This window comes from Neobacillus cucumis (genome assembly GCF_002860255.1).
GTDB classification, from domain to species: domain Bacteria; phylum Bacillota; class Bacilli; order Bacillales; family Cytobacillaceae; genus Neobacillus; species Neobacillus cucumis_A.
In genome coordinates, this window is sequence record NZ_PGVE01000102.1 from 115,344 (window position 1) to 173,014 (window position 57,671).

Below are 57,671 nucleotides of genomic sequence, written 5' to 3' on the forward strand. Positions count from 1 at the left end.
TTTTTCCTTTTCAGGCCACAAGATATACGGGCCAAAAGGAATCGGAGGAGTCTATATAAACCCTGGAACCGCTTGGAAAGCCTTTTTTCCTGGAGGTTCACATGAAAACGGATTTCGCCCGGGAACACTCAACATCCCAGCCATTGCTGCCATGACTGCTGCTGCACAGAAGATTGCTGGACGACTAGATGAGGACCATTTCAAATATTCGCTTCTCCGTAAAGCGTTTATTAAGACCCTTGAGCCGATAAAAGAACAGGTTACCATTTATGAAGCAGATGAAGATAGACAGCTTTCGAATATCATTGGTATGGGTATTTCCGGTATTGAAGGTCAATGGATGATGCTCGAATGTAACCGGCAAGGATTTGCGATTTCAACAGGAAGCGCCTGCCAGATCGGAATGCAAACCCCTGCCAAAGTAACAGAGGCACTGGGATTAGCTCAAGACAATGCAAAGGAGTTTATCCGAATCTCACTAGGCTACACCTCCACCACGGAAGAAATCTTTAAACTTGGAGAAACCATCGTAAGAATTGTGGAATCGTTCAAATCACGTCCGTGATAGAAAGAAACGAACTGTGCTAGAATAGGAAGATAGAGAAAATTTATAGGAGGTCGTCTTTTAATATGGCTGAGCAAAAGAAAATTCTGGGAGAGGAAAGAAGGTCGTTAATTCTCCAGCAGCTTAAAGACAGCTCTGAACCGCTCACAGGAAGTGAGCTTGCAGCTAGAACGAATGTCAGCAGACAAGTAATTGTCGGGGATATTACCCTTCTTAAAGCGAAAAATGAACCGATTATAGCAACGAGCCAAGGCTATATTTATTTAAAAAACAACTCAAATTCACCTGTATATGAAAGAACCATAGCCTGCAAACATTCACCGGAAGACACCGAGAAAGAATTAAATATACTCGTGGACCATGGAGTTCTTGTCAAAGATGTTAAGATTGAACACTCCGTATACGGTGATTTAACTGCATCGGTGATGGTTTCCAACCGCCATGAGGTCAAGCAATTTATCGAAAACATAAAAAACACGAAGGCTGCTTTATTATCAGAGTTAACAGGTGGAATTCACCTTCACACGATTTCAGCTTCAAGTGCGCAAGTTTTAGATCAGGCGGAACAAGCTTTAAAAAAAGAAGGCTTTGTGATTGAATAAGACGGAAGAGACCCGCTGCAAATGAACGGGTCTCTTTTATTAATCTAGATTCACCATTACAGTTGGATAGCTTCCTAACACTTTCACACCACAGCCAAGTGCTTCAAGCTCCGCAATCGCTCCAGGTATTAAAACATCATCAAGCTTCATTTCAATATCAATGATAAAAAAGTAATTCCCTATTCCTGTTTTCATGGGTCTTGACTCAATTTTTGAAAGATTCAATTTTCTCCAGGCAAACGCCGACAATACCTGATGAAGAGCACCAGCCTGGTCAGAGGGCAATGTAACCATAAGAGTTGTTTTATAATGGGAAGACCCGCTTATTTCTTCAAAATCTAAGCCTTGCTCTGATAGAACAAAAAAGCTTGTATGGTTAAAATCAAAATCATGGATATTTTTTTGAACAATGGCTAGTCCATATTCTTTTGCTGCAAGTTCATTGGCAATCGCGGCCGCATTCAATTCCGGCTGCTCCATGATCATCTTTGCTGCTGCGGCAGTTGATGAAATACTTTCAATTGGTACACCTTTAAAATGGGTATGTAAAAACTTATGACATTGAGCAATGGCATGAGAATGGCTGAATACTTTGGAAACATCCCTCCATTGATCCTTGTTGTGAGGATGAACCATCAAATGCTGTTTAATCGGCAGTGTGATTTCTCCAACGATAGGAATATCAACCATGTGCGTTAAATAATCCAGTGTGATATTAACGGAACCTTCAAGAGCATTTTCAACTGGAACGACGGCGAGGTCCACTTCTTTTTCAACAATGGCATCTATACTTTCCGGAATCGTGCTATACGGCTCATATTCAAATCCTTGAAAAACCTTACTTACTGCCAATTCTGTAAATGTTGCTTTTGGTCCCAAATAACCAACCTTCATGACTTTCTTTCACTCCCCTGTATTTTTAAAAAGAAGGCTGAGACCCGGCCGGAGCGGACCTTGTCCACTACGCGCCTGTTCCCAGCACTTCCACTTTTTCAACAAATTCAAGTTTTCTAAGTTCTGTAAGTAATTCGTCCAACTCTGTTGTGATATTCGAAGTATTTAATGATAATGTCACATTGGCCCTTCCTTGCAGCGGAATCGTTTGATGGATGGTCAGTACATTACAGCCTGAGGAGGCAACGACACTTAGCAAGTTGGATAACGTTCCAGAGCGGTCTTCTAAATGAAAGAAAAGGGAAATGATTTTCTCTTTCTGAATCGTAGAAAAAGGAAAAACAGTGTCCCTGTATTTATAAAAAGCACTTCTGCTAAGATCCACTTTTAGAACGGCATCCGCAATCGATTCTGCTTTGCCTCTTTCAAGCATTTCTTTTACTTCAATGGTTTTCTTCATTGCTTCCGGCAAAACATCCTCACGGACCAGGTAAAACTTTTTATCCATATTATCCATGTCTACTCTACCTCGTTCTATACGGGACTACTCAATAAACTCAAATTCGAAGTCTAACAACTTAACAATATCCCCATCCTTAGCTCCTCTTTGTCTTAAGGCATCATCGACCCCAAAGCCGCGCAGCTGACGTGCGAAACGGCGGACAGATTCTTCTCTAGAAAAGTCCGTCATCCTAAATAATCTTTCGAGCTTTTCACCAGAAAGGACAAATGAGCCATCCGGATCTCTTGTAATTGTAAAGGCATCTGGATCTGCCTCATGTTTATATAATACACGATGAACGCCAGTTGTCTCCTCTTCATGCTCAAGCGGGAACTCTGGTGTTTCCTCAATCTTATCGGCAACCGCAAATAATAAGTCACGAAGACCTTTTCTGGTAAGGGCAGAAATTGGGAAAATCGGATGATCCTCTTCTAATTGCTCTTTAAAAAGTTCCAGGTTTTCTTCTGCATCCGGCATATCCATTTTATTTGCAACAATAATTTGTGGACGCTCTGTTAATCTAAGGTTATATTCTTTTAGTTCCTTATTGATCGTCAGGTAATCCTCAAACGGATCTCTTCCCTCTGTTGCTGCCATATCAATAACGTGAACAATGACTCTTGTGCGCTCAATATGACGTAAAAACTGATGCCCCAGACCAACACCTTCACTTGCCCCTTCAATTAACCCCGGCAGATCGGCCATAACAAAGCTTCGGCCGTCTTCTGTTTCTACCATCCCAAGATTAGGTACGATAGTGGTGAAGTGATATTCAGCAATTTTTGGTTTTGCTGATGAAACAACGGATAACAGGGTTGATTTTCCTACGCTTGGAAACCCTACAAGACCCACATCAGCAAGCAATTTCAATTCAAGAATCACATCACGTTCCTGACCTGGTTCTCCATTCTCAGCAATTTCTGGAGCCGGATTTTGCGGAGTAGCAAAACGAGTATTTCCCCGCCCGCCGCGGCCGCCTTTAGCAATGATGGCTTGTTGACCATGTTCCACTAAATCAGCAATGACCTCTTTCGTTTCCGCATCAATAACAACTGTTCCTGGCGGCACTTTAACAATCATATCCTGAGAGCCTCTGCCATGCATTCCTTTAGACATCCCATGTTCTCCACGCTCTGCCTTAAAATGACGCTTATAACGGAAATCCATTAAGGTCCGCAAGCCTTCATTTACTTCAAATACAACATTGGCGCCTTTCCCGCCATCTCCACCGGCAGGACCGCCATTTGGTACATATTTTTCACGGCGAAAGGCAACCATACCATTTCCGCCGTCTCCACCTTTTACATATATTTTGACTTGATCGACAAACATCTAATTCCTCCAGTCTTGCACCATAAATAAAACTGATTTCAAATGAGTTATTTTACAACATAGGCATAAATAACTCTAAAGAGAGTTCTGTTTCTGTCAATTCCTTTACGGACAAATCAATCGTTTTGTTTGCAAGGAAGCTCTCCAGCAGTTCTCTGTTACTTATTATCCCGCTAAAATCAAAAAAGAAACGAATACCATTCGATTGCGGTTCTATCGTAATTGATAAATTATTTTCTTGAAATGGCTCAATCGCTTGATTCAAACTCCCAAAAAAAGAATTTGTCCAATGGGTCACCGCCAGATCGTTCACTTTTGAGGCATCAGGATCAAATAGTACCTCATATTCCAACTTAAAGAAAGGATTTTCCCAGTTAGATTTTAAGAGAAGCGCAGCAAATAAAGGCATATCTAAATTTGAAAGCTTTGTTTCATGCTGGGCTTCGATCACGATTTCGTCAATCACTTGTTTTGCCCGGTCAATTCGATTTAAATCCAGGTTTCCCTTTATTAGCTGCAGCTTATTTAACCAATCATGTCGTGAGTGCCGGAGCACCTCCACGATATCCCATTCTTTCCCCATATGTACACTCCCACATTTAAGTGTTGACACTGTTTCCTGTTAGTATATCAAAAAAACAAACATCAGTAGACTTTTTTCGATAAGAAATGTTATTTTTAGAGGCAAAAAAGAAGATTTAACTAAGAAGATTCCCTGAAGTGATAAGATGGAAGGGTTCTTTTTATGCAAAAAAGAAAACTCTAACCAAACAAGGTTAGAGTTTTCTTTAAGTAAACCTTAAGCCTCTTGAGCTACAGGATAAACACTTACTTGTTTGCGGTCACGACCTAAACGTTCGAATTTAACAACGCCGTCGATTTTAGCAAAAAGAGTGTCGTCACCACCGCGGCCAACGTTTTCACCTGGATAAATCTTTGTACCGCGTTGACGGTAAAGGATAGAACCACCAGTTACAAATTGACCGTCTGCACGCTTCGCACCAAGGCGCTTTGCGATAGAGTCACGTCCGTTCTTTGTAGAACCTACTCCCTTTTTAGATGCAAACAATTGAAGATCTAATTTTAATAACATTTCATTCCACCTCCTGCTTTTTGAAGGTTATTTTAATGTGCTCTCCGTACGTTTCTTCAATCGTACGTAATGAGACAATCATCCCTTCGAGAAGAAGCTGTACCTTCTCATAAACGTCTTCCGGAAGGCCTCCCGGAACAACGCAGCGGAGAAAGCCATCTTCCCGATGTTCAAGATCAGGAGTGACACCGGTTAGTTCGTGCACGGCATTGATCGCACCGACAGAAACGGCGGATACTCCTGCACAAACAATGTCCTTGCCACGATTCGCGAACAACGCATGACCACTCAGTTCAAACGATTGAATTTTTCCGGACTCAGTACGATAAATCGTAATGTTAATCATCTATGATTCAACACCTTACGCGTTGATTTTTTCGATGACAACTTTAGTGTAAGGTTGACGATGACCTTGCTTCTTACGGTTGTTTTTCTTCGCTTTGTACTTGAAAACGATGATTTTCTTTTGACGGCCTTGCTTTTCAACTTTAGCTGTAACTGTAGCGCCGGCAACAACAGGGCTACCAACTTTTACAGTTTCACCGCCAACGAAAAGAACCTTGTCAAAAGTAACTGTTTCACCAGCTTCAACATCTAATTTTTCAATGTAGATAGCTTGGCCTTCTTCGACTTTCAATTGCTTACCGCCAGTTTCGATAATTGCGTACATGAACTGCACCTCCTTATAAACTCAGACTCGCCAAATACAGGCGCTAATGCTTTAAAGCACAAGGCTTACTACCTGCACTGTGCGGTTGTAGCACGGGTGCTACAAACATAACATTAAGATACTAACATAGATTTATTGAATGTGTCAATAGCATTTTGGGTACTTCATAGGTTCAGTAAATAACCTTCTGAGAGATTTCTTCCTTAGTGCCAAACTGCTTTAATTGATAAAAATGGGGTAAAGTTGGCTGCAGTATAAAATAAAGTTTGAGATGGAGAAGTTCTTCTAACACCTCTCTGTGGGTCTCATTTGGCCCAAGGAGTGCTTCCTTTACCTCGGGTGTTGTCTCTACGAGGATGGCCTCAAAATCTGCACTACGGTGCTCTAACAGCTCTCTCTCAAGCCGGAAGGCAGCGGTTTCTGGACTAAGAATGCGCCCCGTGCCCTCGCAAACCGGGCATTTGACCTTTAGGGCTTCTGATAAGGTTACCTTCGTCTTTTTCCTTGTTAGCTGCAGAATTCCAAGTTCTGTAAACCCAATGACTTTCGTTCTTTTCTCATCTTTACTCAACTCTAATTCCACTGTATGGAGGATTGTTTGCTTGTCCTCTTCCCGATACATATCAATAAAATCAATCAACACAATTCCGCCAATATCGCGGAGACGTAACTGTCTGACGATTTCTTTTGCTGCGAGCTGATTGGTTTTGAGGACTGTTTCCTGGTAGTCCAGTTTGCCTGAAAATTTCCCTGTGTTAACATCGATAATCGTTAACGCTTCGGTCTCATCAAAGATAAGGTATGCCCCATGATCAAGCCAAACAATCCGCTTTAGCGCTTTATCAATTTCATGTTCGACTTTGCCGTTTGAAAAAATATTCTCTTTGCCATTGTAATAGGTGAGGGTGACGGTATCGTTTACAGGTTCGAGTAATTTTTTTAGGGAGATATCGTCAACGATGATTTCACCGGATTTCATCCTTGCCGTTTGGGTGCGGATCCTTTCGATAAAGGTGTCCTTTTGAAAAAGTAACCCGGGTTTCTTTAAGGCTGATGCTTCTTGTATAAGTTCATGATATCGTTCTCTTAGGGTATGAAGTTCTGCTGAAATTTCCTCTATGGAACTATAAATTGCCGAGGTCCGGAAGATCACCCCTTCTTCTTCCGTTTTTAATTTGTTTCCCATTTGCCGCAATGCCGTTTTCTTTGATTCATTGGAAATTTTCTTAGATACTGCCACATATCGTCCCTTCGGCATATAAACAAGATGATTTCCCTCTATCTCAATAATTCCTTTCACTTTTGGGCCTTTGGTGCCTGTGGCATCCTTTTCGACTTGGACGAGCATTTTTTCACCTTGATGGACGAAGGAAGTGACGTTTTTTTGTTTTTCTGTTGATTGGACGTACGATGGGAGTGCATTGCGGTTCAAATAAGCATTCTTTTCCTCGCCTATATCGATGAAGGCTGCGTTCATCCCCGGCAGGACCTTTGTAACAGTCCCCCAATAAATATTTCCGACCAGCGAGCGATGTTCAGGCCGGTCCATCACTATATTTTCTACACGGTTATCTCTTAAATAAGCAAATCGCTTTTCCCGTCCATGATAATTTACAATTAATGTTTCCAATTGAGGCGTCCTCACTTTACAACATCCTGCTTAAAGACAAATCTTGATTTTGCGGCTTTAAGAGTTAAAATGTCCTTAATATGTCTCATTGAAGACATTCTTGACTGAATTTCCTTCAAAATTGTCTTTAAGAGTTCATATTGAAGACATTTCTTGGTGGATTTCCATCTAGATTGTCCTTAAGGGCACTTATTGAGGACATTTCTCAGTCGATTTCCATCTCGATTGTCCTTAAGGGCACTTATTGAGGACATTTCTCGGTCGATTTCCATTCAAATTGTCCATAAAAACACTCATTGAAGACAATCAATCCTGAATTTCAACTTAAATTGTCTTTAATATCTTTATTGAGACACTTCTTCCCTAATTGCCATCATAATAGTCTTTTAACAGGATTCTAATTTAATCACAGAAGAAGCGCTCGGTCACCGGGCGCTTCTCTCGTTTTTCTTATTATACCCTATTAGTATGAAAAAAGAAGGTCGCTGATTTTATCTGTGAGACGCTTTTCGGTAAAATAAGCATGCAAGAGTTCATTTTCATCCAGTGTTCCAGTCTCTCTGCCATCTGCTTCCACAATAATCGGATGCTTACAGCCACGCTGAAATTTTTCAAGCACATGAATGACTAAATCCTCTTCATTCGCCTGAATCGGCTTCAGATTATCTGGTGTCGATTTTTTTCCGTAATATCGCTCAAGTAAAAACCTCATAAAGATAAAACGGCGCTGCTTCCATTCATGGTAAAGCGAGAAGAATAAGAAGAAGATGACCACCCAAACATTCAAATGCAAAGGGGCAGTCAATAAAATAATGATCGAAAACAAGCTTAAACTAAAAAGAGAAATCAGCAATGTCCACTGATGGGCCCTTGGAAAAGAATCCTTCAAAGAGAGCAGCAAAAATACCAGCTTGCCCCCATCAAGCGGCCATACTGGGAATAGGTTAAAAACAAAGATCATCACATTATAATTGATAAATAAATGAAATAAATCCTCCGGGAGTATCTGAAGTGAAAATAAGACATAGGCAGCTGCGACCATCCAGACATGCTGCAGAGGACCGGCAAGTACGACGATCGTCTCTTCCTTCAGCGGCCGATTACCGTGCTCATCCATTTCTGCCACCCCGCCAAACGGGAGCAGGGAAATCTTTTTGATTCTCCAGGAAAAAAAAGAAGCCGCAGCAGCATGCCCCATCTCATGTATAAAAATAATCCCAAGAAGCATCGACACTTCCAGGAAATGCGCTGTCGCAATGGATAACGCAATAACAATCCACAACAACGGATGGATTGAAATTAGTCTGAAAAGCGAAATCACCCTACTCAAAGCGGATCACCTGAATTGGATCGATAAAATTATCGCCTTTTTTAATAGCAAAATAGTACTTGCCTTTTGTCTTATCTTCACCCGTTGAAGTGGAAACTGTCCCGACCACTGTTCTCTTTTCGATATACTCGTACAAATTGACTTTAATGGCGTCTAAATTCCCGTACCAGGTTTCCGATTTATCAGAATGCTGGATAATGACGGTTTTGCCAATTCCATCTTTTACACCTGCAAAAGTAACAATTCCATCATTAATAGCTTGGACCGCAGCCCCTTTGCCTGTTTCAATCATGATGCCCTGACCATTTTTTTCGAAGTTTTCAAGGATTTTCCCCATCGCCGGAACAGAAAAATTCTGATTTTCTGCCACTGTTTTTTTATCATCCGTTTTATCATCTGTAAAAGGCAGTAAAGCTAATGGTTTCCCAAACTTCTCTTCGTACCAATTGGAAACCACCGCAAACTTAAAGTCCTTGTCCATTTGACTAGTAACAAAATCCCTAGCCGGATCCAGCTTTACTGTATGATTACGGAAAAGAATGGCAACCGTTAAGAAAAGAAGTGCTGAAGCTAATATCTTGAAGAAGAATACTTCTTTTTTAAAGAGCGGATGTCCCCCATCATCGCCTCCGTCTACAGAAGGACTCGTATACTTCAAATCATAATGTTCATCATCTCCAGGCCAGCTAAATTGGCGTTCAGGGATTTGTTCAGGACCTTTAGAGGTAGTACCTTGTTCTTTTTTTCTCCTGGCAATTCGCCGCCGTATTTCTTCCGGTGTAGACCGTGCCATACCCATCAACCCTTTTCCCACTTTTTTGTACAAGTTTATGTACGAAAAAGTGAGAGTATGACACAAAAGAAAAGCCTGTCCATTAAAAAAAACGGACAGGCTGGTACATTTATCTAACACCAAAGAACTTTTTAAGCTTGGTAAAAACACCTTTGTTTGCTTCCTCAAGCGGCTGAAGAGGAATGGATTCTCCAAGAATTCTTCTGGCAATATTGCGATAGGCAATCGATGCTTTGCTGTTAGGATTTAAGGCAATAGGTTCACCGTGATTGGAGGCTTTAATGACCTCTTCATCATCCGCTACAATCCCAATCAACTCAATGGATAAATGCTGAGTGATTTCATCAATATCCAGCATATCTCCGGTTTTCATCATATGATTGCGAATCCGGTTGACAACTAGTCTTGGCGCTTCCATATTCTTTTGCTTTTCAAGCAGACCAATGATGCGGTCTGCATCACGAACTGCCGACACTTCAGGAGTGGTTACAACAATCGCCTTATCGGCTCCTGAGATTGCATTTTGAAAGCCCTGCTCAATCCCGGCAGGACAATCAATAATAATATAATCATAGTCTTGCTTTAATTCTGTAATCAATTCCTTCATTTGATCAGGCGTTACAGCTGATTTATCAACGGTTTGCGCTGCAGGAAGTAAATATAATAATCCGTCAAAACGCTTATCTTTGACCAAAGCCTGATGAATTTTGCATCTTTTCTCTACTACATCTACCAGGTCATAAATAATTCTGTTTTCTAATCCCATTACTACATCCAAGTTTCGAAGACCGATGTCTGTATCTACTAAGCATACCTTTTTTCCTTGAAGGGCCAAAGAAGTGCCAATATTAGCAGAAGTCGTGGTTTTTCCCACGCCGCCCTTACCGGATGTAATTACGATTGCCTCTCCCACCTTAAAGTCCCCCTTCGAATCTGTTTAAATTAGGCCTTAAATGAACTAAAACTTGTAATCTATCAACAATGATTTTCCGGTCCTCATTTATGTAAGCACATTCCATTTCCCGCGGCTCATTGCTTTGTCCTTGATCGGGTGCACGATTAATTTGGTCACTAATTCTGAGCTGCGATGGTTTCATGCTAGAGGCAGCGATTACTGCCTCCTCGTTTCCATAGCAACCCGCATGAGCCACACCTTTTAATGAACCCATGATAAAAATATTTCCACCAGCAATAACGGTACCACCAGGGTTGACATCGCCGATTAATAATAAATCACCAGGGGCTTCCAGCACTTGCCCTGAGCGAATAATCTTTGAAACAGTTGTAACCTCATGTTCAGTCTTTAACTGGTGTGCTTCTTCCATTGTCATAACATTCGATACAATATCATCCACTTCAAAATTCTTTTTTTGACGAATTAAGTCTTTTAACTCTTCTCGCTGCTCGAGGGTTAGATAGCGGTTGCCTACATTTACCTTTACGGAAAGTAAATTACGCTCATCCTGCATCCGGGAATTTGCTGATAGCTTTTCATCCAGTTCCTTTTTTAGTTCCTGAAAGGAACATGTATCGTCAAGATGAAGGACAAGACCTTCCTTCGTACCTTTTATTGTAACATTTTGCCGCTTTTTCATGGAGAATTTTTCACCTCATAATTAAGAAAACAATTTCGAAATAAGCATCCTTATGGCTTATTCCAAATCCAAAATACAGACATTTAATACAAATTCGACACGAAGGGTCTATTCTCCTTTTTTTTAAAAAGAAAACTAAGTATTAGACTACTCAGCCCGCATGGCCTCAATGTGTTTTTCAAACAGTCTTTTGAGTGGATATCCTGCAATTATGACAAACAGAGCATTTAAGATAAGGGTTGGATAAAATCGCAACTGAATAAAACTCTTAAAGTCCAAATCCGTCACATGGATAAGATAGTCCATCTCATAGACACCTATTTCTAATAACGCAATTCCAAGAACAGATACAAGAACGGCGATGAGAGCATTCGTTTGCAGTATATTCAAGATTTTAGAAACAAGATAGGCGATGAATGGAAAAAGGAATAAATAAATACCGATAATTTCAATATAGACAACATCGAACAAAAGACCAAAAACAGCCGCATAAATAATCCCTTGTTTCCTGCTGACGAAAATGGTTAGTAATAACAGCCCAGCAAAAAGAAAGTGAGGAGCGACGATTTTATTATGACCAAATAAATCTGTCGGAACATATTGGACATAAAGACTGTCTAATATAAATAAAAACAGAAACAAAAGAGGAAGAAGGAATTTTTTCATCATTCCTCCTCCTTCCCTGAAGTTGCCTCTGTATCAACAGGCTGAGCCATAATTCTTTTCGTTACAATGACTGTTTTAATATCATAAAAATTAGCTCCTGGTTGAACCAGAGCCGTCTGGTTTAATCCATATTGATCCTGCTTGACCTCGACTACCTTTCCGATCATTAAACCTTTCGGAAAAACATCTCCTAACCCTGAGGTAATAACAGTTTGTCCTTTTTTAACTTCCGCACCTGAAGGAATGGCTTTAACCTGTAGTAATTTTTTCTCATTATCATAGCCTTCCACAAGTCCGTATACATCGGTTTTCCCTTGAACGATAGCGGAAATTCGGTTCTTCGGATCCATTGAACTCAACAATTGAACCGTTGAGCTGAATTGAGTTACATTCTTTACTTTTCCAATCAGGCCGTTGGCTGTAACAACCGCCATATTTTTCTTAATACCATTTAAATTACCTTTGTCGATTATAATCATTTCATGCCAACGATCAGGGTTTCTTCCAATCACAGTAGCTGGAAGTGGTTCATAATCTCTCAGGGTCTTTTTTTCACCGAGAACATCACGTAATTCTTTATTGTCTTTTTTCAGCTCTTGAACTTCTGCTTCAAGGCTGGCAAGATTCTCAATTCGTGATTTTAATTCCTTATTCTCTTCGTATGTATTGGTAAGGTCCTGGAGATTTTCAAAAAAGCCTGCCACATAATTAGTAGGCTTTGAAACCAAGGATTGAACCCAGCCGGTCGTATCTTTAATAAATTGCTCCGGCCAGGTTAGTTTACTTCTCTCCCTTAAAGAAAACCCAATCAATGCCACGAGAACAATAATGCTGACAAGCAAAATAATCAGTCGTTTATTCATAAAGAACTGTGGCATGATTATACACCTCTTTTTTCTATCTTAGATAAGAAAGTATTAGACTTAAAAAATTTCTATTAACGTGAATCCCTAGCTTTGTTTTTAAATAGATGGATATGGTCAAGGGCTTTTCCTGTACCAATTGCTACGCAATCTAATGGATTTTCAGCGATTAAAACAGGCATTTTTGTTTCTTCACTAATCACTCTGTCCAAATTACGAAGGAGAGCGCCCCCGCCTGTTAGAACAATACCTCGATCCATAATATCAGCAGCAAGTTCTGGTGGAGTTTTTTCTAATGTACTTTTCACTGCTTCTACAATGGCATATACGGTGTCACTTAGGGCAGAAGCGATTTCTTTTGGAGTAATCTCAATGGTTTTTGGCAGACCTGTTAATAAATCACGGCCGCGAATTTCCATATTGTCGATTCCTTCAGGAGTGCCTGCAGAGCCGACTTCCATTTTAATCTGTTCAGCAGTACGTTCCCCGATCATCAAATTATAATTTTTACGGATATAAGAAATGATGGACTCGTCCATTTCATCTCCTGCAACGCGTATCGACTGGCTTGTTACAATCCCGCCTAGGGAAATAATCGCCACTTCTGTTGTACCGCCGCCAATATCAACGACCATGCTTCCAGTTGGCTCCCAAACAGGCAGGTTCGCACCAATAGCAGCAGCAAATGGCTCTTCAATGGTATAGGCATCCTTTGCTCCAGCCTGTCTTGTTGCATCAATAACGGCTCTTTCCTCTACCGCTGTAATACCAGAAGGTACACAGACCATGACATAAGGCTTACCAGAGAATAAATTATTGCTTTTCTGCGCTTGACGAATATGGTATTTCATCATTGATGCGGTCGTTTCAAAATCAGCAATAACGCCATCCTTCATCGGTCTCATGGCAACAACGTTCCCCGGTGTCCGTCCAATCATATTTTTCGCGTCGTTACCAACTGCCACAATGCTTTTAGTATCTGTTTGCATAGCTACAACCGATGGTTCGCGCAATACAATGCCTTTTCCTTTCACAAAGACAAGGGTATTGGCAGTTCCCAAGTCAATTCCAAGATCTCTAGGTTTAATTCCAAACATAATATTGTATCTCCCTTTCTGATACGAAATGCACAAATTTCTATAGGCAGGTAATCACCTTAATTATCATGTCTTTTTTCGTACTATTGTATTGTTACTTTTTATTCAGTCCTAAAAAATCATACCCAAAATTATAACCTATCGTCAAATAATATCCTAGTGTTATAAATATCCTTTTTCCTTTAAACTCACAAACTTGTTTTCACCAATGATCAAATGGTCGAGAAGATCGATTCCAATGATCTTCCCACACTCGACTAGACGCTTAGTTACCTCGATGTCTTCCCTGCTTGGTGTCGGGTCTCCGGAAGGGTGGTTATGCAGGGCAATAATGGATGCGGCCGAGCGTTTTAACGCTTCACGGAAGACCTCCCTAGGATGGACGATCGAGGCATTTAGACTGCCAATAAAGACCGTTTGTTTATGGATGACTTGATTTTTCGTATTTAAAAATAAACAAACAAAATGCTCTTGGGTCAAAAAGCGCATATCGTTCATCACATACTTGGCTCCATCCTCCGGAGAACGTATCACATAGCGATCTGTGAAATTAAGATTCGCAATCCTTCTGCCGATTTCAACCGCAGCAAGTATCTGAATCGCCTTTGCGGAACCAATCCCTTTAATTTCTGTCATTTCTTCTAAGGTAGCACTTTTTAAGAGACGCAGACCTTCAAAATGTGTTAAAAGGCGATTGGATAATTGTAAGACAGATTCATCTTTTGTTCCAGTTCGAAGCAGGATTGCAATTAACTCATGATTGGATAAGCTTTGTGGACCATGGTTAATAAATCGCTCTCTTGGCCGTTCATCCTGCGGGAAATCACGAATCATTAATGTTTCAGTGGACACTCTTTTTTCCTCCCTTTTTAGTGGGAGTCTTTTCTAATATGGCAACTGGTAGCCCGCCATCTTCAATTCACGAATGGTTCTTGAGACAGGCAGGCCGACAACCGAAAAATAGTCTCCATTTATTTTTTTGACAAGCATACTTCCAAGCTGCTGAATCCCATAAGCACCTGCTTTATCAAACGGTTCACCACTTTGCACATAGGCGTGAATGTCTTCGTCTGTTAACTCCCAAAACCATACTTCTGTTCTTTCATAGAATTTTCTCGTACCAGTAGGAGACACAATTGCCACACCTGTGTAAACTTCATGCTGCCGTCCTGATAATCTTTTCAACATACTAATGGCTTCTGCTTCGTCGGCTGGCTTTCCTAAAATTTGATGATCCGCAACGACTACTGTGTCCGAGCCAATCACAAAGGCATCTGAATTCTTTTGAAAAACAACCTGTGCTTTACGCTCGGCTAGCTCCATTACTACTTCCTCAGCAGAGAGTTTAGGATCAAAGCTTTCATCAACTTCACTGCTTGAAATCGCAAATGTTAAGCGGAGAGTTTCTAGAAGTTCTTTTCGCCGTGGAGAAGAAGAGGCTAAAATGAGGCTTTGCATTTAATCACCTTACCTTTTGCATTTAATATAGGGAGATACATGTTAATGGTATCAGAAATTGTAGAAGCAAACAATTTTAATATCCTTAAATTTTGATGAAAAATGTCAAAATATGCAAGTTTTTTTAATTCACAGCATGAATAAAGTCTCACCTAAAAAGGCGAGACTTATTTCCCGGAAAATATCATTCCCTGTCGATTACATGGAATAGTAAGCACTCAAGAAGTTTAATAGATGCTGCTGGGCTTGATTTAGACTCTTTGTATCCTGGGATTTTTGAAAAGATTTTACTTTAGCCGCGGCAGTTGTTAATTCTGTTTTTAAGGCATTTACCTTTTCATTCTTTAGTCCACTTGTAGTTAATTCCTTTTCGATAGTAGTGAGCGATTTAGTAGATTCTTCAGATAAACTATTATTTACGAGTGCAGTGGAGACGGCTACTGATAATGTCTCATAAATAGACGGTACTTTTTCAAGGAAGGCTTTGTCCTTGGCATTTAGACCGGATACCTGCTTTTCATCTAGTAACAGCGGCTTAGCAAAAACATCCTCGACACCTTCTGCTTTATATTGATTGCCAAGTGCTTTGGCCGTTTCAATAGAATCTGCTACTCCCAGAAATAGATATTGCTTCCCGCTCATTTCCACCAATTGGGTCGGCACACCTTTTGAAGTGACATTTCCAGACGTTTCCTTCGCTCCCTCTTTGGAGGAGAAGACCCCTCCTTGGATCACATAGGTGGTCATTTGATCTAAAGTGACAGCATCCGTTTTTTCACCTGTTGTTTCCACTGAGGTATTTCTTGCGCCAATTGTCGTTGGAATGGTTCCTGTTCCCGTTTTCTCCGAAGGCCCTGTGATGACTAATTTTAACATCACAAAACCGATGGTCGTCCCTATTAAAATGGCAAAGGCAGCCGAGACAAGAATAGAGACGATGCTGCGATCCTTTTTCTTTTTTGGATTGGGTGAAATAGTTGTAATTTTGGGGAGGCTGGGTTTTTTTGATTTTTTATTGCCTGCAATCGTAAATTCCTCTATATCATGGTCGGAGGATTCTGGAATAATCCAATCGAAACTCTCATCGACAGATTCCTGGGCGGCGGCTGTTTCCAAAAATACCTCTGATTCTGGTTGATTCGAATCTATGTTCATCGTTTTTGAGGTAGATTCGATACTAGGTTCATCCTCGATTTTCTTTGGTTCATCCTGGTAGCCTTTAGGTTCTCCATTTAATTTGATCGTGATTGTATTGCCTTTGTTAGGCTTGTCCACTGCATGTACTCCTCTCTCTTCCGAAGGGTCATTGGGTTCATCCTAACATATCAGCAAAAAAAAATAACAAGACTTTTGTCGTCTTGTTATCGTAGACTTTCGCCAAATTGTTTGTTTGTTCGGCATTCTTTAACTATGGTTGTGTTTCCGCCGTTGCTGGGAACTGACTTAATGGGTTATCTTTACCAGCTGGTGAAGGAGCGTCCATCTTTGGAAGATCTGCTTTTAAATCAGTTAAATTTGGCATATAAAAAGCTGACACTGTCAGTGAATAATTAAGAGGCTGAGTTTCTGTTTCGAGACTTGTTACCTCTTGTTCTCCAGTATAATTGATCGCTTCAACTGCAACAATCCTTGTTAAAGATTCTAATGTTCCAATAAATGTTTCTAAATCCTTATAGGTTGGAGATTCGATCTGCAACTGGACTGTCAGCTTTTTTAAACCGCTGGACGGAGATGCACTTTGCTGCTGGGTTCCAGCTTGAGTAGTTCCTGTTTCGTTAGTGGCTGTTTGATTCGATGTATTCTGATTAGACCCAGTTTGCGTCGTAGTGCTAGTTTGGTTTGTTGTTCCAGCTTGTGGATTAGCCTGGTCTGTTGCTACTGTAACATCGGCATCTTTTGCAAAACTCATCGACTTTATTTCACTATTGGAAACTGTTTCAGCCTTTTCTAAATCGAGGATAAACTGTTCTTGAAGCGGTTCTACAGGAACCTTCTTCTGAAGCTCGACTGTATCTTCTGATTCAGATTTAGACGTGTCTGATTTTTTCTGGGCTACTTGCAATAACTTCTTTTCGGACTTTAATGACTGTTCCTTTATGCTTAAATCTGCCTTTAATGGACTTAATGAGAAGAATTGGGAATAAACGATCATTATGACCAATAATCCTACACCAGAGCCAATCATAATTTTGTCTATTTTTGAGAGGTTCAACTTCATGAAGCAGTCCCCCCTTTTTCATCCTTCTTACTCTTGCCCGTTGCTTTTTTTATCACATCTTTATTAAACGTTATTTCAAATTGACCAAGGTATCGAGGAAGAATATTTTTATCAGGCATAGTTGTCGCAGCAGCAGCAGTTGAAGCAGTTGAAGCAACACCTGTATTTGTCGAATTTGAGTTACTTTGTATTACAGTCGTACCCGCTGTATTTGATTGATTACTCTGCCCTGCTGTCGTTGTACTTTGGCTATTTGTTACTGTAGAAGTAGTACTCTGTGCTGTTGATGCAGTGTTAGTTGTACCAGCGGCAGTTTGTCCAGATGCAGCGGCTGCAGCATTCTGGCCGGTAGTCTGTGAAGTAGTATTAGAAGTTTCCTTCGTTTCAGTTGCAGTTATTGAACTAAGGCTTGCATCTTCAATCCACTCTGACTCTTTTAAGCTTTCTAAAAAGTATGCTGCTTCACGGGTACTATCAAATTGTACACTAATGCTTACTGTTCCAGCTTCTGTATAAGCAAAAGACTGGATAAATCCACGATCTGGAAGGAGTGAATTAAGGTGTTTCATGACTGGGATGGTTTGAAGCGGATAGTCACTTGCCCAATCAACAGCTGCTTTTAATAAACTAGCTGATGTAGAAGCTTCATTGGTTTCAGCACTTTGTTCTTCTTTATCTGCGATTTTTTTAGTTATTTCAATTTGTTGGTCAAGAGCATTGACATCGCTTTTAACGGTTTTAATTTGCCAAAAATAAACGCCGCCAATCAGGATAAGCACAGCTGCAATGGCTGATAAATAAATGATATTAAATTTCTTAGGTTCTTTTTGAGGAAGCAGGTTTATTTCTATTAGCATCATTGCACCTCTTTTAAAGCAAGACCTAAAGGAAGTAGAAGATTGGTCGGTATGCTCGGTTGTTTACTCTTCGCTTCACTATCAAACGTAATAAAATCTACTGGAATATCATATCTTTCTTTCATTTCATCATAAATGGCCATTAACATAGGGTGGTCGCCATTTAATAGAAACTTTGAAATATCCGGCTTTTCATTATTATTGTGTGAGTAACGGTAAAAATCTAATAGCTTATTAATTTCTTTAAAGATATCTTCAAACTGTATCACTAATTCTTCAGGTTCACCGGTAAATTTACATACCATTAATCCGAGTGTATCTCGTGTTATTTCCCAGTGGTCTATATCAAATGGTAAAGAGAACTGGCGCATAACTAATGGGATTGTTTCATCAAAGATACATAAATTGACACTTGTCAAATCAAACTGAACAGTGAATAGAACTTCATCAGATGCTGCACGGTCTAATTTATGATATAACCGGTACAGTGAAAGCGGAGAAATATCCGCTGCAACTGGATTCAGTTTAAGGCTGCTTAGAAGGCCGACATAGTCCATTACACTCTGCTCAGGTGCTGCAAATAATAATAAATCCTTGGTCTTTCCGTTTTCCGGAAGTGAGTAATAATCAAAAACAGGTTCTTCAAATGGTAAATGGATACTCGAGCCGAGTTCTAAATATAGGTAACCCTTTATTTCATCCTCTTGAACATCGGCTGGTATCGTGACCTTTCGGATGATAACTAGAGGATCCGGAATAATAAAACGAATGGATCGTCTCTTGATTTTCCAGTCATCGATGCATTCTTCGAGGATGCTGGATAGTGAATCGATATCCACAATCTTTCCGTCCGAAATAATTCCAGGAGGCAGAAAACGCTCAAACCATCTTTGTGGTGTCGGCGGACTCTCTTGTTTTAATTCCAAGAAGCGAATTGAATGGTCATTTATTACCAGATTGATTATTCTGTTTTTAGTTGAAAAGAGGGAAAATGCCATAATTATGAACCCCTTAGTAAAAAATCCCTAGTAGAGAATTTTCAAATATAAGTCAATAAGCTCCAACCCATAAAAATAGGCTGTCAAGGTTCCAGCCGCTATAAACGGGCCAAATGGAATTGGCTGTCTTTTTTTGACGATTCTTAATAAAAGAGCTAAACCACCAATAACAGCACCATATAATGTTGAGAGGAAGAACGACAATAACACTAGCTTAAAACCTAAAACGAAACCGATTAGAGCATAAAGCTTTACATCACCAAAGCCCATTCCGCCTTTACTAACGATTGCTATGGTAAGCAGCAGGAGAAAACCAGTTATGGCTCCAAGGAGACTGTCCCACCATGGGGTCAAAGGCCAAATGATTCGTTCCAATAAAAAAATCCCTGCAAACCAAATCAAAATTTTATCAGGGATGATCATATAATGAATATCGGATACAGTGATAATCATGAACAATGAGATGAACGTCAAAGCGACGACTAATTCTCCAGACCATCCAACAAAGTATGGTGCTAAGGCAAAGAGAATTCCGGTTACCAGTTCAAAAGTCGGATAGATAGGAGAAATCCGCGACTGACAGCCGCGGCATTTCCCTTTTTGAAGCATATAAGATAAAACCGGAATTAGTTCAAATGGTGTTAACTGATGCCCGCAAGTTGGACATGCAGATCTTGGTGTGACGATTGATTGCTTTAATGGTACTCTTAGGCCGACTACGTTGTAGAATGAGCCTAGGACTAGTCCATAAATAAAAAATAAAATCAAAATCATTAGTTTGTGTAGGCAGTTAATTCTTGTTCAGTAGATTTTGAGTCATTATTTCCTGTTGTTGCTTTATCAGCTATAGCCACTGATGCATGCCCGGTTAAAACATAAGTGTATTTACCTGTAATTGCATCGTGTGTGACAGTAACAACAAAATTGTTATCTTTAACATGATCGAGGTAATCCTGTAATGGTGCTGTTGCTGGGGTTGGGTTGGTACCTGTTGTTGCAGCCGCTGCAGGAGTATCATAATCTAAAACAATATTAGTAGTATCTGAATGGTCAGCAACATACATTTTAGCTGCATTAATAATTTGCAATCCTTCTTGTACTGTAGCCTTCTGGTCAGATTTTTTAATAACATTCCCAATCGCTGGAATTGCTATTGCAGCAATAATCCCCAAAATTACAATTACTGCAAGTAATTCAATTAGTGTAAAACCTTTCTGTTCTTTCATTTTAGCTTTTAATGCTTGTACCATTTTCCCGCTCCTTCTGGTTCTATGAACCTAGTAATATTTCTCTATGAGTATACAATAAATGACAACTTTGTAAAAGATGTTTTTTATCATTTTTTGTCACAAATATAGGATAATTGTAATATTTGATAGAAAATTGTAATTCAAAGCCATTTACTAACTCATTTGGTCATACATAGAGAACATCGGCATCATAATAGACATAACAATAACACCTACGACTCCTGCCAAAAAGACAATCATAATTGGCTCAATTAGTGACTTTAGTCGGTCTGTCCCGGCTTCTACTTCTTTTTCATAGAACTCCGCAATTTTTGACAACATTGCATCTAAAGCTCCTGTTCCCTCTCCGATTGTAATCATTTGCGTAACTAGAGGAGGAAAAGCCCAGTGGGCAATCATTGGATCTGTCATCGATCTTCCCTTTTCTAACGAGTCACGGGATTCACGAATCACCTTTGATATAACCTCATTCTCAACAACCTTTTCAACAATGGACATGGATTGAAGAATTGGTACGGAACTTGAGAACAAAGTACTAAGCGTTCTCATCATTCTTGCTAACTGTGCCTTTTGCATCATCTTCCCGAAAATCGGCATTTTTAAAAAAGCAAAATCCAGGTAGTACTTTAATTGCTTATTTTTTTTCATGAACGTAAAAAATAGATACATAGCAATAAAAAATAAGACTACTAGCCACCAAAAGGATTGCATAAATTCACTAACTGATAAAACAAATTTTGTAATCGCAGGGAGCTCTAAGTCCATATCGGAAAACATTGTTACAAATTTGGGAACAACTCCTACCAGTAAAAAGATCACAGCTAAAATAGCAATTACCCCAATAACAGCTGGATACGTAAGGGCTGATTTGACTTTTTCCCTTGTAAGGTGCTGTTTTTCAAAGTCTTCAGCTAGGCGCTCGAGGGTTCCATCCATGTTCCCACTTACTTCTCCAGCCTTGACCATATTAACAAACATAGAATTAAAGATTTTAGGATGCTTTGAAACTGCATCAGAAAAGGGATTACCTTCCCGAAGTTCCTGTTCTACATCCAATAATGCCCGTTTTAGACCTTTGCTTTCTGTTTGAACTGCAAGAACTGCAGTGGCTTCGACAATCGTTACTCCTGCTTTTAACAAGGTCGCAAATTGACGTAAATAAATAACAAAATCCTGCATTTTCACGGGATTGCCAAAAGATAATTCCATGGTCATCAGTGTTTCAGGAACTTCCGTCATTTCTACTACTCTAATGCCATCATCTTTTAGTTTAACCATTGCTTCACGCCGAGAAGCAGCAGTAATTACCCCCTGCTTTTTCCCGCGTTTATCTCGTCCTGAGTACTTAAATCTAGGCATCCATCATCATCTTTTCTTGTAGATATTTGGCTGCTGCTTCTTTTTGAATAATGTTACGGTCAAGTAAATCTCTAATACTCATTTCTAAAGTGTGCATACCTTGAGCCCGAGAGGTCTGCATTGTACTTTGAATTTGATGAATCTTTTCACTTCGAATCAGGTTGGCTATCGCTGGATTATTTACCAGAATCTCCGTTGCCGCTCTACGTGCTTTCTTATCCACTGTAGGGAATAATCGCTGTGAAATAACCCCTACCAATACCGAAGCAAGCTGGACTCGAATTTGCGGCTGCTGGGCCGGAGGAAAAACGTCAATGATCCGGTTAATCGTTGCTGGTGCACTCGAGGTGTGAAGAGTGCCAAATACAAGGTGGCCTGTTTCTGCTGCTGTAATGGCTATCCCAATCGTTTCTAAGTCACGCATCTCCCCTACAAGAATTACGTCTGGGTCTTGACGAAGTGCAGCCTTAAGACCGCTCGCATAATTCATAGTATCAAAACCGACTTCACGCTGATCAATGATGGAATTTCCATGTTTATGAAGATATTCAATCGGGTCTTCCAATGTAATGATATGCTTTCTCATAGTCCGATTCATATAATCCACCATCGAAGCAAGAGTTGTAGACTTCCCGCTTCCGGTTGGACCTGTTACAAGAATCAGTCCTTGTGGCTTTTCAACAAGCTTCGGAATAATTTCAGGCAGATCTAGGTCCTCGAGGGTTGGCGTTTTGGATGCTACAACCCGTAGTGCCAGTGAGACACTTTTTCTTTGGTGATAAGCATTCACACGGAATCGGGACACTCCTGGGATTCCATATGAGAAATCAAGCTCCCCTTTTTCTTTAAAATGGTCATATAGATTTTCAGGGATTATTTGCTTTGCTATTGCCTCAGTGTCTGATGGCATAAGCATCTCTTTCCCATACCGTTTAATATCTCCGTTAATCCGAAAAATTGGTGGTACGCCAACTGTTAAATGAATATCAGACGCTTTAAATTCTATTGCTGCCCTTAGAATATTATCGATTCTTTCACTCATGTCTCATACTCCTACTCTAGAATGGCAACACGAAGTACTTCTTCTGTTGTTGTCATCCCTTGTTTCACTTTTAATAAACCATCGTCAATTAGGAAGATGGTTTTATTTTTAATCGCATGTTCCTTTAATTTTTGAAAAGAATTATCATTCATGATGATTCTTCTCATGTTATCGTCAATAACCAATACTTCATGAAGAGCAACCCTTCCTTTATAACCCGTCATATTGCAGGAAGGGCAACCTTTTCCTCTAACGATCTGGTCAATTTTCAAGCCGCGTCTTGCAAAAATTTCTTTTTCTCTTAGTGAAGGTTCCTGTGCCTCTGCACAATCGCGGCAAACCCTTCGAACAAGCCGCTGTGCCACAATGCCGCTTACTGAAGAGGCAATCATGAATGGTTCTACGCCCATATCATTCAGGCGGGTAATGGTTCCAAGGGAATCATTTGTATGCAGCGTACTTAAAACTAAATGACCGGTTAATGATGCACGAATGGCGATCTCCGCGGTCTCTTTATCACGAATCTCTCCAACCATGATAATATTTGGATCCTGACGCAGAATGGAACGCAGTCCTGCCGCAAAGGTCATCCCAACATTAGGATTGACTTGGATTTGATTAATCCCTTCCAATTGATACTCAACTGGGTCTTCAATCGTGATGATATTAACCTCATCGCTGTTTAATTTATTTAGAGCAGCATAAAGGGTGGAAGATTTCCCTGACCCTGTTGGGCCAGTAATAAGCACAATTCCGGTTGGCTGCTCAATTAATTGATTAAACCGTTTAAAATTTAGAGAATTAAAACCAATTTTATTTAAATCATTTAATGCTGCCCCCATGTCTAACAGACGCATGACAATTTTTTCTCCGTAGACAGTTGGAAGGGTAGATACCCGCAAATCAATGGGATAAAAATCAAGATGTAATTTTATCCGGCCGTCCTGTGGGATCCGATGTTCTGTAATATCTAAATTGGACATAATTTTGATCCTTGCTGTTAAAACACTTTGCATATGACGAGGCAATGTCCGTTCGACTCTTAGTACACCGTCTACACGGTAACGGATAACGATTTTTGTTTCTTGTGGATCAATATGGATATCACTTGCTTTTTGGATGACAGCATTGGTAAGAAGCTGATTCACCAGCCGAACAATCGGCGAATCCTGGTTTGTGGCATCTTCATCCCGGCCGCGCTCGTTTGATGCTACGTCATCAAAAAGTTCCTCAAATCCATCATCATCTTCATAATACTTGTTTATTGTTCGGAGGATATCCTCCTTCGTAGCGATCCCTGCTTCAATCTGAAATCCAGTCGAAAGACGTAAATCATCCATAATGATAAAATCCATCGGATTGACCATTGCGACAAACAGCTTGTTACCTTCTTTTTTTAGCGGGACAATCAAATTTCGTTTCGCCATGTCCTTTGAAATTAAGGAAAAAAGACTTGTATCAAAGGGATATTGAACGAGATTGACATGGGGAATCCCAAGCTGATTTTCTAATACCTCTGCCAATTGTTGGTCTGTAATAAATCCTCTTTGGAGCAAGGCTTCCCCAAGCTTCTGACTTGACCCCTTATGATCCTCTAAGGTAACAGCTAGTTGCTCTTGTGTAATAAGCCCTTGTTCAATTAACAATTCACCCAGCCGTTTTCTTGTTTGTTTTCTATTGTTATCCACCTTATTTTGGCTGTTCATTTGGCTTCCCCCAAAGGTCATCAGCATTGGAATCTTGTTGTGTTGTACCAGATGTTGATGTAGTTTGACTTCCATTTGGACTTGTTTCAGTTGAAGGAGTTGTCGTTGTAGTTGTTGTTTGACTTCCAGTTACCGTTGTTCCCTGGGTTGCCCCCGTTAGGGCATGTATCTCAACTCGATAAACTGGAGAATAGTAATCCTCAGCAATGAAATCAGTTTTTACCAACTGTTCCCCTTGGTAAACTTCCCGGTAAACCTTTACGTATTTGCCATTAGAACCTGCAGCTTTGACCAATGTATTCCCCGATTTTAACAATGGACTATACTGAACAATCGTTTTCGGTTTGATCGACTGCTCGTCTTTTTTAATAATTTTATAGTTGTAAAGGAACTTTTCACCTTTTAAACTCACAGATAATTGATTATTTTTTAACCCAAGCACAAGTGTATAGCTTGTTTTATTAGGATTGGTAATGATTAAGTCCTTGTTTCTATTAGGAGTTACTCTTGCTTCAAGTCCCAAACCAGCATAATCCGGAAGTGAACTACTGATATTTCGGTCCACAATGGTAAAATTGGTTGGTAAAATCGCCTGATAAATCCCCGTACCGAGTAAGCTTAACAGATAGGAGTTGCTAATCGTTTGCTCCTTTGCATAATCAAGAACAGAAAACGTAGCGCCTTCGGCAATTATTATTTCTGAATTTTTTGCGATGATAGCAGGAAGTTCTAAAGGAACCTCCTTTAAATTAAGGATGGCTTCACTGATAATAACATCTTTTTCAGCCGCATTTGCCAACATATAATCCTTTGTTAGGTTAGAGGTATGATTACCATTTTGAAGAATAGAAGCTGTCGATTCTAAACTAGCTTTTAGTTTGGTAAAGTCAATGTTTTTAGAATTAAGCTCAGGGAAGAGTATACTAACCTGGTCTTCTAACTGAGTAAGATCAAGAGTTATATAGATAGGGTTGGACTGTCCATCTTTAATGGAATTAATAGTTGTTTCCTTATCGAGGTAAAAAAGGTTCAAATCAAACGCAACACTCTTTTCACTAAATTGGAAGGTGAATTTAGTTTTCTTCAGCCAATCAAGATACTGTTTTTCAAGTAAACTGTCTGCTTCAGTAGCTGTTTTTCCCGAGATATCTAGGCTGCCAATCTTTGTTCCTGCGGAATATTTCCCATCAAGGTTAGCAAATTTTTCATATGCCTTTGCGCCAAAGTGAGAGGTGCTGAAGATAAATGCTGTACTAAAAAACAGTACGATGAATAATTTTATAAACTGTGTGTTTTTCTTCATATCCTTGCCCCTAATCAGTCAAACTACTTTTGTAATTGGACTGCCCTCTCCGTATTGCTATCTTTTTTCAAATTTATTCTTTCAGTCCCAGCCGCTGCTTCTTCAGATGCAAGAAATAATTCTTCTAAGAAATTTTCTTCAGTCTCATCTGGAACAATCTTGTGCTCCTTATCTAAGGTTAACTCCTCAAAATCATTAATTTCCTCCAGCCAGCCTTCATCCTCAGAGTTATTGGTTAAATCTGTATCCTCGAGTAGAAAGCTGTCAGTATCAGCTAATTCTTCTACATCTGGATTTAAGTCCAGCAATTCTAATTCATCCATTTTTACGACTGTATGATTAGAAACACCTTCCTCAAACTCTAATAAACTCTCTATATCAGACAAATAATTGTTTTCAAATCCGGATTCCTGATGATCAGATTCTTCCAGCTGATCAAGTACTGAGGCATCTTTGCTTTTTGGAGATAAGGAATCATCCTTAGAAATTATTGAAAGAATACTGAGTTCATCAGATATAGTTTCTGGTTCAGATTCAGTATCCATTTCAACTACAGTTTCCATGTCAGATAAATAACCGTCTTCAAAGTCTGTTTCTAGGAGGCTGGTTTTTTTGATGTCGTTTTGTATGGCTGTTTCGATATTTTTACTAAAAACTAAAGTATCTTCATCGTTTATTTCAGTAGTTAATTCAAACAGCTCTTCGATATCTGACGTAATGCTTGCATCTTTCTCTAAAGAAAGATAGGTGGAGTCAGACGGAGTTAATTCTACGTTCCCAGTGGATAAATCATTACCATCTACTTCCCAATCATCTTCAAATAGAGAATCCTCCTTAACCATTACAGTCCCTAAACGATTGTTCATAAAATAAGCACTAAAAAAGGTGAGTGCAAGAAGCATTAAGGCCGTCTCCCACAAAGGAAAAATAGATGAGGCCGCATTTCCGGCAAGTGCCAGCAGAAAACCATTAAGTGCAACTAAAATCTTACCCTTTTTGGTATATCCTAAAGGTAAATAATTAAGAATTAGCACAAGAGCAACCATAGAACCAATGGACCAAATAATTGTTTGCATTTATCCACACCCTTTAAAACTAGTCATTATATACTATAAAACTACAATTTTTACCGTTATCTTGAATAATTAGACAAATTTCGCCTATTAAAGATTGTATAATATTTTTTTGCACTTTAAAAGATGGTAAAAAATATTTATAAAGACACAAAAAACACCACTTTAATAGGAAAATAGTACTCTCGTGGAATACATTCCAATTAAAGTGGTAGTATAGTTTAAAATTAGTAACTATTTTTCACGAACCGGGTCAATCTTTATTGGATTTACTTTAAAAGATGGTAATGGTAAAAATGCATCCTGTTCAACAAAGGTTAAACTGGAATTACCTTGTAAATGCAAATTTTTTGCAATAATGGCTCCTTCTATTACATTATTACCACCAATTTCCACTGATCCTCCAGTGGCAAACCTTCCCCGAAAGGTCCCTCCTGTAAAATTAAACTGCGCATCCTCTGCAAAAATACTGCAGTTAATGCCAGTTCCATTAGAACTGGCGGTTATCGTTTTAGGTTTAGTAGGATCTGTTGATTTTCTCAAGTAAATGATTAATTTATCCTTCTGCGATGGTACCTCGTTAATTACCGCGTTATTTATAGTGAGTGAACCATTGACATAAAGCGACAGGGTGCCCGTTCCTATCACATTAAAAACACTGTTGTTATTCAAAACAAAATTATTAACATACATTTCTACGTTATTAGAACCTATATCTATATTTAATTTTGCATTATTATCAATGGTTACATTATTTAAGACGACTGGATTAGGCATATTATTTATAGTCGTGTTGGAAGTAATTTTTATGTTACCGTCACTAGGAACAGCAATTGGTCCCAGAGTTGTTGGATACGACTGAGCTGGAGTTTCTTTGAATGGTTTAAGCTCTAATGAAATTTTTTCTTCCAATACAGTTATGTTTGTAAAATAATTGAGGTTGACCACATCTTTCCCTTGATTTGGTGCATTAGGCCCAACAATGATTTCAGCATCCGATGGTAAATTGCCTGAATCATGCAATGTTATTGCTTCATTCTCGATTGAATTTGTTCCAATAGATCCATTTATAATGGCGCTGCCACTATCTACAGTTATTTTATTATCGACAAAAACAGCAGTCTTAGGGAAATTCACATCCCAAATCAGTCTAAACTTTTGCTCGACCGTTTTTGTTCGATTATCTACTGTTCCCGTTGAAATTACTTTGTATTCTTTCGTAGCCGGATCCACTTTTTCAATTTTATATTTTGCAACCGGTTGTGTTCCGAAGTTTTTCTCAAAGTTGGTAGATTGTTGCTCTGCAGAATAATTATTTAAAATTGATTCAGCAGAAGAAAAAAATTCATCCTTTGTTTTGGCACTTTTATAAATATTATTTATTTGCGTGGTAACGTCATTCATTAGGAGAGTGGCACCTGACTCGGCAACATAATAGGAAGACTGATTATTTCGTTCCCCGGTACTCATTTTCATATTAGAAGAAGCTAATCCCATTAAACCTAATCCTAATATAGATACAACTACAAGAATCATTAAAACAACGACAAGAGCCATCCCGTGCTCATTTTTTAACGATTGAAATATTAGGGGTTTTTTCTTCATCATTTCACCTATTTTCTAATATACATAGTAGTTGAAATACTTCCTACTTGTAAGGTAATTTTGTCGCCATTTTGGATAATCGTGAAGTTTTTTATATTGGAAACAAGGACTTGGTCGCCTTTTTTAAGCGAAGTTCCATCCAAAAAATATTTCGTACCATCAATTGTTAAAATATTATTTTGGATATTTATTTTTGCGGAGTCTGCCTTCCTTATTTCTTTTGTTAACATATTCATGGCCAGGCGGTCATCTGTTTGTTTTTGAATTTCTTCATTTTGGGCAGTGGATTGCTTAACGCTAAACATTTGGATGGAACTTACCAGCAGCAATACCATTGATAGAAGAGCAAGGGAGCATAGTAATTCAACCAGAGTTATTCCTTTTTCATTCTTTTTCATCTCATCACCTGCTACCTTTTCCAGGAAACATTCAACTCCATTTGAGCTTCCTGGCTAGTTTTACTATTATCCTTGTAGATTTTTACAATCACTTTCCCTAACTCGGTTGAAACATTTTTTAACTGCACTAATACATAATGGCCGCTAGTTGTCTTTCCAAAACAATCACTGCAACTGCTATCAACTGTATAACTTTTCTTAATTTCAGTTGATAAATTGGCAAGTGATGGAGAGGCCAGTGATTTATTCATATTGTTCAGTTCTTCCATTTGCGTTTCCGCAACATATGTGGCATCGACAATTCTTTTCGAAAAATTATTGGAGCGGGAGGATTGAACAAACATTGATAAGAATGAGACAACAATGATGGATAATATAACAATAGATACTAGTATTTCTATTAAAGTCAACCCTTTTTCAGTAGATAGGTACTTCCTCATGGGCCTTCATCCTTTATAAATAGACAATTTTCTACTTCTTTATCATAAATGTAGCAAAAATTTACTACTTTTTACATAGTTTTTAGTTTAGCAGTTCCATATTTTCTTTTCAACAGTAAATAGGGCACGTTCGAATACTTGAATTTTTAAACCCCAAAAAAGGGCACTTATTAAAAGTGCCCTCTTACTATTTTCTTCTATAACGATTTTGTAATTAAAGGTTTTACTTCAGAGATAAAATAAAGAGAACCTGTAACGATTAACATCTCTTTTGGTTTCAAGGATTTCATTTTTTCAAGGAGATAAGATGACCAATCTTCTACTGCCAATTTGCTTGCTGATTTACTTATTTGAAATAATTCCTCCGCTTTAGCGGCACGAGGAAAATCAAAGCTGACAAAAGTAATCTGATCAGCAATTCCATCAAGCATTCCAATCATTTCATCCAATTTCTTATCCCTTAACGCCGCAAATACAATATGAATGTTTCGGTCTTTGTATCTGCTGGATAACTCATGAACTAATGCCGTAATACCTTCCTGATTATGTGCTCCATCAATAATCACCAGGGGTTTTTCAGAAAGGATTTCAAACCTACCTGGCCAGTAAGCCTCTTTTAATCCTTTTCTAATTGATTGCTCAGTTACTTGAAAACCTGCTTGATTTAAATAGTCTGCCGCAAGAACAGCTAGTGACGCATTTTCCGTTTGATGCTGGCCCATCATACTGATCTCAAGCTGCTCTAGGGATAGAGACTTGGATTTTAAAGAAAACACTTCACCTTTAACAATGGATTCATGGCCACTAATCTGGAATTCTTGATTTAATCGAGAGATAGGAGCTGACTGCTTGTCCGCTACCTCCTCAATCACCTTTAAGGCACCTGGATGTTTTACAGCCGTAAAGATTGGTGTGTTAGACTTAATAATCCCAGCTTTTTCAAAGGCAATCTCCTCATAGGTATTTCCGAGGATATTAGTATGATCTAAACCAATGTTCGTAATAATAGAAGCTAACGGTTGAATAATATTGGTGGAATCAAATCGCCCGCCTAACCCAACTTCAAAAATGACCATATCAATATTATTGGCATTAGCAAAATAATAAAAAGCCATTGCTGTAATTACTTCAAACTCCGTTGGACCCCCAAGTTCCGTTCCTTCCAATTCATCTGCGAGCGGCTTAATAACATTGGTCAACCTTAGTATTTCCTCATCACTGATTGGTTTGCCATTGACACTAATCCGTTCATTAAATTGTTCAATGTATGGGGAGGTAAAGGTCCCAACCTCGTATCCTTCCGCTTGGAGAATCGAACGTAAAAAAGTGACGGTGGAGCCTTTTCCATTGGTCCCGCCCACATGAACAGCTTTGATTTTCTTTTCCGGAGACCCAAGCTTGTCCATCATCCATTCCATTCGTGTTAATCCTGGTTTAATTCCTAGTCTAAGTCTCCCATGAATCCAGTCCAGGGCTTCTTGGTAAGTCGTAAACAATTTTGGTACACCCCTTTTATGTAATCGAGACGAATCCATAATCGAATTCGTCTCGCCTATCATTTATCCTCTTAACTCTTTAATCCGTGCTTCCACTGTGTTTCTCTTCTCTAGATAATCTTTTTCTTTGGCACGTTCTTCTTCCACAACACTTTCAGGTGCTTTTTTCATAAAGCCTTCGTTGCTTAATTTCTTCTGAACTCGATCCACTTCTTTAGTTAAGCGGTCTAATTCTTTATTAAGACGCGCAATCTCTTCGTCGATATTAATTAAACCTTCTAGCGGTAAGATAATTTCTAAGCCAGTCACAACAGCTGTCATAGCTTTTTCAGGCACGTCGATCTCAATACCGATTTGCAATTCTTCCGGATTACAGAAACGCTCGATATAGCTGCGATTCGTTTCAACTGCTTTTAGAACCGAGTCATCTTTCGCTTTTACGATCATCTTAATCTTCTTGCTTAATGGCGTATTTACCTCTGCACGAATATTCCGTACGGCACGAATCATTTCAACGAGCAGCTTCATTTCTTGAGCCGCCTGTTCATCCGTTAACTCTGGCTTCACAGCCGGCCAAGCAGCCGTTGTGATGGATTCTCCTTCATGAGGAAGGTTCTGCCAGATTTCCTCTGTGATAAATGGCATGAATGGATGTAATAGACGCATCGTATGATCTAAAACATAAGCTAGAATTGAGCGAGTTGTTTTCTTCGCTGCTTCGTCTTCACCGTATAATGGAAGCTTCGCCATTTCAATATACCAATCACAGAAGTCATCCCAGATAAAGTTATATAATGCACGGCCAACTTCACCGAATTCATAGCGCTCCGAAAGTCTTGTCACATGCTCAATGGTTTCATTTAAGCGAGTTAAAATCCACTTATCAGCAACGGATTTTTCACCGCTGAAATCAATCTCTTCAAAGGTTAAGCCGTCCATATTCATTAACGCAAAGCGGGAAGCATTCCAAATTTTATTAGCAAAGTTCCAAGTAGATTCAACCTTTTCAAAGCTAAAACGTAAATCCTGACCAGGTGAACTTCCGGTGGATAAGAAGTAGCGCAGGGCATCAGCGCCATATTTTTCAATCACATCCATTGGATCGACACCATTGCCAAGTGATTTACTCATCTTACGTCCCTGCTCATCACGAACCAATCCGTGAATTAGTACATCTTTAAATGGACGTTCGCCGGTAAACTCGATGCTTTGGAAAATCATCCGGGATACCCAGAAGAAGATAATGTCGTAACCAGTTACAAGAGCGTCAGTTGGGAAGTAGCGTTTAAAATCCGCCGCCTCATTGTTTGGCCAGCCCATGGTTGAGAACGGCCATAATGCTGAACTGAACCATGTATCTAGTACGTCTTTATCCTGTTCCCAGTTTTCAGCATCTGCTGGTGCTTCTGTTCCTACGTATACCTCACCTGTTTCCTTGTGGTACCAAGCAGGGATACGATGGCCCCACCAAAGCTGTCTAGAAATACACCAGTCGCGGATATTTTCCATCCAGCGGAGATAGGTTTTTTCAAAGCGGTCAGGAACGAAATTTACTTTGTTCTCTTTGTCTTGCAGGGCAATCGCTTGGTCAGCGAGCGGCTGCATTTTTACAAACCATTGAGTGGATAGATATGGTTCAACAACAGCGCCGCTGCGCTCGGAGTGACCAACGGAATGCATATGCTCTTCAATCTTGAAAAGAACACCAAGTTCCTGTAAGTCCTTAACGATTTGCTTACGGCATTCAAAACGGTCTAAGCCTTGGTATTTGCCTGCTTTTTCATTCATGGAACCATCTTCGTTCATGACTAAGACACGCTCAAGGTTATGGCGGTTCCCTAGTTCAAAGTCATTCGGATCGTGTGCAGGTGTGATTTTTACCGCCCCTGAGCCAAATTCCATATCCACATAATCATCACCAACAATTGGAATTTCTCGGCCAACGATTGGAAGGATAACAGTTTTACCGATTAGATGCTTGTAACGATCATCTTCCGGGTGAACAGCAACAGCGGTATCACCAAGCATAGTTTCCGGACGAGTGGTAGCTACTTCGATGTGACCAGAACCATCTGCCAGTGGATAGTTCATATGGTAGAAGGCACCTTGAACATCCTTGTAGATTACTTCAATATCAGATAAAGCGGTTTTTGTTGATGGATCCCAGTTAATGATGTATTCACCGCGGTAGATTAAGCCTTTTTTATAAAGGGTGACAAATACTTCTTTAACCGCATCTGAAAGTCCCTCATCTAATGTGAAACGCTCGCGGCTGTAATCAAGACCTAAGCCCAATTTCGCCCACTGCTGACGGATATGGGAAGCATATTCTTCCTTCCACTTCCATGTTTCTTCAACGAACTTTTCACGGCCTAAATCATAACGGCTTTTTCCTTCGTTGCGAAGTTTTTCTTCCACCTTTGCTTGAGTGGCAATACCTGCATGGTCCATACCTGGAAGCCAAAGAACATCATATCCCTGCATCCGTTTCATCCGTGTCAGGATATCTTGCAGGGTTGTATCCCAGGCATGGCCTAAGTGAAGCTTTCCGGTCACGTTTGGCGGCGGGATCACAATGGTGTAAGGCTGTTTGCTTTCATCGTCCTTTGCCTCGAAAAATTTACCCTTCAGCCACCATTCATATCGACCTTTTTCAATTGTTTGCGGATCGTATTTGGTTGGCATTGTTAATTCCTTTGTTTCCATTTTATTTCCTCCTTAACATAAAAAACTCCATTCGTCTTGTAAAAGGACGAATGGAGTTTGCTTCGCGGTACCACCTTTTTTCCAATCAAAAAAACACGATTGGCTCTTAACTTAGATAACGGATTTTATCCGTCTTCAACTACTAGGATCTCTCCGTTCGCAGAAGAAGCTCATGGGCGACCTTCCAACGTTCCTCTTAGGAAATCTTCCAGCTGATGATTTCCCTCTCTTTAAGCAGGCGTGCATTGTACTCTTCCCTGTCGTAGCTTTCATTTTAAATTATATTGTTATACTACCCAAAAAAGGGGAGTGACGTCAATCATGATGACCAATTTTTTTATATTTTATACCTTATGTAATTATAAGAGAACTTATCTAGGCCTTTGGAATATATATAAATAAAAATTTTATTTTTCTTAGGGAGGTTCCCGGAACGTGAAACGTAATAATTTCCACAAATATAAATACCAACCCTGGTTTATTACTTCGCGCAGGATTGCCGCACAATTTATTGTTCCCTTTACGATCTTTCAATTTATTCGGACCCTGTTTTTACCGACTATCCTGGATGTATTGCTGTTAGTTATTTTTCTTGCGATTGCAGTCTCCATATACTTTGAAATTATATAAGGAGCCCATCATGCAGGTTAGGACTGCTGCTGGGCTCCTTCTTTTGCTTGTTTCCTTTGATTTTCTATTTCTGTCATCCGCATGACCACATACTCCGAATTCTTTAAGTGCCAATATTGTTCTTGAAGCTTACCGACAAATTTCATTTCATTCTTTCGTCCTTGTTTCTTGTAGAAGCTTTCCACCACTTGCATAATCGGAACCGGCAAAGCTAAATAACTATAGAATAATAGCTTCTCATCCTCTTTATAGGGAAAATATTTAAAGTAATGATACACCCAATCAATGGCCGTATCATTCCGCGTTGGCCTGGTATTTAATGATCTTGACAAATAGGGGAGGAGATCATGTATGGGGGACCCGTAACGGGCATTTTCAAAATTGATAAAGAAACCGTACCCCCGGTCATCATAAAGAAAATGTTCGGAAGATAATTTTCCATGGGTAATGACCATGCGCGCCTTCTCTGTGTCCTTCGTATTCTCGTACCATTCTTCGAATTTAGCTTTCGAAAAACGCAGTGCCTGGCTGATTTCGTTATAATACAGGCAATATAATAATTGAAACGGTGACATATAGGTCTTTTTTTCACATTCATCAATAAAACCATCAAGGAATTCCTGATGCTTCTCCAGCTGCTGAATGGTTTTTTCATAATGTTCGGTACGCTCTTCCTTACTAACCGTCACTTCTTTGGCAGAAAGGGTATGAAGCCTGGCTAACTCCCGAAAAAGTTCAAGATTTTTATGATCGCGGTTTTCTTTTTGACCATTTGTCATCCAGGGCATTAGGTAGTATAGATTATTCTCATGCAAAACGGCATATCTGCCGTCCATCGTTGGATAGATGGGAACGATGCGGTTGAAGCCCTTTTGATATAATAGGTGAACATGCCGGATGAAATCTGTCCCTGTTGTAGGTGGTATTTTTTTTAACGCAAATGTGCCTTTATTAGAATAAACCTTTTGAACAATCCCATAATCCTCTACAAAATAAGGCTCAACAAGATAATGGTTTAATATCGGTGCCACTGATTCTACCCGATTCATATCGCTCATGAGATGTCATCTCTCTTTCAAATTAGAAAGGCTGAGTTGTATGTTAATTTCCGCTCCAGGCGCTTCGCTTTCCGCGGGCGTGCCGGTGAGCCTCCTCGGCGCTTTGCGCCTGCGGGGTCTCCCCAGTCCCGTACTCCCGCAGGGGTCTCGCACCTTCCGCTCCAATTAACATAGTTCCTAAATCAACAATTACCTTTAACGCAGCCATTAAAAAATAAGCTGAGCAGGTTATAACAACCCGCTCATCTTTTTTATCCGTTAGTTTTTGGCAAATGTCCCTGGAATGTAAAGAACCTGCCCAACAAATACATCTTGATTTAAATCAAGGTTGTTAACACGAAGCAGATTCGGAACCGTTACATCGTATCGGTCAGCTAAGCTTGCCACCGTATCCCCTTTTTGGACGATACAAACCTTCAACTTTGTTTGGGATGTTCTTTCATCTTTACGTGCAAAGAACTCTGTTAACGTCATACTCTTTTTCTTAGCGGCCTTCTTCTTTTTCATATGTTTTGGTGGTTCTTCTGATGAGGAAGATGAACTTTCTTCAATCACTTCTGCAACAATCACTTCTTCATGGTGGTGCGGGGCTTCCTCTTCCACCACGACAATTTGTTCCACTTCTACCTCAACTTGTTCAGGCTTGCTGCCTTCACTTCTAGCCTCCTGAAGGCTCCAAGCAGGCGCGTACTCTTCTTCCTCTTCTTCTGCCTGTGGATGGTAGTTAAAGGTAGGGAATTTCGGCAAGATTTCCACTGGTTCTTCTTCCTGCTGTTTCCTGGCCTCTGCTTCAAACAAGTAATTGTTTTCAAACGTGTTATGGACAGCATGTTGTTCTACTTCCACTTCTTCCTCATTGGCACGATGAAGAACTTCATACTCTTGTTCCTCTTGATGCTGCTGGCCCTGATCATTGCCATATAACCCACTGATAGTTAACTCAGCAGAAAGCTTTAAGCAGCTGCGCTCAGGGATGGAATAATCAAATGATTCTACGAGGACATCGATATCATAAATACTTTGAATCCGGTTATTCGGAATCGTGATATCCACTGGGAATCGATGTGAAAACTCACAGCATCCCTCCTCTTCAAGTTCGGCTACTCTCTCAACAAATTTTAAAGACGTAGCAGTTTCCTCATCACTCACATCGCTGGTTTCATAACTTTTATATTCTCCGGTTAATTCGAGCGAACCACGTATGGTTACGTACTGATCGTTTTCCTGGATGGTGATGTCCGGGTCTAGGGAAATCGAAATGAGTTCCTCGACTTCCTGTCCTTTTCTAAACCACAATGACTCCTCCAAGGAAAATCGCAGGCACGATTGATTCTCTTGGGACAAAGCGACTCCTCCTTTCGTATCCTCCACGCAAAATCACTATGTCACTTACACTTTATGTGCTTTGTTTTTTAAATATGATTAAAAATGCTGTTGTGGCCTGAAAAAGAATTGTGTGGGAAATTGGAGAGTGGTTTATGATCTAAAAAAAACACCCACTTTCTAAAAAGTGGGTGCAAAAGCAACGATTATTTAAGTTTAGAGAAAGCAACCTCTGCTGCTTGAATCGTCTTTTCAATATCCTCATCAGAGTGCTCAGTAGATAGGAATAATCCTTCGAATTGAGATGGCGGCAGGAATATCCCCTGATTAGCCATTTCGCGATAATACGCCGCAAAGAACTCTAAATTGGACGACTTTGCTTTTTCATAATTAATGACGGCTTCATTCGTAAAGAAGAAGCCAATCATCGAACCGGCACGGTTAAAGCTAATAGGAATATCATATTTTTCAGCCGCTGCCTCAAAGCCTTTTTGGAGCATATCGCCTTTACGGATAAACTCTTGATAGTGCTCTGGGGTTAATTGACTTAATGTTTCGAGTCCTGCTGTCATAGCAAGCGGATTTCCTGATAATGTACCAGCTTGGTAAATTGGGCCGCTTGGGGCGATTTGCTGCATAATTTCTGCTTTACCGCCATAAGCACCCACAGGAAGTCCACCGCCGATTACTTTTCCAAGGCAAGTAAGGTCAGGAGTAACATTGAAATAACCTTGTGCACAATTGTAACCTACACGGAAACCAGTCATTACTTCATCGAAAATAAGTAAAGAGCCGTTTGCTGTGGTTAGCTCTCGAAGCCCTTCTAGGAATCCAGGAAGCGGAGGGACAAGTCCCATATTTCCTGCTACAGGCTCTACGATAATACACGCAATATCTTCACCGAAGTGTTCAAACGCATATTTAACACTTTCAAGATCGTTATAAGGAACCGTGATGGTATTTTTCGCAATCCCCTCAGGTACTCCCGGGCTGTCAGGTAATCCTAGGGTAGCAACTCCTGATCCTGCTTTAATCAACAATGAGTCGCCATGACCATGATAACAGCCTTCAAATTTAAGAATTTTATTGCGGCCAGTATAGCCACGTGCTAAGCGAAGGGCACTCATGGTTGCTTCTGTTCCTGAGTTAACCATCCTGACTACTTCTATGGATGGGACACGCTCAATCACAAGCGCTGCTAATTTTGTTTCCAGCAAGGTTGGTGCACCAAAGCTTGTACCCATCTCAGCTGTTTTTTTCAAAGCCTCGACTACTCGATCATTGGAGTGGCCTAAAATCAGCGGCCCCCATGACAAGACGTAATCAATATATTCATTACCATCTATATCGTATATTTTTGACCCTTTGCCTCGTTCCATAAAGATGGGGCTCATATTTACGGATTTAAACGCCCGAACCGGGCTGTTAACACCGCCAGGCATTAGGTTTTGGGCTTGTTTAAATGCTTCAATCGATTTCGTATACGAACGCATTCTTTTCCCTCTTTTCAAATAGGTTTATTGCTCTTCTTTTAACCAGCGGCATGCATCTTTCGCATGATAAGTAACAATTAAATCTGCACCTGCACGTTTCATACCCACGAGCATTTCAAGCACAGTCCCTCTTTCGTCTATCCAGCCGTTTTGGGCTGCTGCTTTAATCATGGCATACTCCCCGCTGACGTTATAAATGACAACAGGCAGGTTAAAGTTATTTTTAATGTCACGAACAATATCAAGATACGGCATACCTGGTTTAACGATTAAGAAATCTGCACCTTCAGCCACATCAGATTCTGCTTCTCTGAAAGCTTCCATCCGGTTAGCCGGGTCCATTTGGTAGGTTTTCCGGTCACCAAATTGCGGTGCTCCCTCTGCCGCTTCACGGAATGGTCCATAAAAAGCGGAGGCATATTTAACCGCATAAGACATAATTGGAATCTCTGTAAAACCAGCTTCATCTAACCCAGCACGAATCGCTGCTACGAAACCGTCCATCATGTTTGAAGGTGCAATAATATCTGCACCGGCTTGTGCTTGGGCTACAGCTGTTTTTACAAGCAAATCAAGAGATTCGTCGTTAAGGATTTTGTCGCCTTTAATCATTCCGCAGTGACCATGGTCGGTATATTCACATAAACAAGTATCTGCAACAATAATGATATCCGGGAAGTTTTCTTTTATATAACGGGTAGCGACCTGAACAATCCCATGGTCATGGAATGCTTGCGTACCACAGGCATCTTTTGTTTTGGGAATTCCGAATAATAATACGGACTTGATTCCGTGTGCAACAATATCTTCCATTTCAGCATGAAGGTTGTCCATTGATACTTGGAATACTCCAGGCATAGAAGAAACTTCGTTGCGAATATTTTCGCCTTCATAAATAAATAACGGATAAATGAAGTCTTCCGGTCTTAGGTGGTTTTCTCTGACTAGTGCGCGCATATTGGCACTTGTACGTAATCTGCGATGACGTTGAAATTGAAGTTCCATTATATAATTACCTCCAAATAATTTTAATTAAATTTGTTACTGGCGGATAACTGCCGTTAGCTCGCGACAGCTTTTTAACTTTTATCCTCAAGATAAGCAATCGTGCTCTTCATCATATCCTTCACGGTGTACTCATCCGGAGAAGCATGAACCGTTATACCGTACTCAAGCAGCTTTTTTTCAGTAACCGGTCCGATACAGCCGATTATACATTTTTTCAACGACTCCTCCAAACCATATTGTCTCACAACCACCATAAGATGATCGACAGTCGATGGGCTAGTGAAGGTTAGAATATCTAATTCATTATCTGCCAGCATCCGTGCCAGCTTCAACCGGCTTTCCTCTGGCATGTACGTCTCATAAATAACTACTTCATCAACATGTGCACCCGCCTCTGTTAAGGAAGCAGCAATATGTTCTCGGGCCAGATTGCCTTTAGGGAGCAGTACCTTTGAATGAATATCAACGGCCGGTAAAAACTCATCCACAAACACCTCCGCCACATAGGCCGAAGGTACAAATGCCGCGTGAATACCTTTTTCATGAAGGACCTCAGCCGTCTTCTTCCCAATAACAGCAATCTTAGGCAGCGCTTGTTTATCCCGATCGTAAAAGCTGAAAAAGGTTTCGACTGTTACATTGCTCGTAAAAATAAGCCAATCATATGTATCAAGGGCCTCCAAACACTCTTGAAGGCGATGATTTTTTTCTATCGGACGAAAGGCAATTAGAGGGATTTCCACAGGAATCCCTCCATAACCTTCGACCAATTGGGAGAAAGCTTTTGCTTGACCTTTTCCTCGAGGAACAAGGACTTTTTTGTCATGCAAAGCAGAGCATTTACTCACGACCTTCGAGCTCCCGTTTTACCTTCTCAATCAGGTCCTTGGCTCCTTTTTTAATTAATAAATCAGCAGCCTCATTTCCAAGCTCTTCCGGATTTTGTCCGCGAAGTTCTTCTCTGAATATTTCTTGACCCTCAGGTGAACCTACTAACACATTTATGACGATTTCATCCTTTTCATCTACTTGAGCAAAGCCGGCAATCGGCACCTGGCAGCCGCCCTCCATTTTTTGAAGGAAAGCACGTTCAGCACGAACGGCTCTTTCCGTGTTTTTACAAGTGAATTTTCCAAAGAGTTCTAGCAGTTCTTTATCGTCCTCACGGCACTCGATCGATAATGCTCCTTGGCCAACGGCAGGAACACAAATATCCGCATCAATAAATTCGGTGACAACTTCCTTTGCCCAGCCAAGGCGGGATAGACCTGCGGCTGCAAGAATAATGGCATCATATTCACCTGTTTTTAATTTATCTAATCGTGTATCTACATTGCCGCGAATCCATTTAATCTCTAAATCCGGACGTTTGGCTAAAAGCTGGGCACTGCGGCGAAGACTGCTTGTACCGATGATGGCCCCTGGCTTTAATTCATTCAATTTCAAATGATCATTTGAGATCAAGGCATCACGATGATCCTCTCGAAAAGGAATACATCCAATCGTTAAACCTTCCGGCAAAACAGCAGGCATGTCTTTCATACTATGGACAGCCATATCAATTTCTTTATTAAGCATGGCCTGCTCGATTTCTTTTACGAATAATCCTTTTCCTCCAACCTTTGAAAGGGTAACGTCTAGAATTTTATCCCCTTTGGTTACAATTTCTTTTACTTCAAATTCAAAATTCGGGTTGAGTTTTTTCAGCTGTTCAATGACCCAATTAGTTTGGGTTAATGCCAATTTGCTTCGTCTAGAACCAACAATAATTTTTCTCATGATTGCCTCCTAATGTTATGTATACCATAAATGAAAAGATGATAATCGACCAAATAAGAAAAAGTTAATTAATACAATTAAAAAGGACGCTGTATTCCAGATAGCTAATTGTCTGCCATAAAGATTTTTCACGATCCGCAGGTATAAATAAATGCTATAAGATGAAAGTAACAAGAAAGACCCAATGATTTTCATATCGTACCACGGCATACCCGGGACCTTTAGAAATGCCCATTGCAGGCCTAAAATCAAGCTGAGTAAGAGTATTGGTACGCCAATGACAGCTAATATGTATGATAGCTTTTCAAGCTTCTCTAAATCTGCAAGCCGGATTAAGCGTGACCCCCATTTTTTTCTTTTCAGCAAATCATATTGAAGTAAATATAACGCTGAAAAAACAAAGGAAAGGGAAAATGCCCCATACGAAAGAATAGCCATCGTGATATGAATCAACAGCAGTTCAGATACCAGCTTGTTTGCCATGACAGTGGAGTGGTATTGTATCGGGACAAATGTATGGATGGCCATAACGGTAAATCCAAGTATATTTGTAAAAAAGACAATAAAATCTACTCGTAATAAGTGATTTATAACAATTGACAATGTTACTAATACCCAGGCATAAAAATAAAGCCCCTCAAAAATTGTTAATACAGGGAACCTGCCTGTTTTGATCATATATAAAACAAGAAAGACTGTTTGCAATATCCATACAAATGCAAGTAACCAGAAAGCAATACGATTTGCCTTCCGGTTATGGTTGATAAAGTCGAAAAAATATAACAACACACTGAAGGCGTATAGAACAACTGTAAATTCGTGAAGCCTCGTCAAAAGAGTGTTAAACATAGCAACAACTCCTTATGACTGGAAAGAAGCCTGAACTTCTCCAACCGGTATTTTAGTAGTTTTGGCTGCTTTCTCATGTTGTTCCTGAACAAGCCCTTCGATATTAAAGATCTTCATAAACAATTCCATCGCCTGATCTGCATCCGGTCTTGCCGCCAATTCTTTCGCTTGTAAAATAGGATCCTTTAAGAGCTGGTTGATAATGCTTTTTGTATGTTTATTTAATACTTTTATATCCCGATCTGATAGGTTAGGAAGTTTCCGCTCAAGACTCTCCATTGTTTCCGCCTGAATCGAAAGTGCTTTTTCCCTAAGTGCTGAAATTACAGGGACTACACCAAGTGTGCCCAGCCAATGTTTGAAATCAACGATTTCTTTTTCAATCATAAACCTGATTTTTGCGGCAGCTTTTTGACGCTCCTGTAAGTTTGCTTCGACAATACCTTCTAAATCGTCAATGTCGTATAAAAAGACATTTTCAAGTTCGGCAATTCTTGGATCTAAGTCACGAGGTACAGCGATATCGACCATAAACAATGGTTTTCCTTTGCGCTTTTTCTCCACTTTTGCCATTAATTCTTTTGAGATAACAAAATCTTTCGCACCTGTTGAACTGATTAGGATATCAGCCTCCGCAAGTGATTTCTCTAATTCAATAAGATTCTTTGCTTCACCATCAAAGCGGTTTGCAAGCTCTTTTGCCTTTTCAAACGTACGATTAATGACGGTTACTTTCTTCACACCATTACCATGCAAGTTCTGAGCAGCAAGTTCCCCCATTTTTCCGGCTCCAAAGATTAAAACATGTTTACTTTCAAGGGAACCAAAAATTTTCTTTGCAAGTTCCACAGCAGCATAGCTGACAGAAACAGCATTGGCGCCAATATCTGTTTCAGAATGTGCGCGTTTTGCAAGGGTGATCGCTTGTTTAAAGAGGTGATTAAATACGGAACCGATCGTTTCCTCTTGTTGAGCCAGCATAAAGCTTGTTCGTACCTGTCCAAGAATTTGTGTTTCTCCTAAGACCATCGAATTTAGTCCACAAGTAACATTGAATAAGTGGTCTACTGCTCCGTCATCCTCATTGACAAAAAGGAACGGTGAAAATTCTGTCTGCTCGATTCCGAACCATTCGGACAGAAATTCCTTAATATAATAACGGCCTGTATGTAGCTGATCCACAACCGCATAAATTTCCGTACGATTACATGTCGACACGATAATATTTTCAAGGATGCTCTTTTTTGTATTTAATTGTTTTATGGCATCCACAAGATCGGTTTCATTGAAGGTTAACCGCTCACGGATTTCAACAGGGGCAGTTTTATAGTTAAGACCGATGGCTAAAATATGCATTTGTTTAATTACACCCCCAAAAAGTTTACAGTAATCACTAGTAAAATTATATCACGAGCAATTTCGACATTTGCTCGAAAAATGTGAACAAAATGAAACAATATGCTAATATAAAATAAACTCATTTGATTTGCGAGTTTTATAAAGATACTTTAGCATAGATTTCTTTACATATTCTTAAGAATGGTTTATTTATAAATACTTCCCTATGTACAGTATCAAAAAAATAGAATAGATTCAAGTGAACCTTACTGGAAGTGGTGGTGTTTTTAATGAAAAATCAAAGGATTTTCCCTGGGATTATTCTGATTGGATTTGGGGCTTATTTTCTACTGCAGCAGACAGGCTTTACTCTTTTTCAACAATTTTATACATGGCCCACATTGCTCATTATTGTAGGTGCAGCCTTTTTGGGACAGGGATATTCTGCAAAAGAATATGATGCGATTCTCCCCGGAGTGATAATGACTGGATTTGGCCTTCATTTTCATCTTTCAGGTCATCTAGCCTTTTGGCCTGCCAATACGATTGGCATGTTAATTTTAATTATTTCTGTAGGCTTCTTTCTTCGTTTTCAAAAAACGAATTCCGGCCTGTTTCAGGCGTTCCTTTTTCTCATTATAGCGGTTTTACTGATGTTTTATGATAAGATTGCCGGTTATTTCGGCCTCCTGCAAAACGGGATGAATTTAGTTTGGAAATTTTGGCCCGCTCTATTAATTGTCGTTGGTATCTATTTTTTACTAAAAAAGAAAAAATAACCGCCTGATGCAGATTGAACTGCTTAGGCGGTTATTTTTTTACATATAACTTTGCAAAATCGACCAGGCTTGATCTTTGCCTTCGCCCGTTTCCGAAGAGAACAGAACGATATGGTCATTTTGATCTAATTCAAATGTCTCGCGTGTAACCTTTAAATGTTTTTGCCATTTTCCTCTAGGGATTTTATCTGCCTTTGTCGCAATGATGATACATGGGATTCCGTAATGTTTGAGAAAATCATACATCATCACATCATCAGAGGTTGGCGGATGGCGTAAATCAACAATTAACACGACAGCCCGAAGCTGTTCGCGGGTCGTGAAGTAGGTCTCAATCATCTTCCCCCATGCGGCCCGCTCAGTCTTAGAAACTTTGGCATACCCATAACCGGGGACATCCACAAAATGCAAAATTTCATTAATTAAATAAAAATTGAGTGTCTGTGTTTTACCTGGCTTAGATGAAATCCTTGCCAGCCCTTTTCGATTCAACATCTTATTAATAAAAGATGACTTCCCAACATTCGAGCGTCCGGCAAGCGCAAACTCCGGAATCTCTGTGTCAGGATATTGCTCAGGTTTTACAGCACTAATGACAATATCGGAACTAACTACCTTCATCTAACTTCTCCTTCTAATAGAGCACGCTTCAATACCTCATCCACATGGGCAACAGGAACAAACTCCAAATCATTTCGGACGCTTTCAGGAATATCATCAATGTCCTTAACATTATCCTTTGGAATGATGACTGTCTTGAGTCCGGCACGATGGGCACTAAGCGATTTTTCCTTCAAACCGCCAATCGGAAGTACACGGCCTCTTAAGGTGATTTCACCTGTCATTCCAACCTCACGACGGATTGGTTTGCCCGTTAGAGCTGATACTAGCGCTGTTGCCATTGTAATCCCTGCTGACGGCCCATCCTTTGGAACGGCTCCTTCTGGGACATGGATATGAATATCGTATTTTTCATGAAAATTTTCATCTATACCAAGTTCATTTGCTTTTGAACGAATATAACTAAATGCCGCTTGAGCCGATTCCTTCATGACATCGCCAAGCTTACCAGTAAGAACAAGCTTACCTTTACCCGGGGATAATGATACCTCAATTTGCAAGGTATCTCCACCGACAGTTGTATACGCTAAACCAGTAGCTACCCCTACTTGATCTTCTGCCTCGGCCATGCCGTAATGGAATCTTGGCTTTCCTAAGAATTCCTCTACATTCTTCTCCGTAATAATAACACGCTTCTTCTCACCAGCTACGATAATTTTGGCCGTTTTCCGGCAGATGGTTGCCATTTGACGTTCAAGGCTTCTTACTCCAGCTTCACGAGTATAGTAACGGATAACCTTCAAAATGGCTTCATCCCGTATTTGCAGAACACCTTTGGATAGTCCATTTTCTTTAATCTGTCTTGGAAGTAAATGATCTCGGCAAATATGAACTTTTTCAATCTCCGTATAGCCTTCAATCGTAATAATTTCCATCCGATCTAACAGTGGTCCAGGTACCGTAGACAGATTATTGGCCGTTGCAATAAACATAACCTTCGATAAATCGTAGGTTTCTTCTATATAGTGATCACTGAAATTATGGTTTTGTTCCGGGTCTAATACTTCCAGCATCGCACTGGATGGATCCCCGCGAAAATCACTGGACATTTTATCAATCTCATCAAGCAGGAAGACCGGATTAATGGTACCTGCTTTTTTCATACCTTGGATAATTCGGCCTGGCATGGCTCCGACATACGTCCTGCGGTGACCTCGGATTTCAGATTCGTCACGAACACCGCCAAGGGATACACGGACAAAATTCCGATTCAGGGAGGTCGCAATCGAGCGGGCCAAACTTGTTTTACCAACCCCTGGAGGTCCCGCAAGGCAAAGAATAGGCCCTTTAATCGAATTGGTCAGTTTTTGTACAGCTAAATACTCAAGCACACGTTCCTTTACCTTTTCTAGCCCGAAATGCTCCTCATTTAGGATTTTTTCAGCACGAAGGATATCGATGTCGTCCTCAGTCTTTTTAGACCACGGCAGAGAAATCAGCCAGTCAATATAGTTTCGGATGACTGCACTCTCTGCAGAGCTCGCCGGTACCTTTTCATAACGGTCGAGTTCTCTAGTGGCTGCGTTTTTGACATGCTCCGGCATGCCTGCCTCTTCGATTTTCTTCTTGAGATCAGCAATTTCGCCGGTTTTTCCTTCTTTATCACCGAGTTCCTTTTGAATCGCCTTCATTTGCTCGCGAAGGTAGTACTCTTTTTGTGTCCTTTCCATCGAGCGTTTTACACGCTGGCCAATTTTCTTCTCCAGATTAAGGACTTCTTTTTCATTATGAATGGTATCAATGACGCGATTCACACGCTGTTTAATATCAACCAGTTCAAGGATTTCTTGCTTTTCCTTTAACTTAATCGGCAAATGGGACGCAATAATATCCGCCATTCGTCCCGGTTCCTCTATATCAGCAACAGTTGCATAGGTTTCAGCAGAAACCTTTTTAGACAATTTTATGTATTGCTCGAAATAATCAAGCATCGTTCTCATCAAGGCTTGGTCCTCTACATCTTTTGTATCTGGGTCCTCGTAGGTAACGATACTAACGGAGTAATAGTCTTCTTCATCATAAAAAGAAACAACTTCTGCTCTATTCAAACCTTCTACTAGTACGCGAATCGTACCATTAGGAAGCTTTAACATTTGCTTAACCTTTGTCAATGTACCCAATTTGTATAAATCTTCTTCTGCAGGTTCATCAATTGAGACATCCTTTTGAGTGGTTAAAAAAATCAAATGGTCATCTACCATCGCTTTTTCGAGTGCTTGCACAGATCTCTCACGACCTACATCCAAATGAAGTACCATTGTCGGATAGACGAGCAATCCTCGAAGCGGCAGGAGGGGGACGATCAATTCATTCTGTTTCGCCATTATACTGCACCTCCACATGCATTTCTTTTATTTTCTACTGCTTTGCAGAATAGTCTTTGTTGTACAATTCTATCTTATTTGGTTTTATGTGTCTATTTTTAGAGAGTGTACGTTGTTTCTTTTTCAATATAATTATTTTCCCCAAACAAAACCGTTTTCTTCCTCAAAAAAAACTTCGGTTTGATTTTACGAATCAAACCGAAGTTTATTCTATATTGATTCTTTTTTCGTTAATTCAATGGACGCAGGTATGGCATCGTTTTTTTCAAAAGACTGAACTAAAGCAAGGTCAAATACCTGTTGTAAGTGAGTCACCGGAACAATATTAATGCCTTTAATTTCATTTAAAATGGTTTGCATATTTTCTTCCGGAATAATGACTGTTCTAGCCCCGGCTTTCAAAGCCGCTTTCACCTTTGGATACACGCCGCCAATCGGCTTTACATTGCCATGAATGCTGATTTCTCCTGTCATGGCTACCGTATTATCGATCGGTAGTTTATATATAGCGGAATAAATGCCTGTTGCCATCGCAATTCCCGCTGAAGGTCCATCGATAGGTACCCCGCCAGGGAAATTCACATGGATATCATAATCATTGGCCGGCACTCCCATTGATCGTAGGACCGTAATAACATTTTCGATCGAACCGCGTGCCATACTTTTGCGGCGAATCGACTTACCCTGCCCGCCGATACTTTCTTCTTCCACGATACCGGTAATATTAATCGAACCCTTTTCCTTTGCCGGAATGACAGTGACCTCAATTTCGAGCAATGCCCCGGAATTTGGTCCATAGACGGCAAGACCATTAACAAGTCCAATATGTGATATATCATTAATTTTTCTTTCCATTCTTGGTGTCATCTGACTGGAATGAATGACCCATTCAATATCTTCATCCTTAATAAAGCTGCGGTCTTCTGTAATCGCAAGTCCCGCGGCAATTTGAATCATATTAACTGTTTCCCGGCCGTTTCTTGCATATGTAGAAAGCGTATTGACGCCGTTTTCACTTATTTCCATATTCACTTTATCGGCTGCTTTTTTTGCAACCTTCACAATCTCTTCCTGATTTAAATCACGGAAAAATACTTCCATACAACGTGAGCGAATCGCCGGTGGAATTTCACTTGGTGTTCTCGTTGTGGCTCCAATCAAACGAAAATCCGCCGGAAGGCCATTTTTAAAGATATCATGAATATGGGTTGGAATCTGCGTATTTTCTTCATGATAATAGGCACTTTCGAGGAATACCTTCCGATCCTCTAATACTTTTAACAGCTTGTTCATTTGAATCGGATGTAATTCACCGATTTCATCAATAAAGAGAACTCCGCCATGGGCATTGGTTACTGCTCCCTGTTTCGGTTGTGGTATACCTGCTTGTCCCATTGCCCCGGCACCTTGATAAATCGGGTCATGCACGGAACCAATCAGTGGATCAGCAATTCCTCTTTCATCAAACCTCGCAGTCGTGGCATCTAACTCAATAAAAACGGATTGTGGTTTAAATGGTGATTTTGCATTCCTTTTGGCTTCCTCCAAAACAAGACGGGCAGCTGCCGTTTTACCGACTCCCGGAGGTCCATAAATGATTACATGCTGAGGGTTTGGCCCGCATAATGCTGCTTTTAATGATTTTATACCATCCTCTTGACCTACAATATCATTGAAACTTGTAGGACGAACTTTTTCAGATAACGGTTCCGTTAAGGATATCGATCTCATTTTGCGAAGCTGCTCCATCTCTTTACGGGATTCCCGATCAATGGACACTTTTTGCGTACGCTGGCTCCTAAGCAAATTCCAAAAATAAAGCCCTATTATAATACCGAAAAATAGCTGTATAAATAAGGCAATCCCCGTCCAACTCATATTTTTCCCTCCTACAACTAATACACATCTATAGTAAGAAGTATTTCCTTTAGACTGGCGGAATAAACCAACAATGTAAAAACAAATCGCTGCTGGTAAGTGGTCTATAAGTTGTGTTCCTTCGACTCCAGCTGATTTTCCATTACAATCGGCTGCTTTTTCGGGGTTTTTGGACGATTTTTCATTTGTATTGGCTCATTTTTTATGATAATTGGCTCATTTTTCATCAAAATTGGCCTATTTAGAAATTTATGGAAACAATACACAAAAAAAGCCTGGCTTAATGAAGCCAGGCCTTACTTTTGTTATGCAGATTTTTCTTCAACCACGACAGTTCCATCTTCTAGAACTAATTTAGGTACACTATCCCCTAAAACTGTTTCTTTTGTGATAATACACTTCGTGATGTCCTCGCGTGAAGGAAGGTCAAACATAACATCTAACATAATCCCTTCAATAATGGAACGTAAACCACGGGCACCCGTCTTGCGTTCAATGGCTTTTTTCGCGATTTCGTTTAAAGCACCTTCTTCAAATTCAAGCTCTACATCGTCGATTTCAAGCATTTTTTGATATTGCTTCACAAGTGCGTTTTTAGGTTTTGTTAAGATTTCGATTAATGCAGCCTCGTCTAATTGCTCAAGGCTAGCAATAACTGGAAGACGACCAATAAATTCTGGAATTAAGCCAAAACGCAGTAAGTCTTCAGGCAATACCTTTGAAAGAAGTTCTTTTTGGCTAATTTCTTGCTGTTTCACATCTGAACCAAAGCCGATTACTTTTTGGCCTAAGCGGCGTTTGATAATTGGCTCGATTCCGTCAAACGCACCACCGCAAATAAACAAGATGTTTGTTGTATCGATTTGAATAAATTCTTGATGCGGATGCTTTCTTCCACCTTGAGGAGGAACACTTGCAACGGTACCTTCAAGAATTTTTAAAAGTGCCTGCTGGACACCTTCACCGGACACATCTCTTGTAATAGACGGATTCTCTGATTTACGGGCAATTTTATCGATTTCATCGATGTAAATAATCCCTTTTTCAGCCTTCTCTACATCGTAATCCGCAGCTTGGATTAACTTTAGTAGAATATTTTCAACGTCCTCACCAACATAACCTGCCTCAGTAAGAGAGGTTGCATCAGCAATCGCAAACGGCACATTCAAAATACGCGCTAATGTTTGTGCTAATAACGTTTTACCACTTCCAGTAGGCCCAATCATACAGATGTTACTTTTTGAAAGCTCAACATCATCGATTTTACTATTCGAATTGATCCGCTTGTAGTGATTATAAACGGCTACAGACAGAGACTTTTTCGCCTGGTCTTGACCAATAACGTACTCATTTAAAATCTCACAGATTTCTTTTGGTTTTGGTACGTCTTTGAATTCTACTTCTTCTTCTGTTCCAAGTTCTTCTTCTACAATTTCAGTGCAAAGCTCGATACATTCATCACATATATATACTCCCGGGCCTGCAACTAATTTACGAACTTGATCCTGTGTTTTACCACAGAAGGAACACTTTAACTGTCCTTTTTCATCATTAAATTTAAACAATTCTTTCACCCCTTAACACGTGTTAAAACCCTATTGAAGCTCATGAATTACACAAACAAGTCCGAGTTTTTTCTATCTTTCAAAGGTATGTATTTTGCATTGTAACACATCTAGGTAATGGACTGGAAATAAAACGCTTAAAACGCTTTAACAATTATGTGTTCTTTTTCTCTTTTTTGTTTGTGTAAGTCATAAAAAAATATGTACCCATTAATCTTAACCATAATTATAAAAAATAAATCTAAATCGCTATGGAAATATTTATTCGCTGCCCGTTGCGTTTTTTCCTGCCCATTATAAAAAAAGCTTTCCCTGTCCTTATTATAATATGTAATTGAAAAAAAGTATAAAACAAGGCACGATAAATATCGCGCCTTGTTATCTATTAATTATTTTTTGTTTTCAACAAGAAAGTTAACTGCTTTTTGTAATTTAAGGTCACCTTTGATACCTTCAACTCCGCCAAGAGCTTGTTGAATAGCGTCAACAGGCATATTGTACATGCCAGCCATTTTTTCAAGTTCAGCATTTACATCTTCTTCAGTTACTTCAAGGTTTTCTGCTTTAGCGATTGCTTCAAGTGTTAAGTTCACTTTCACACGCTTTACTGCGTCTTCCTTCATTTGTTCACGTAATGCATTTTCGTCTTGACCAGAGAATTGGAAGTAAAGTTCAAGATTCATACCTTGCATTTGAAGACGTTGTTCAAATTCTTGAAGCATACGGTTTACTTCAGTTGTAACCATAACTTCTGGAATTTCAACTTCTGCATTTTCAGCTGCTTTTTCCACTACAGTGTCGCGCAGGTGATGCTCAGCTTCATGCTTTTTGCTGTCTTCTAAACGAGTTTTGATTTTTTCTTTTAAAGCATCTAAAGTATCAACTTCATCGTCTACATCTTTAGCAAACTCGTCATCTAATACAGGAAGTTCTTTTCCTTTAATTTCATGTACTGTCACTTTGAAAACAGCTGGTTTACCAGCAAGTTCAGCCGCATGGTATTCTTCAGGGAATGTTACTTCAACATCTTTAGATTCGCCAGCTTTTACACCAACTAATTGCTCTTCAAAACCTGGAATGAATGAGCCAGAACCTAATTCTAATGAATGATTTTCAGCTTTTCCGCCTTCAAATGCTTCACCATCTACGAAACCTTCAAAGTCGATTACAACTGTATCGCCATTTTCAGCAGCAGCATCTTCTTTTACAACAAGCTCTGCTTGACGTTCTTGCATTGTTTTTAATTCGTTAGCAACATCTTCATCAGTTACAGCAATATCTAATTCTTCTACTTCTAAGCCTTTGTACTCGCCTAATTTCACTTCAGGCTTCACTTGTACAGTTGCTTTGAAGATAAGTTCTTTACCTTTTTCCATTTGCTCGATATCGATATCAGGACGGTCGATTGGCTCGATTCCTGTCTCATCGATTGCATTTCCATATGCTTCTGGAAGTAGAATATCTAATGCATCTTGATAAAGAGCTTCTACACCGAAACGTTTTTCGAACATTCCACGAGGCATTTTACCTTTACGGAAGCCTGGAACGTTTACTTGCTTAACCACTTTTTGGAATGCCGCGTCTAGACCTTTGTTTACTTCATCAGCGCTTACTTCAACAGTAAGGACACCGCGGTTTCCTTCTAACTTTTCCCATTTTGCTGTCATACCTTTTTTCCCTCCAACAAATCTATTCTCATTTCATTCGATAACGAATTTGAGTCGAAAAATGTCTTGTCAAATCAAGTCATTTTCCATCTTTTTAATGTAAAATATAGTTTTTTACACAAGCAACCCCTACATTATAACATAGGTTCGCCTTCTTTCAACAGAGAGACCTAAATATTAGGGTAAGAAATTTTCTCAATTGTCTCTATTTGCATCCTAGCTTTCTCTATATCAAGGGTTTCAGCTCCGTATTTTCTTGCTAATTTGCCAATTTCTGCGTCCATTCCCAAATATTCCTGAGCCAGCATATTAAAAGAAGCGGCCCATGCTTCATTAGATTCCGGCTCCATTTCCAATGGATAACAAATAAAAAATGTCCTTTCTAGCATACTTACTGTATTTTCATAAAGACCTGGATTTTTATTTTCTAGTTGTTCTTCAAGTAATGTCTTTATTGCCAGCATTTTAGGCTGCTCTCTTACTTCAGGAAGCTTAAGGGGATTGACCTTTTCTTCGATGGTAAACTTCTCAACGATCAGTTCTCGATCGATTTCTTGTTCCTTAAGTACGTGTAACAGCATTGTTTTAAGGAAAGGATGTCCCGCTTCGGATTTCAAGTAATCAGTCATTTCATCTAAATAGGGACGAATGTTTTTGTCCGCCAAATTAGCGATGACAAGCATCTGCTCGTTTATATTTTTTAAAGCTAATAGATTTAGGAATGGATCTTCTGAGTCTTGTGGTTCTTCCTCCTCAATCTCTTGCTGTTCACGACCCTCTGCCATCCGGCGGCTAAATTGTAGAATCGTTAAAAAATGATCATGCTTTTCGGGGGGAATCTCCCTTTCATCTAGGAGTGCTTCTATCGTCGTGACGATTTCCCTATATTCATGCAGCTGGATAAGAACTGTTAAATAGAGGTCAACCATTTGAAAATAATCGCCTATTCCCTTTAGCAGCATTTCCTTTGCGAGAGCCTTCGCCTTTTGAAAAGCACCTGCTTCAAAATAAGCAAGGACTAGTCCAATGAGGATATTTTCATTATCAGGATCGAGCTCCCGTGCTTCTTCTAATAAGGGAATCGCTTCATGAAATTTTTTCTTTTCAAGGCTTTCTAGACCTTTGTCTGTCAATCTTTTGTCGAGCCCGGGAAAGAAGATTACATTATCTTTTCGTTTTACTTGTTCCCGTTTTTTCATAAAATCCGTCCTTCAATATGTATTAGAAAATAGTGTAGCATATTTAGGGTATAAAAAAAACTCACCACACTGGTGAGTTGAGAATTTGGTATGTAGTTTAAACATGGTACAAGAAAATGGCGTCCCAGGAGAGATTCGAACTCCCGACCGTACGCTTAGAAGGCGTATGCTCTATCCGGCTGAGCTACTGGGACATATCAATTATCAAAGACAAGATTTATTATATTATCCTAATATCTAAAAGTCAACAGCTTTTTTGACTTTCTTATAAAGGGGGAAACCTCCCCCTTTTGTTATTTAGAGAATAAATTCTCGTGCTAAGTTTGTGAGTTCGCGTCCAGAATGTTCATACACGGACATATTTATTTTATCCGATTGCAAATCGAGAATCACATATGTTTTTTCAAAGCGCTCACGAGGCATACAGATGCTGCCTGGATTGATAAAAAGGGTGCCAGCAACAACTTCTGCCCCAAGGACATGCGAGTGGCCAAAACAGACAATATCAGCGTTCAGTTCCTCTGCTTTATATTTTAGATTCATTAAAGTGGATTTTACCGAATAGCGATGGCCATGGGTGATAAAAAACTTCCGGCCTGCCACTTCTGCTGTTGTCTCCAATGGGTACTCGGCCCCAAAATCACAATTCCCCATAACCGTTAAGTAACCAGAAATCCATGGATCCGTAGGCATTAATTGTGAATCACCGCAGTGAATCATTAAATCAACCTCGTTTACATGCCGCTCCCTGATGATTTCAAGCTCCTTTGTTAACCCGTGACTGTCACTAATAATTAATACCTTACTCATGACTCTTCCGCTCTTTCTAAAATAGCATCTAACACGCTTTCAAGTTTTTTTAGGGCAGCGGCACGATGGCTGATTTTATTTTTTTCCTCTGAAGGTAGTTCTGCCATCGCTGAGCCTTTTTCTGGCACGTAAAAAACCGGATCATATCCGAAACCATTTGTACCGCGGCGCTCCTCAAGAATCCGGCCCTCACAGGTGCCTGACACGGTTCTCGTCTCTTGACCTGGAATCGCCATGGCCAATGCACAATAAAATCTAGCTGTTCTCTTTTCTTCAGGAACCCCCTGCAGTTCTTGCAGTACTTTATCCGTGTTGTTTTCGTCGTTTTTTGGTTCGCCTGCATAGCGGGCAGAGAAGATTCCTGGTCTGCCTTCTAATGCATCGACCATTAATCCTGAATCATCGCCAATGACCATTTTATTAAGTGCGCGGGAAACAGCCTCTGCTTTAAGGATGGCGTTTTCTTCAAACGTTGTTCCCGTTTCTTCCACTTCAGGTATTTCGGGAAAATCCAGCAGTGTCCGCACCATTATCCCCCTTGAGGCAAAAATGTGCTCAAACTCCCTTGCCTTTCCAGGATTTTTTGTCGCAATAATGACTTCTTTCATTTTGATCTCCTCTTCATTTAATTAAAAAAGCATTTTATTTCGACTTTACGAGAGTAAATTCATCTTATCCGAGAGTAAATTTGTTTAACCGAGAGTTATTAAATCTTATCCGAGAGTAAACACCACTTATCCGAGAGTTACCACACCTCATACGAGAGTAAACCCACTTCTCCCTCTCCAAGCCAGTTTATTTCTTCCTTCTTTTCTCGATTTTTTTAATAATATCCTCACCCAATACAGCTTTCTGATGTTCAAACAACTCCATGAGTCCCTCTTGGGCAGCATGCAGCAGTCCTTGTAATTGATCATATGAGAAAGTTGACTCTTCTCCCGTTCCTTGAAGCTCTACAAATTCTCCATTCCCCGTCATCACTACATTCATATCCACTTCCGCCTTAGAATCTTCAGCATAATTCAAGTCGAGTACAATCTTCCCACCCGATAGGATTCCAACACTGGTTGCAGCTAAATAATCGGTAATTGGGAATTTGGATAGAGATTTTTTTTCAGCTAATGAATTTAGTGCAAGGGTAAGCGCAACAAATGCTCCTGTAATCGATGCAGTCCGCGTCCCCCCATCTGCTTGGATGACATCACAGTCAATCCATACCGTTCTTTCCCCCAGAGCACTTAGATCTACAATCGCACGAAGGGCTCGGCCAATCAGACGCTGAATCTCCATCGTCCTGCCGGAGACCTTCCCTTTAGAAGATTCTCGAACGTTTCGTGTCTCTGTTGCCCTTGGAAGCATAGAGTACTCAGCGGTGATCCACCCTTTACCTTCGCCTCTCATAAAGTGAGGAACCCGCTCTTCAATACTCGCTGTGCAAATTACCTTTGTATTACCTACTGAAATTAGGACAGAACCTTCTGGATGTATTAAATAGTTTGTTTCAATATGTATAGGTCTCAGCTGTAATGGCTCTCTTCCATCAACGCGCACAACTTTTTCCTCCTTAAGCGATTCTCTTATTTTCAAATAAAGAAGAGGCGGCCCTAAGAAGCCAACCTCTTCATGGTCACTATATAGTATAACAAAAATGTTTTTTTAATAACTACCTGTATTTACTTTTTCTGGACGAGTTACAGGTTCAGATAGTTTCTTCCCTTTATCATTTTTTATGTCAACTTTTCCGTCCACTTCGACCGCTACCTTTTCTACACCCTTCTGTTCCGTTAGAGAGAGAACAAGCGTATCTAATAAAGATTGTGAAATTTCTTTTTCCTTGAAACTATCATAAATATTTTTATTAAAGTTTAATGTGAGTGTTCCGTTTTCATATTTAGGGGCTTCAAGAAGCTTCACATCCGACATAAATTCTGATACAAGCTTAGACTTCTCACTTGGCCCATTAATTAATTCATTGACGACTGCTGCATAATTATCCTTCTCAGAATTACTTATGCGTCGAGTTACTGGAACATAGTAATAAGAACCCTCTTCACCGCCCATATAGTAAACAGTTACCGGCTTTGTATTGGTAATATCAGCCACATCTGTGTTATCAATATTGATTCCGGTTGCTCTTGATAGATTTTCACTAATTGGTGTGCCATTGACAGGCATTTCGGTTAAGTTATGGCCGTTCATTTTAAGCTTGACCGATTTTATATTATCAAATTGCGTCAATGTCCAGGTCACAGATTGGAGGATTTTCTGTTCATCTTCAGGCTGGTAATTCTTAAATTCCTTCGAGAAGTTAACAATTGCAACTCCATTATCTTTATTAATATTGACCGATATCTCTGTATCTTCAGGAAGAACGGCTCTAAAATCATTTGGAAGCATGTCCGTCACAGGACCATTTGCTACTAAATACTCAAGGGCCTGTTTAGCTACTGAAGTCGTTTTTGGCAGGGCCAGTGTTTGAGGCACTACATAGCCATTTTTATCAATCAGATATAGTTCGGTTTTAACTGTATTCTGGGCTGCCTCTTTTTCTTTAGCAGTGGTTTCCTTACTAACCGGAACCGTTCCCTCTTTCACCGTAACCGTTTTTGGCGGATCAATTTTCTTTTGCGTTTCCGTACTGAACAACCCGCAGCCAGAAAGTAAAACCGTTGAAGTTAACACAGTCATACCGATGATTTTTGCTTTATTTTTAGACACATTAATTCCCCCCTAAGACAGTTTGTACTATCATATATACGAGCCTTATGAGAAAATAGACCGTCTTAATGAAGAAAAAATAGATAAAAAACTTAAAAGGAGCTCCTTAATGGAGGCTCCTTTTAAAGTTTTATTTTATTGACATGGTCCACAGGGGTTCCGAGCCATTGGGAGGCAATTTTTGAAAAAAGCCTTCTGGAGCCTGTTGTGTAGTATTCATGCTCCGGTTCTTCTTCACATGTGTCCAGCAAATCATTATATTGGAGAATGGCACTAATTTCCCGTGCTGTTTCATCACCCGAACTAATCACATTCACTTTTTCGCCCATAACATTTTTAATTAGGGGTTCTAGTAATGGATAATGTGTGCAGCCTAATATTAATGTATCTAAGTTTTGATCCAAAAGCGGCTTTAAGGATTCATCTACGATTCTTTCAGCAATGGCCCCAGCATATTCTCCACTCTCGACGAGCGGAACAAATTTAGGACAAGCATGACTGGTCACAAAAAGCCGGCTGTTAAGTGATTTTAACGCCTTTTCGTATGCCCCGCTTTTCACGGTTCCTATCGTACCGATAATCCCTACACGGTAATTTTTAGTACGTTTAATGGCAGCCCTTGCCCCGGGATTTATAACCCCAATAACCGGAATAGGCAATTCTCTTCGAATTTCATCAAGTGCCGCAGCTGTTGCAGTATTGCAAGCAATCACAAGCATCTTAATATTCTTTTTTAATAGAAAAGTAGTTAGTTCCCAGGTAAATTTCTTTACTTCCTGCCTTGATCTTGGTCCATATGGGCATCGGGCTGTATCCCCCAAATAGATGATTTTCTCATTGGGGAGCTGCCTCATTACCTCTTTGGCAACGGTTAATCCACCGACACCAGAATCTATAACACCAATTGGTTGTTTCAAACATCTCGCCTCTTTTTAACGCATTTCTTGATGCAGCTTGCTCAAACTGGATTGAAGAAGTAAGATTTCATCCATTGAAAAGTTTTTTAATATTTCATCTAAATAGGCTTGGCGCTTTTTAATAACTTCATCAATGATTCTTTTACCTTCTTCTAGCAGATGGATTCTTACGAC

The 57,671-nt window shown here is 39.9% G+C and carries 58 protein-coding genes, 1 tRNA gene and 2 other annotated features (2 of these 61 cut by a window edge); of the genes, 4 read left to right on the forward strand and 55 right to left on the reverse strand.

The window, feature by feature from the left end; all coding sequences use genetic code 11:
• Both CVD27_RS26290 and CVD27_RS26295 read left to right on the forward strand, forming a co-directional pair.
• On the forward strand, positions 1 to 565 hold the 3' end of the coding sequence (locus CVD27_RS26290; protein ID WP_101652016.1) for an IscS subfamily cysteine desulfurase. It extends 578 nt beyond the left edge of the window; 565 of the gene's 1,143 nt are visible here — the last part of the coding sequence; the start codon falls outside the window, past its left edge; it ends in the stop codon at positions 563 to 565.
• A gap of 65 nt (positions 566 to 630) precedes the next feature.
• Positions 631 to 1,167, forward strand: coding sequence for a transcription repressor NadR (locus CVD27_RS26295; protein WP_101652019.1), 537 nt, complete (start codon positions 631 to 633; stop codon positions 1,165 to 1,167).
• A gap of 39 nt (positions 1,168 to 1,206) precedes the next feature.
• On the opposite strand, the gene pheA is transcribed toward CVD27_RS26295, so the two are convergent.
• The 33 genes from pheA to CVD27_RS26460 form a co-directional block, all read right to left on the reverse strand.
• Positions 1,207 to 2,061 carry a prephenate dehydratase gene (gene pheA, locus CVD27_RS26300; protein ID WP_101652021.1) on the reverse strand — a complete coding sequence of 285 codons (855 nt, stop codon included), beginning with the start codon at positions 2,059 to 2,061 and terminating at the stop codon, positions 1,207 to 1,209.
• 67 nt (positions 2,062 to 2,128) lie between these two features.
• The gene (locus CVD27_RS26305) at positions 2,129 to 2,578 is read right to left on the reverse strand and encodes an ACT domain-containing protein (protein WP_101652023.1); all 450 of its coding nucleotides are present in this window, start codon (positions 2,576 to 2,578) and stop codon (positions 2,129 to 2,131) included.
• Between the two features lie 27 nt (positions 2,579 to 2,605).
• Positions 2,606 to 3,895: a GTPase ObgE gene (obgE, locus tag CVD27_RS26310; RefSeq protein WP_101652025.1), complete on the reverse strand. Its 1,290-nt coding sequence runs from the start codon at positions 3,893 to 3,895 to the stop codon at positions 2,606 to 2,608.
• 52 nt (positions 3,896 to 3,947) lie between these two features.
• Positions 3,948 to 4,478: a Spo0B C-terminal domain-containing protein gene (locus CVD27_RS26315; RefSeq protein WP_101652027.1), complete on the reverse strand. Its 531-nt coding sequence runs from the start codon at positions 4,476 to 4,478 to the stop codon at positions 3,948 to 3,950.
• A 216-nt stretch (positions 4,479 to 4,694) separates the two neighbouring features.
• A complete protein-coding gene (rpmA, locus tag CVD27_RS26320) occupies positions 4,695 to 4,988 on the reverse strand; it encodes a 50S ribosomal protein L27 (protein ID WP_101652028.1) in 294 nt (97 codons plus the stop codon).
• Between the two features lies 1 nt (position 4,989).
• Entirely contained in the window at positions 4,990 to 5,334 is a 345-nt protein-coding gene (locus CVD27_RS26325) for a ribosomal-processing cysteine protease Prp (protein WP_101652030.1), read from the reverse strand.
• A 15-nt stretch (positions 5,335 to 5,349) separates the two neighbouring features.
• Positions 5,350 to 5,658 (reverse strand): 50S ribosomal protein L21, encoded by a 309-nt coding sequence (gene rplU, locus CVD27_RS26330; RefSeq protein ID WP_098529848.1) that lies wholly within the window; start codon positions 5,656 to 5,658, stop codon positions 5,350 to 5,352.
• 13 nt (positions 5,659 to 5,671) lie between these two features.
• Positions 5,672 to 5,755 (reverse strand) — a sequence feature (ribosomal protein L21 leader region).
• A 75-nt stretch (positions 5,756 to 5,830) separates the two neighbouring features.
• On the reverse strand, positions 5,831 to 7,288 hold the full coding sequence (locus CVD27_RS26335) for an Rne/Rng family ribonuclease (RefSeq protein ID WP_101652128.1): 1,458 nt from the start codon (positions 7,286 to 7,288) through the stop codon (positions 5,831 to 5,833).
• A gap of 463 nt (positions 7,289 to 7,751) precedes the next feature.
• Positions 7,752 to 8,618 carry a M50 family metallopeptidase gene (locus tag CVD27_RS26340; RefSeq protein WP_101652032.1) on the reverse strand — a complete coding sequence of 289 codons (867 nt, stop codon included), beginning with the start codon at positions 8,616 to 8,618 and terminating at the stop codon, positions 7,752 to 7,754.
• Positions 8,611 to 9,411: a M23 family metallopeptidase gene (locus CVD27_RS26345; RefSeq protein ID WP_180960459.1), complete on the reverse strand. Its 801-nt coding sequence runs from the start codon at positions 9,409 to 9,411 to the stop codon at positions 8,611 to 8,613. The genes CVD27_RS26340 and CVD27_RS26345 overlap by 8 nt, the downstream gene beginning before the upstream one ends.
• A gap of 109 nt (positions 9,412 to 9,520) precedes the next feature.
• On the reverse strand, positions 9,521 to 10,324 hold the full coding sequence (gene minD, locus CVD27_RS26350) for a septum site-determining protein MinD (RefSeq protein ID WP_101652036.1): 804 nt from the start codon (positions 10,322 to 10,324) through the stop codon (positions 9,521 to 9,523).
• A gap of 1 nt (position 10,325) precedes the next feature.
• Positions 10,326 to 11,006, reverse strand: coding sequence for a septum site-determining protein MinC (minC, locus tag CVD27_RS26355; RefSeq protein WP_101652038.1), 681 nt, complete (start codon positions 11,004 to 11,006; stop codon positions 10,326 to 10,328).
• A gap of 147 nt (positions 11,007 to 11,153) precedes the next feature.
• Complete coding sequence (mreD, locus tag CVD27_RS26360) at positions 11,154 to 11,672, reverse strand: rod shape-determining protein MreD (protein WP_101652040.1); 519 nt, start codon at positions 11,670 to 11,672, stop codon at positions 11,154 to 11,156.
• Positions 11,672 to 12,550 (reverse strand): rod shape-determining protein MreC, encoded by an 879-nt coding sequence (gene mreC / locus CVD27_RS26365; protein ID WP_101652042.1) that lies wholly within the window; start codon positions 12,548 to 12,550, stop codon positions 11,672 to 11,674. Before mreC ends, mreD begins: the two co-directional genes overlap by 1 nt.
• A 59-nt stretch (positions 12,551 to 12,609) precedes the next feature.
• Complete coding sequence (locus tag CVD27_RS26370; RefSeq protein WP_101652044.1) at positions 12,610 to 13,632, reverse strand: rod shape-determining protein; 1,023 nt, start codon at positions 13,630 to 13,632, stop codon at positions 12,610 to 12,612.
• Positions 13,633 to 13,794: 162 nt separating this feature from the next.
• Positions 13,795 to 14,484, reverse strand: a complete 690-nt coding sequence (radC, locus tag CVD27_RS26375; RefSeq protein ID WP_101652045.1) for a RadC family protein — start codon at positions 14,482 to 14,484, stop codon at positions 13,795 to 13,797.
• 33 nt (positions 14,485 to 14,517) lie between these two features.
• Positions 14,518 to 15,090, reverse strand: a complete 573-nt coding sequence (locus CVD27_RS26380) for a Maf family protein (RefSeq protein WP_101652047.1) — start codon at positions 15,088 to 15,090, stop codon at positions 14,518 to 14,520.
• A 198-nt stretch (positions 15,091 to 15,288) separates the two neighbouring features.
• Positions 15,289 to 16,365, reverse strand: coding sequence for an SPOR domain-containing protein (locus tag CVD27_RS26385; RefSeq protein WP_101652048.1), 1,077 nt, complete (start codon positions 16,363 to 16,365; stop codon positions 15,289 to 15,291).
• A gap of 133 nt (positions 16,366 to 16,498) precedes the next feature.
• On the reverse strand, positions 16,499 to 17,308 hold the full coding sequence (locus CVD27_RS26390; protein ID WP_101652050.1) for a pilus assembly protein PilO: 810 nt from the start codon (positions 17,306 to 17,308) through the stop codon (positions 16,499 to 16,501).
• On the reverse strand, positions 17,305 to 18,165 hold the full coding sequence (locus tag CVD27_RS26395; protein WP_101652052.1) for a PilN domain-containing protein: 861 nt from the start codon (positions 18,163 to 18,165) through the stop codon (positions 17,305 to 17,307). Before CVD27_RS26395 ends, CVD27_RS26390 begins: the two co-directional genes overlap by 4 nt.
• On the reverse strand, positions 18,165 to 19,163 hold the full coding sequence (pilM, locus tag CVD27_RS26400; RefSeq protein WP_101652054.1) for a type IV pilus biogenesis protein PilM: 999 nt from the start codon (positions 19,161 to 19,163) through the stop codon (positions 18,165 to 18,167). Before pilM ends, CVD27_RS26395 begins: the two co-directional genes overlap by 1 nt.
• A gap of 27 nt (positions 19,164 to 19,190) precedes the next feature.
• Positions 19,191 to 19,937: a prepilin peptidase gene (locus CVD27_RS26405; protein WP_101652056.1), complete on the reverse strand. Its 747-nt coding sequence runs from the start codon at positions 19,935 to 19,937 to the stop codon at positions 19,191 to 19,193.
• Positions 19,937 to 20,413: a prepilin-type N-terminal cleavage/methylation domain-containing protein gene (locus CVD27_RS29015; protein ID WP_308301838.1), complete on the reverse strand. Its 477-nt coding sequence runs from the start codon at positions 20,411 to 20,413 to the stop codon at positions 19,937 to 19,939. Before CVD27_RS29015 ends, CVD27_RS26405 begins: the two co-directional genes overlap by 1 nt.
• Positions 20,414 to 20,566: 153 nt before the next feature.
• Positions 20,567 to 21,772: a type II secretion system F family protein gene (locus tag CVD27_RS26415; RefSeq protein WP_101652058.1), complete on the reverse strand. Its 1,206-nt coding sequence runs from the start codon at positions 21,770 to 21,772 to the stop codon at positions 20,567 to 20,569.
• Entirely contained in the window at positions 21,765 to 22,814 is a 1,050-nt protein-coding gene (locus CVD27_RS26420; RefSeq protein ID WP_101652060.1) for a type IV pilus twitching motility protein PilT, read from the reverse strand. Before CVD27_RS26420 ends, CVD27_RS26415 begins: the two co-directional genes overlap by 8 nt.
• 11 nt (positions 22,815 to 22,825) lie before the next feature.
• Positions 22,826 to 24,520 carry a GspE/PulE family protein gene (locus CVD27_RS26425; RefSeq protein ID WP_101652062.1) on the reverse strand — a complete coding sequence of 565 codons (1,695 nt, stop codon included), beginning with the start codon at positions 24,518 to 24,520 and terminating at the stop codon, positions 22,826 to 22,828.
• Positions 24,504 to 25,823, reverse strand: a complete 1,320-nt coding sequence (locus tag CVD27_RS26430; protein ID WP_101652064.1) for a G5 domain-containing protein — start codon at positions 25,821 to 25,823, stop codon at positions 24,504 to 24,506. Before CVD27_RS26430 ends, CVD27_RS26425 begins: the two co-directional genes overlap by 17 nt.
• Before the next feature lie 23 nt (positions 25,824 to 25,846).
• Complete coding sequence (locus tag CVD27_RS26435; RefSeq protein ID WP_101652066.1) at positions 25,847 to 26,899, reverse strand: hypothetical protein; 1,053 nt, start codon at positions 26,897 to 26,899, stop codon at positions 25,847 to 25,849.
• Between the two features lie 231 nt (positions 26,900 to 27,130).
• Positions 27,131 to 28,504 (reverse strand): PilX N-terminal domain-containing pilus assembly protein, encoded by a 1,374-nt coding sequence (locus CVD27_RS26440; protein WP_101652068.1) that lies wholly within the window; start codon positions 28,502 to 28,504, stop codon positions 27,131 to 27,133.
• Positions 28,505 to 28,509: 5 nt separating this feature from the next.
• The gene (locus CVD27_RS26445; RefSeq protein WP_101652070.1) at positions 28,510 to 28,899 is read right to left on the reverse strand and encodes a prepilin-type N-terminal cleavage/methylation domain-containing protein; all 390 of its coding nucleotides are present in this window, start codon (positions 28,897 to 28,899) and stop codon (positions 28,510 to 28,512) included.
• Between the two features lie 11 nt (positions 28,900 to 28,910).
• Positions 28,911 to 29,339: a type II secretion system protein gene (locus CVD27_RS26450; protein WP_101652072.1), complete on the reverse strand. Its 429-nt coding sequence runs from the start codon at positions 29,337 to 29,339 to the stop codon at positions 28,911 to 28,913.
• Between the two features lie 197 nt (positions 29,340 to 29,536).
• Positions 29,537 to 30,835 carry a bifunctional folylpolyglutamate synthase/dihydrofolate synthase gene (locus CVD27_RS26455; RefSeq protein WP_101652132.1) on the reverse strand — a complete coding sequence of 433 codons (1,299 nt, stop codon included), beginning with the start codon at positions 30,833 to 30,835 and terminating at the stop codon, positions 29,537 to 29,539.
• 63 nt (positions 30,836 to 30,898) lie between these two features.
• Positions 30,899 to 33,541, reverse strand: coding sequence for a valine--tRNA ligase (locus CVD27_RS26460; protein WP_101652074.1), 2,643 nt, complete (start codon positions 33,539 to 33,541; stop codon positions 30,899 to 30,901).
• Between the two features lie 39 nt (positions 33,542 to 33,580).
• Positions 33,581 to 33,814 (reverse strand) — a binding site (T-box leader).
• Positions 33,815 to 33,976: 162 nt separating this feature from the next.
• Between CVD27_RS26460 and CVD27_RS26465 the strand changes: the two genes are divergently transcribed.
• Positions 33,977 to 34,171 (forward strand): hypothetical protein, encoded by a 195-nt coding sequence (locus tag CVD27_RS26465; RefSeq protein WP_101652076.1) that lies wholly within the window; start codon positions 33,977 to 33,979, stop codon positions 34,169 to 34,171.
• Between the two features lie 17 nt (positions 34,172 to 34,188).
• Here the strand turns inward: CVD27_RS26465 and ysxE are convergent, their stop codons facing one another.
• The 9 genes from ysxE to hemA all read right to left on the reverse strand — a co-directional run bounded on the left by ysxE (position 34,189) and on the right by hemA (position 43,037).
• A complete protein-coding gene (ysxE, locus tag CVD27_RS26470) occupies positions 34,189 to 35,229 on the reverse strand; it encodes a spore coat protein YsxE (RefSeq protein WP_101652078.1) in 1,041 nt (346 codons plus the stop codon).
• 43 nt (positions 35,230 to 35,272) lie between these two features.
• Complete coding sequence (locus CVD27_RS28430; RefSeq protein WP_180960464.1) at positions 35,273 to 35,437, reverse strand: hypothetical protein; 165 nt, start codon at positions 35,435 to 35,437, stop codon at positions 35,273 to 35,275.
• Between the two features lie 50 nt (positions 35,438 to 35,487).
• A complete protein-coding gene (gene spoVID / locus CVD27_RS26475) occupies positions 35,488 to 36,600 on the reverse strand; it encodes a stage VI sporulation protein D (protein ID WP_257984498.1) in 1,113 nt (370 codons plus the stop codon).
• Between the two features lie 158 nt (positions 36,601 to 36,758).
• A complete protein-coding gene (gene hemL, locus CVD27_RS26480; protein ID WP_101652082.1) occupies positions 36,759 to 38,045 on the reverse strand; it encodes a glutamate-1-semialdehyde 2,1-aminomutase in 1,287 nt (428 codons plus the stop codon).
• A 24-nt stretch (positions 38,046 to 38,069) separates the two neighbouring features.
• On the reverse strand, positions 38,070 to 39,050 hold the full coding sequence (hemB, locus tag CVD27_RS26485) for a porphobilinogen synthase (RefSeq protein WP_101652084.1): 981 nt from the start codon (positions 39,048 to 39,050) through the stop codon (positions 38,070 to 38,072).
• 74 nt (positions 39,051 to 39,124) lie between these two features.
• Positions 39,125 to 39,901, reverse strand: a complete 777-nt coding sequence (locus CVD27_RS26490) for a uroporphyrinogen-III synthase (protein ID WP_101652086.1) — start codon at positions 39,899 to 39,901, stop codon at positions 39,125 to 39,127.
• Entirely contained in the window at positions 39,894 to 40,832 is a 939-nt protein-coding gene (hemC, locus tag CVD27_RS26495; protein WP_101652088.1) for a hydroxymethylbilane synthase, read from the reverse strand. Before hemC ends, CVD27_RS26490 begins: the two co-directional genes overlap by 8 nt.
• Before the next feature lie 15 nt (positions 40,833 to 40,847).
• Positions 40,848 to 41,681, reverse strand: a complete 834-nt coding sequence (gene ccsA / locus CVD27_RS26500; protein ID WP_101652090.1) for a cytochrome c biogenesis protein — start codon at positions 41,679 to 41,681, stop codon at positions 40,848 to 40,850.
• 12 nt (positions 41,682 to 41,693) lie between these two features.
• On the reverse strand, positions 41,694 to 43,037 hold the full coding sequence (gene hemA / locus CVD27_RS26505) for a glutamyl-tRNA reductase (protein WP_101652093.1): 1,344 nt from the start codon (positions 43,035 to 43,037) through the stop codon (positions 41,694 to 41,696).
• Between the two features lie 272 nt (positions 43,038 to 43,309).
• On the opposite strand from hemA, the gene CVD27_RS26510 reads away from it, so the two are divergent.
• Positions 43,310 to 43,798 (forward strand): LiaI-LiaF-like domain-containing protein, encoded by a 489-nt coding sequence (locus CVD27_RS26510; protein WP_101652095.1) that lies wholly within the window; start codon positions 43,310 to 43,312, stop codon positions 43,796 to 43,798.
• A gap of 39 nt (positions 43,799 to 43,837) precedes the next feature.
• Here CVD27_RS26510 and yihA read toward each other — a convergent pair whose 3' ends face one another.
• The 13 genes from yihA to CVD27_RS26575 form a co-directional block, all read right to left on the reverse strand.
• Positions 43,838 to 44,419 carry a ribosome biogenesis GTP-binding protein YihA/YsxC gene (yihA, locus tag CVD27_RS26515; RefSeq protein ID WP_101652097.1) on the reverse strand — a complete coding sequence of 194 codons (582 nt, stop codon included), beginning with the start codon at positions 44,417 to 44,419 and terminating at the stop codon, positions 43,838 to 43,840.
• The gene (gene lon, locus CVD27_RS26520; RefSeq protein ID WP_101652100.1) at positions 44,416 to 46,743 is read right to left on the reverse strand and encodes an endopeptidase La; all 2,328 of its coding nucleotides are present in this window, start codon (positions 46,741 to 46,743) and stop codon (positions 44,416 to 44,418) included. Before lon ends, yihA begins: the two co-directional genes overlap by 4 nt.
• 210 nt (positions 46,744 to 46,953) lie before the next feature.
• Positions 46,954 to 48,621, reverse strand: coding sequence for an ATP-dependent protease LonB (gene lonB / locus CVD27_RS26525; RefSeq protein ID WP_101652102.1), 1,668 nt, complete (start codon positions 48,619 to 48,621; stop codon positions 46,954 to 46,956).
• Positions 48,622 to 48,926: 305 nt separating this feature from the next.
• On the reverse strand, positions 48,927 to 50,186 hold the full coding sequence (gene clpX / locus CVD27_RS26530) for an ATP-dependent protease ATP-binding subunit ClpX (protein WP_101652104.1): 1,260 nt from the start codon (positions 50,184 to 50,186) through the stop codon (positions 48,927 to 48,929).
• A gap of 389 nt (positions 50,187 to 50,575) precedes the next feature.
• Positions 50,576 to 51,853 carry a trigger factor gene (gene tig / locus CVD27_RS26535; protein ID WP_101652106.1) on the reverse strand — a complete coding sequence of 426 codons (1,278 nt, stop codon included), beginning with the start codon at positions 51,851 to 51,853 and terminating at the stop codon, positions 50,576 to 50,578.
• A 170-nt stretch (positions 51,854 to 52,023) separates the two neighbouring features.
• Positions 52,024 to 53,052, reverse strand: a complete 1,029-nt coding sequence (locus tag CVD27_RS26540; RefSeq protein WP_101652108.1) for a tetratricopeptide repeat protein — start codon at positions 53,050 to 53,052, stop codon at positions 52,024 to 52,026.
• Between the two features lie 117 nt (positions 53,053 to 53,169).
• Positions 53,170 to 53,246 (reverse strand) — tRNA-Arg (locus tag CVD27_RS26545).
• A gap of 103 nt (positions 53,247 to 53,349) precedes the next feature.
• On the reverse strand, positions 53,350 to 53,862 hold the full coding sequence (locus tag CVD27_RS26550; protein WP_101652110.1) for a metallophosphoesterase family protein: 513 nt from the start codon (positions 53,860 to 53,862) through the stop codon (positions 53,350 to 53,352).
• Positions 53,859 to 54,470 carry an XTP/dITP diphosphatase gene (locus CVD27_RS26555; protein WP_101652112.1) on the reverse strand — a complete coding sequence of 204 codons (612 nt, stop codon included), beginning with the start codon at positions 54,468 to 54,470 and terminating at the stop codon, positions 53,859 to 53,861. Before CVD27_RS26555 ends, CVD27_RS26550 begins: the two co-directional genes overlap by 4 nt.
• 187 nt (positions 54,471 to 54,657) lie before the next feature.
• Positions 54,658 to 55,413: a ribonuclease PH gene (gene rph / locus CVD27_RS26560; RefSeq protein ID WP_101652114.1), complete on the reverse strand. Its 756-nt coding sequence runs from the start codon at positions 55,411 to 55,413 to the stop codon at positions 54,658 to 54,660.
• Positions 55,414 to 55,518: 105 nt separating this feature from the next.
• Positions 55,519 to 56,580 (reverse strand): GerMN domain-containing protein, encoded by a 1,062-nt coding sequence (locus CVD27_RS26565; protein WP_374703108.1) that lies wholly within the window; start codon positions 56,578 to 56,580, stop codon positions 55,519 to 55,521.
• A gap of 122 nt (positions 56,581 to 56,702) precedes the next feature.
• Entirely contained in the window at positions 56,703 to 57,497 is a 795-nt protein-coding gene (racE, locus tag CVD27_RS26570; protein ID WP_101652116.1) for a glutamate racemase, read from the reverse strand.
• A 15-nt stretch (positions 57,498 to 57,512) separates the two neighbouring features.
• On the reverse strand, positions 57,513 to 57,671 hold the end of the coding sequence (locus tag CVD27_RS26575) for a MarR family winged helix-turn-helix transcriptional regulator (protein WP_101652118.1). The gene runs 291 nt beyond the window's last position; the window shows 159 of its 450 coding nt (coding positions 292-450); its start codon lies beyond the right edge, outside the window; it ends in the stop codon at positions 57,513 to 57,515.

Coding starts and splice junctions, on each gene's coding strand:
- CVD27_RS26550 (WP_101652110.1), bottom strand. CDS start 53,862: ATGAGTAAGGTATTAATTATTAGTGACAGTCACGGGTTAACAAAGGAG.
- hemA (WP_101652093.1), bottom strand. CDS start 43,037: ATGCATATTTTAGCCATCGGTCTTAACTATAAAACTGCCCCTGTTGAA.
- CVD27_RS26390 (WP_101652050.1), bottom strand. CDS start 17,308: ATGAAGTTGAACCTCTCAAAAATAGACAAAATTATGATTGGCTCTGGT.
- CVD27_RS26420 (WP_101652060.1), bottom strand. CDS start 22,814: ATGAGTGAAAGAATCGATAATATTCTAAGGGCAGCAATAGAATTTAAA.
- CVD27_RS29015 (WP_308301838.1), bottom strand. CDS start 20,413: ATGGTACAAGCATTAAAAGCTAAAATGAAAGAACAGAAAGGTTTTACA.
- pheA (WP_101652021.1), bottom strand. CDS start 2,061: ATGAAGGTTGGTTATTTGGGACCAAAAGCAACATTTACAGAATTGGCA.
- CVD27_RS26325 (WP_101652030.1), bottom strand. CDS start 5,334: ATGATTAACATTACGATTTATCGTACTGAGTCCGGAAAAATTCAATCG.
- rpmA (WP_101652028.1), bottom strand. CDS start 4,988: ATGTTATTAAAATTAGATCTTCAATTGTTTGCATCTAAAAAGGGAGTA.
- CVD27_RS26415 (WP_101652058.1), bottom strand. CDS start 21,772: ATGCCTAGATTTAAGTACTCAGGACGAGATAAACGCGGGAAAAAGCAG.
- CVD27_RS26510 (WP_101652095.1), top strand. CDS start 43,310: ATGAAAAATCAAAGGATTTTCCCTGGGATTATTCTGATTGGATTTGGG.
- CVD27_RS26460 (WP_101652074.1), bottom strand. CDS start 33,541: ATGGAAACAAAGGAATTAACAATGCCAACCAAATACGATCCGCAAACA.
- CVD27_RS26395 (WP_101652052.1), bottom strand. CDS start 18,165: ATGCTAATAGAAATAAACCTGCTTCCTCAAAAAGAACCTAAGAAATTT.
- CVD27_RS26405 (WP_101652056.1), bottom strand. CDS start 19,937: ATGATTTTGATTTTATTTTTTATTTATGGACTAGTCCTAGGCTCATTC.
- yihA (WP_101652097.1), bottom strand. CDS start 44,419: ATGAAGGTAGTTAGTTCCGATATTGTCATTAGTGCTGTAAAACCTGAG.
- lon (WP_101652100.1), bottom strand. CDS start 46,743: ATGGCGAAACAGAATGAATTGATCGTCCCCCTCCTGCCGCTTCGAGGA.
- CVD27_RS26450 (WP_101652072.1), bottom strand. CDS start 29,339: ATGAGGAAGTACCTATCTACTGAAAAAGGGTTGACTTTAATAGAAATA.
- CVD27_RS26295 (WP_101652019.1), top strand. CDS start 631: ATGGCTGAGCAAAAGAAAATTCTGGGAGAGGAAAGAAGGTCGTTAATT.
- CVD27_RS26380 (WP_101652047.1), bottom strand. CDS start 15,090: ATGCAAAGCCTCATTTTAGCCTCTTCTTCTCCACGGCGAAAAGAACTT.
- CVD27_RS26370 (WP_101652044.1), bottom strand. CDS start 13,632: ATGTTTGGAATTAAACCTAGAGATCTTGGAATTGACTTGGGAACTGCC.
- hemB (WP_101652084.1), bottom strand. CDS start 39,050: ATGGAACTTCAATTTCAACGTCATCGCAGATTACGTACAAGTGCCAAT.
- CVD27_RS26445 (WP_101652070.1), bottom strand. CDS start 28,899: ATGAAAAAGAATGAAAAAGGAATAACTCTGGTTGAATTACTATGCTCC.
- CVD27_RS26315 (WP_101652027.1), bottom strand. CDS start 4,478: ATGGGGAAAGAATGGGATATCGTGGAGGTGCTCCGGCACTCACGACAT.
- CVD27_RS26345 (WP_180960459.1), bottom strand. CDS start 9,411: ATGGCACGGTCTACACCGGAAGAAATACGGCGGCGAATTGCCAGGAGA.
- pilM (WP_101652054.1), bottom strand. CDS start 19,163: ATGGCATTTTCCCTCTTTTCAACTAAAAACAGAATAATCAATCTGGTA.
- minC (WP_101652038.1), bottom strand. CDS start 11,006: ATGAAAAAGCGGCAAAATGTTACAATAAAAGGTACGAAGGAAGGTCTT.
- hemC (WP_101652088.1), bottom strand. CDS start 40,832: ATGAGAAAAATTATTGTTGGTTCTAGACGAAGCAAATTGGCATTAACC.
- mreD (WP_101652040.1), bottom strand. CDS start 11,672: ATGAAAAAATTCCTTCTTCCTCTTTTGTTTCTGTTTTTATTTATATTA.
- CVD27_RS26430 (WP_101652064.1), bottom strand. CDS start 25,823: ATGAAGAAAAACACACAGTTTATAAAATTATTCATCGTACTGTTTTTT.
- CVD27_RS26435 (WP_101652066.1), bottom strand. CDS start 26,899: ATGCAAACAATTATTTGGTCCATTGGTTCTATGGTTGCTCTTGTGCTA.
- CVD27_RS26540 (WP_101652108.1), bottom strand. CDS start 53,052: ATGAAAAAACGGGAACAAGTAAAACGAAAAGATAATGTAATCTTCTTT.
- lonB (WP_101652102.1), bottom strand. CDS start 48,621: ATGAGTTGGACGGGGATTGCCTTATTTATACAGCTATTTTTCGGTATT.
- CVD27_RS26440 (WP_101652068.1), bottom strand. CDS start 28,504: ATGATGAAGAAAAAACCCCTAATATTTCAATCGTTAAAAAATGAGCAC.
- ccsA (WP_101652090.1), bottom strand. CDS start 41,681: ATGTTTAACACTCTTTTGACGAGGCTTCACGAATTTACAGTTGTTCTA.
- tig (WP_101652106.1), bottom strand. CDS start 51,853: ATGACAGCAAAATGGGAAAAGTTAGAAGGAAACCGCGGTGTCCTTACT.
- hemL (WP_101652082.1), bottom strand. CDS start 38,045: ATGCGTTCGTATACGAAATCGATTGAAGCATTTAAACAAGCCCAAAAC.
- CVD27_RS26425 (WP_101652062.1), bottom strand. CDS start 24,520: ATGAACAGCCAAAATAAGGTGGATAACAATAGAAAACAAACAAGAAAA.
- CVD27_RS26555 (WP_101652112.1), bottom strand. CDS start 54,470: ATGAAAGAAGTCATTATTGCGACAAAAAATCCTGGAAAGGCAAGGGAG.
- mreC (WP_101652042.1), bottom strand. CDS start 12,550: ATGCCACAGTTCTTTATGAATAAACGACTGATTATTTTGCTTGTCAGC.
- CVD27_RS28430 (WP_180960464.1), bottom strand. CDS start 35,437: ATGGCTGCGTTAAAGGTAATTGTTGATTTAGGAACTATGTTAATTGGA.
- CVD27_RS26305 (WP_101652023.1), bottom strand. CDS start 2,578: ATGGATAATATGGATAAAAAGTTTTACCTGGTCCGTGAGGATGTTTTG.
- ysxE (WP_101652078.1), bottom strand. CDS start 35,229: ATGAGCGATATGAATCGGGTAGAATCAGTGGCACCGATATTAAACCAT.
- rplU (WP_098529848.1), bottom strand. CDS start 5,658: ATGTACGCAATTATCGAAACTGGCGGTAAGCAATTGAAAGTCGAAGAA.
- obgE (WP_101652025.1), bottom strand. CDS start 3,895: ATGTTTGTCGATCAAGTCAAAATATATGTAAAAGGTGGAGACGGCGGA.